The organism is Sphingobacterium sp. BIGb0165 (genome assembly GCF_024810095.1).
GTDB classification, from domain to species: Bacteria; Bacteroidota; Bacteroidia; order Sphingobacteriales; family Sphingobacteriaceae; genus Sphingobacterium; species Sphingobacterium detergens.
On sequence record NZ_JANUEB010000006.1, the window covers coordinates 115,344 to 173,014 of the forward strand.

General features: G+C 40.4%; 47 protein-coding genes (2 of these 47 cut by a window edge). 14 read left to right on the top strand and 33 right to left on the bottom strand.

The window, feature by feature from the left end:
• The 4 genes from M2408_RS14930 to M2408_RS14945 all read right to left on the bottom strand — a co-directional run.
• Positions 1 to 438 carry the start of a RagB/SusD family nutrient uptake outer membrane protein gene (locus M2408_RS14930; protein WP_120258832.1) on the bottom strand. 999 nt of this gene lie to the left of the window's left edge, so only the first 438 of its 1,437 coding nucleotides appear in the window; its start codon is at positions 436 to 438; the stop codon falls past the left edge of the window.
• Positions 439 to 454: 16 nt separating this feature from the next.
• Positions 455 to 4,159 (bottom strand): SusC/RagA family TonB-linked outer membrane protein, encoded by a 3,705-nt coding sequence (locus tag M2408_RS14935; protein ID WP_259183121.1) that lies wholly within the window; start codon positions 4,157 to 4,159, stop codon positions 455 to 457.
• A 170-nt stretch (positions 4,160 to 4,329) separates the two neighbouring features.
• Positions 4,330 to 5,460 (bottom strand): FecR family protein, encoded by a 1,131-nt coding sequence (locus tag M2408_RS14940; RefSeq protein ID WP_259183122.1) that lies wholly within the window; start codon positions 5,458 to 5,460, stop codon positions 4,330 to 4,332.
• 124 nt (positions 5,461 to 5,584) lie between these two features.
• Positions 5,585 to 6,178, bottom strand: coding sequence for an RNA polymerase sigma factor (locus M2408_RS14945; RefSeq protein ID WP_259183123.1), 594 nt, complete (start codon positions 6,176 to 6,178; stop codon positions 5,585 to 5,587).
• A 453-nt stretch (positions 6,179 to 6,631) separates the two neighbouring features.
• On the opposite strand from M2408_RS14945, the gene M2408_RS14950 reads away from it, so the two are divergent.
• Positions 6,632 to 7,507, top strand: coding sequence for a helix-turn-helix domain-containing protein (locus tag M2408_RS14950; RefSeq protein WP_120258836.1), 876 nt, complete (start codon positions 6,632 to 6,634; stop codon positions 7,505 to 7,507).
• Between the two features lie 80 nt (positions 7,508 to 7,587).
• Positions 7,588 to 8,808 (top strand): TCR/Tet family MFS transporter, encoded by a 1,221-nt coding sequence (locus M2408_RS14955; protein WP_259183124.1) that lies wholly within the window; start codon positions 7,588 to 7,590, stop codon positions 8,806 to 8,808.
• Positions 8,809 to 9,086: 278 nt separating this feature from the next.
• Here the strand turns inward: M2408_RS14955 and M2408_RS14960 are convergent, their stop codons facing one another.
• Entirely contained in the window at positions 9,087 to 10,283 is a 1,197-nt protein-coding gene (locus M2408_RS14960; RefSeq protein WP_259183125.1) for a GTP-binding protein, read from the bottom strand.
• Positions 10,284 to 10,298: 15 nt separating this feature from the next.
• Complete coding sequence (locus M2408_RS14965) at positions 10,299 to 10,520, bottom strand: hypothetical protein (protein WP_259183126.1); 222 nt, start codon at positions 10,518 to 10,520, stop codon at positions 10,299 to 10,301.
• Positions 10,521 to 10,807: 287 nt separating this feature from the next.
• On the opposite strand from M2408_RS14965, the gene folE reads away from it, so the two are divergent.
• Together folE and M2408_RS14975 are read left to right on the top strand one after the other, a co-directional pair.
• A complete protein-coding gene (folE, locus tag M2408_RS14970) occupies positions 10,808 to 11,473 on the top strand; it encodes a GTP cyclohydrolase I FolE (RefSeq protein ID WP_259183127.1) in 666 nt (221 codons plus the stop codon).
• A 102-nt stretch (positions 11,474 to 11,575) separates the two neighbouring features.
• On the top strand, positions 11,576 to 12,595 hold the full coding sequence (locus tag M2408_RS14975; protein ID WP_259183128.1) for a GTP-binding protein: 1,020 nt from the start codon (positions 11,576 to 11,578) through the stop codon (positions 12,593 to 12,595).
• A gap of 142 nt (positions 12,596 to 12,737) precedes the next feature.
• On the opposite strand, the gene M2408_RS14980 is transcribed toward M2408_RS14975, so the two are convergent.
• From M2408_RS14980 to M2408_RS15010, 7 genes are all read right to left on the bottom strand, one after another.
• The gene (locus tag M2408_RS14980) at positions 12,738 to 14,159 is read right to left on the bottom strand and encodes a BT_3987 domain-containing protein (protein WP_259183129.1); all 1,422 of its coding nucleotides are present in this window, start codon (positions 14,157 to 14,159) and stop codon (positions 12,738 to 12,740) included.
• 29 nt (positions 14,160 to 14,188) lie between these two features.
• On the bottom strand, positions 14,189 to 15,334 hold the full coding sequence (locus M2408_RS14985; protein ID WP_259183130.1) for a DUF1735 and LamG domain-containing protein: 1,146 nt from the start codon (positions 15,332 to 15,334) through the stop codon (positions 14,189 to 14,191).
• A gap of 5 nt (positions 15,335 to 15,339) precedes the next feature.
• Positions 15,340 to 16,368, bottom strand: a complete 1,029-nt coding sequence (locus tag M2408_RS14990; RefSeq protein ID WP_259183131.1) for a glycoside hydrolase family 18 — start codon at positions 16,366 to 16,368, stop codon at positions 15,340 to 15,342.
• Positions 16,369 to 16,378: 10 nt separating this feature from the next.
• Complete coding sequence (locus M2408_RS14995) at positions 16,379 to 17,944, bottom strand: RagB/SusD family nutrient uptake outer membrane protein (RefSeq protein ID WP_259183132.1); 1,566 nt, start codon at positions 17,942 to 17,944, stop codon at positions 16,379 to 16,381.
• A 76-nt stretch (positions 17,945 to 18,020) separates the two neighbouring features.
• Positions 18,021 to 21,353 carry a SusC/RagA family TonB-linked outer membrane protein gene (locus M2408_RS15000; RefSeq protein WP_259183133.1) on the bottom strand — a complete coding sequence of 1,111 codons (3,333 nt, stop codon included), beginning with the start codon at positions 21,351 to 21,353 and terminating at the stop codon, positions 18,021 to 18,023.
• Positions 21,354 to 21,444: 91 nt separating this feature from the next.
• Positions 21,445 to 22,557 (bottom strand): FecR family protein, encoded by a 1,113-nt coding sequence (locus M2408_RS15005; protein WP_259183134.1) that lies wholly within the window; start codon positions 22,555 to 22,557, stop codon positions 21,445 to 21,447.
• Positions 22,558 to 22,629: 72 nt separating this feature from the next.
• Positions 22,630 to 23,235, bottom strand: a complete 606-nt coding sequence (locus M2408_RS15010; protein ID WP_120258845.1) for an RNA polymerase sigma factor — start codon at positions 23,233 to 23,235, stop codon at positions 22,630 to 22,632.
• A 354-nt stretch (positions 23,236 to 23,589) separates the two neighbouring features.
• Here M2408_RS15010 and M2408_RS15015 point away from each other — a divergent pair, with 354 nt between their 5' ends.
• The 3 genes from M2408_RS15015 (at position 23,590) to M2408_RS15025 (ending at position 25,887) form a co-directional block, all read left to right on the top strand.
• Complete coding sequence (locus M2408_RS15015; protein WP_259183135.1) at positions 23,590 to 24,330, top strand: NIPSNAP family protein; 741 nt, start codon at positions 23,590 to 23,592, stop codon at positions 24,328 to 24,330.
• A gap of 178 nt (positions 24,331 to 24,508) precedes the next feature.
• A complete protein-coding gene (locus M2408_RS15020; RefSeq protein WP_259183136.1) occupies positions 24,509 to 25,321 on the top strand; it encodes a hypothetical protein in 813 nt (270 codons plus the stop codon).
• A 173-nt stretch (positions 25,322 to 25,494) separates the two neighbouring features.
• Positions 25,495 to 25,887, top strand: a complete 393-nt coding sequence (locus M2408_RS15025; protein ID WP_259183137.1) for a hypothetical protein — start codon at positions 25,495 to 25,497, stop codon at positions 25,885 to 25,887.
• Here the strand turns inward: M2408_RS15025 and M2408_RS15030 are convergent.
• A complete protein-coding gene (locus M2408_RS15030; protein ID WP_259183138.1) occupies positions 25,884 to 28,175 on the bottom strand; it encodes a glycoside hydrolase family 95 protein in 2,292 nt (763 codons plus the stop codon). The genes M2408_RS15025 and M2408_RS15030 overlap by 4 nt on opposite strands.
• Positions 28,176 to 28,334: 159 nt before the next feature.
• Between M2408_RS15030 and M2408_RS26380 the strand changes: the two genes are divergently transcribed.
• The 3 genes from M2408_RS26380 (at position 28,335) to M2408_RS15040 (ending at position 31,716) form a co-directional block, all read left to right on the top strand.
• Complete coding sequence (locus tag M2408_RS26380; protein ID WP_409049492.1) at positions 28,335 to 28,658, top strand: DUF6660 family protein; 324 nt, start codon at positions 28,335 to 28,337, stop codon at positions 28,656 to 28,658.
• A 222-nt stretch (positions 28,659 to 28,880) separates the two neighbouring features.
• Positions 28,881 to 29,762, top strand: a complete 882-nt coding sequence (locus tag M2408_RS15035; RefSeq protein WP_259183139.1) for a bestrophin family protein — start codon at positions 28,881 to 28,883, stop codon at positions 29,760 to 29,762.
• Between the two features lie 463 nt (positions 29,763 to 30,225).
• Positions 30,226 to 31,716 carry a catalase gene (locus tag M2408_RS15040; protein WP_259183140.1) on the top strand — a complete coding sequence of 497 codons (1,491 nt, stop codon included), beginning with the start codon at positions 30,226 to 30,228 and terminating at the stop codon, positions 31,714 to 31,716.
• A gap of 63 nt (positions 31,717 to 31,779) precedes the next feature.
• Here M2408_RS15040 and M2408_RS15045 read toward each other — a convergent pair whose 3' ends face one another.
• The gene (locus M2408_RS15045) at positions 31,780 to 33,537 is read right to left on the bottom strand and encodes a M60 family metallopeptidase (RefSeq protein WP_259183141.1); all 1,758 of its coding nucleotides are present in this window, start codon (positions 33,535 to 33,537) and stop codon (positions 31,780 to 31,782) included.
• A gap of 358 nt (positions 33,538 to 33,895) precedes the next feature.
• On the opposite strand from M2408_RS15045, the gene M2408_RS15050 reads away from it, so the two are divergent.
• Positions 33,896 to 34,834, top strand: coding sequence for a proline dehydrogenase family protein (locus M2408_RS15050; protein ID WP_259183142.1), 939 nt, complete (start codon positions 33,896 to 33,898; stop codon positions 34,832 to 34,834).
• Positions 34,835 to 35,079: 245 nt separating this feature from the next.
• On the opposite strand, the gene M2408_RS15055 is transcribed toward M2408_RS15050, so the two are convergent.
• The 7 genes from M2408_RS15055 to M2408_RS15085 all read right to left on the bottom strand — a co-directional run bounded on the left by M2408_RS15055 (position 35,080) and on the right by M2408_RS15085 (position 40,331).
• On the bottom strand, positions 35,080 to 35,403 hold the full coding sequence (locus M2408_RS15055) for a hypothetical protein (RefSeq protein ID WP_259183143.1): 324 nt from the start codon (positions 35,401 to 35,403) through the stop codon (positions 35,080 to 35,082).
• Between the two features lie 336 nt (positions 35,404 to 35,739).
• Positions 35,740 to 36,441: a lycopene cyclase domain-containing protein gene (locus M2408_RS15060; RefSeq protein WP_259183144.1), complete on the bottom strand. Its 702-nt coding sequence runs from the start codon at positions 36,439 to 36,441 to the stop codon at positions 35,740 to 35,742.
• Positions 36,438 to 36,896, bottom strand: coding sequence for a sterol desaturase family protein (locus tag M2408_RS15065; RefSeq protein WP_259183145.1), 459 nt, complete (start codon positions 36,894 to 36,896; stop codon positions 36,438 to 36,440). Before M2408_RS15065 ends, M2408_RS15060 begins: the two co-directional genes overlap by 4 nt.
• A gap of 36 nt (positions 36,897 to 36,932) precedes the next feature.
• The gene (locus M2408_RS15070) at positions 36,933 to 37,769 is read right to left on the bottom strand and encodes a squalene/phytoene synthase family protein (protein WP_259183146.1); all 837 of its coding nucleotides are present in this window, start codon (positions 37,767 to 37,769) and stop codon (positions 36,933 to 36,935) included.
• A gap of 4 nt (positions 37,770 to 37,773) precedes the next feature.
• Positions 37,774 to 39,252, bottom strand: a complete 1,479-nt coding sequence (locus M2408_RS15075) for an NAD(P)/FAD-dependent oxidoreductase (protein ID WP_259183147.1) — start codon at positions 39,250 to 39,252, stop codon at positions 37,774 to 37,776.
• A gap of 12 nt (positions 39,253 to 39,264) precedes the next feature.
• Positions 39,265 to 39,681: a hydroxyisourate hydrolase gene (gene uraH / locus M2408_RS15080; RefSeq protein WP_259183148.1), complete on the bottom strand. Its 417-nt coding sequence runs from the start codon at positions 39,679 to 39,681 to the stop codon at positions 39,265 to 39,267.
• An 8-nt stretch (positions 39,682 to 39,689) separates the two neighbouring features.
• The gene (locus tag M2408_RS15085; protein ID WP_259183149.1) at positions 39,690 to 40,331 is read right to left on the bottom strand and encodes a MarR family winged helix-turn-helix transcriptional regulator; all 642 of its coding nucleotides are present in this window, start codon (positions 40,329 to 40,331) and stop codon (positions 39,690 to 39,692) included.
• A 206-nt stretch (positions 40,332 to 40,537) separates the two neighbouring features.
• On the opposite strand from M2408_RS15085, the gene M2408_RS15090 reads away from it, so the two are divergent.
• Together M2408_RS15090 and M2408_RS15095 are read left to right on the top strand one after the other, a co-directional pair.
• Positions 40,538 to 40,756, top strand: coding sequence for a DUF1080 domain-containing protein (locus M2408_RS15090; RefSeq protein ID WP_259183150.1), 219 nt, complete (start codon positions 40,538 to 40,540; stop codon positions 40,754 to 40,756).
• 58 nt (positions 40,757 to 40,814) lie between these two features.
• Positions 40,815 to 41,402, top strand: a complete 588-nt coding sequence (locus tag M2408_RS15095) for a hypothetical protein (protein WP_259183151.1) — start codon at positions 40,815 to 40,817, stop codon at positions 41,400 to 41,402.
• Between the two features lie 157 nt (positions 41,403 to 41,559).
• On the opposite strand, the gene M2408_RS15100 is transcribed toward M2408_RS15095, so the two are convergent.
• The 7 genes from M2408_RS15100 to M2408_RS15130 all read right to left on the bottom strand — a co-directional run bounded on the left by M2408_RS15100 (position 41,560) and on the right by M2408_RS15130 (position 51,615).
• On the bottom strand, positions 41,560 to 42,831 hold the full coding sequence (locus M2408_RS15100; RefSeq protein WP_259183152.1) for an RICIN domain-containing protein: 1,272 nt from the start codon (positions 42,829 to 42,831) through the stop codon (positions 41,560 to 41,562).
• A gap of 31 nt (positions 42,832 to 42,862) precedes the next feature.
• Complete coding sequence (locus tag M2408_RS15105; protein ID WP_259183153.1) at positions 42,863 to 43,744, bottom strand: metallophosphoesterase; 882 nt, start codon at positions 43,742 to 43,744, stop codon at positions 42,863 to 42,865.
• Positions 43,735 to 45,498, bottom strand: a complete 1,764-nt coding sequence (locus M2408_RS15110; protein WP_259183154.1) for a RagB/SusD family nutrient uptake outer membrane protein — start codon at positions 45,496 to 45,498, stop codon at positions 43,735 to 43,737. The genes M2408_RS15105 and M2408_RS15110 overlap by 10 nt, the downstream gene beginning before the upstream one ends.
• A gap of 72 nt (positions 45,499 to 45,570) precedes the next feature.
• The gene (locus M2408_RS15115; RefSeq protein WP_259183155.1) at positions 45,571 to 49,035 is read right to left on the bottom strand and encodes a TonB-dependent receptor; all 3,465 of its coding nucleotides are present in this window, start codon (positions 49,033 to 49,035) and stop codon (positions 45,571 to 45,573) included.
• A gap of 116 nt (positions 49,036 to 49,151) precedes the next feature.
• Positions 49,152 to 50,135 carry a FecR family protein gene (locus tag M2408_RS15120; RefSeq protein ID WP_259183156.1) on the bottom strand — a complete coding sequence of 328 codons (984 nt, stop codon included), beginning with the start codon at positions 50,133 to 50,135 and terminating at the stop codon, positions 49,152 to 49,154.
• 77 nt (positions 50,136 to 50,212) lie between these two features.
• Positions 50,213 to 50,782 carry an RNA polymerase sigma factor gene (locus M2408_RS15125; protein ID WP_223583660.1) on the bottom strand — a complete coding sequence of 190 codons (570 nt, stop codon included), beginning with the start codon at positions 50,780 to 50,782 and terminating at the stop codon, positions 50,213 to 50,215.
• A 407-nt stretch (positions 50,783 to 51,189) separates the two neighbouring features.
• The gene (locus tag M2408_RS15130) at positions 51,190 to 51,615 is read right to left on the bottom strand and encodes a hypothetical protein (RefSeq protein WP_259183157.1); all 426 of its coding nucleotides are present in this window, start codon (positions 51,613 to 51,615) and stop codon (positions 51,190 to 51,192) included.
• Positions 51,616 to 51,931: 316 nt separating this feature from the next.
• Here M2408_RS15130 and M2408_RS15135 point away from each other — a divergent pair, with 316 nt between their 5' ends.
• On the top strand, positions 51,932 to 52,324 hold the full coding sequence (locus tag M2408_RS15135) for a DUF5367 domain-containing protein (protein WP_259183158.1): 393 nt from the start codon (positions 51,932 to 51,934) through the stop codon (positions 52,322 to 52,324).
• 115 nt (positions 52,325 to 52,439) lie between these two features.
• On the opposite strand, the gene M2408_RS15140 is transcribed toward M2408_RS15135, so the two are convergent.
• The 4 genes in view from M2408_RS15140 to M2408_RS15155 are tightly spaced (at most 13 nt apart) and all read right to left on the bottom strand, a layout consistent with a single transcriptional unit that may run on beyond the window.
• Positions 52,440 to 53,018: a hypothetical protein gene (locus M2408_RS15140; RefSeq protein WP_259183159.1), complete on the bottom strand. Its 579-nt coding sequence runs from the start codon at positions 53,016 to 53,018 to the stop codon at positions 52,440 to 52,442.
• Positions 53,015 to 55,729 carry a GH116 family glycosyl hydrolase gene (locus tag M2408_RS15145; protein ID WP_259183160.1) on the bottom strand — a complete coding sequence of 905 codons (2,715 nt, stop codon included), beginning with the start codon at positions 55,727 to 55,729 and terminating at the stop codon, positions 53,015 to 53,017. The genes M2408_RS15140 and M2408_RS15145 overlap by 4 nt, the downstream gene beginning before the upstream one ends.
• Before the next feature lie 13 nt (positions 55,730 to 55,742).
• Positions 55,743 to 57,386: a RagB/SusD family nutrient uptake outer membrane protein gene (locus tag M2408_RS15150; RefSeq protein ID WP_259183161.1), complete on the bottom strand. Its 1,644-nt coding sequence runs from the start codon at positions 57,384 to 57,386 to the stop codon at positions 55,743 to 55,745.
• Positions 57,387 to 57,390: 4 nt separating this feature from the next.
• On the bottom strand, positions 57,391 to 57,671 hold the 3' end of the coding sequence (locus M2408_RS15155) for a TonB-dependent receptor (RefSeq protein WP_259183162.1). The gene runs 2,890 nt beyond the window's last position; 281 of the gene's 3,171 nt are visible here — the last part of the coding sequence; the start codon falls outside the window, past its right edge; its stop codon occupies positions 57,391 to 57,393.

Genomic DNA, 57,671 nt, shown 5'->3' on the forward strand with positions numbered 1-57,671 from the left:
TAACAGAAAATAAGTCCAAGCTCTTCCAGCCGTAGCTTCGGCAGCAATGGACCGTTTCTGTTGTGCTGTGCCATCAGTGGCTGCCGGCAGTTCTTGGATGATCTTATTGAAGGTGTAGATATTTTTCATCGGCATATCCATCTCAGTAGCATTCTCCGAAGCTTCATAAATAACAGCGTCCCATCGAAATAGGCGTTGTGTTTTTAGACTAGCTCCATCGAAATAAGGCTGAACAGCTGCTATTTCATCACTCATGGCCACCTGGGAGTTGGTACTGATATTGATCATGTCGAGATTATTCAGCAGTAGGTCATAATCTGAAACTTTCTGCGCTATCAAACGTCCTTTTGGTGTGACTTCCAAAAAATCCTTTTTACAGGCGGAGGTAAAACTTATAGCAGCCGCCAGAACTACCCCAATTTTAAATCTTTTTGTCATTGTCATCTGCTTTACATTAAAATTTTACATTTACTCCGAATGAAAGAGTCCCCTGGCTAAATAGCATACTGCGTATACCAGTTGTGGCATCAATAAATTCAGGATCAATATCTTCCTTATTGGCCTTCCACAGCATCAGGTTCGATAGCTGCATCCGTAATGTAATTTGCTCGGTATGCAATTTATTCATTAAGGATTCCGGCAAGCTATACCCGAGGGTAATATCCCGCAATTTTATATAAGACGCGCTGATTACATTGACATCTGCATAGGTGTAATATTGAATATCGCGACGGGTATAGCTCAACGAAGAATTAGAAACATAGGATGGAATATTGGTATTCAATTCGTCTCCGGGCTGCTTCCATCGCTTGGCAAAGTCACTATGCAGATTTCCGGTTGTTAACCCATCCCGAAGGGCATTAGCGTGATACAGCCGATCGGTATAGACGGTATTTACATCACTCCGCATCACATGTCCCAGGTTAAAAATTGCATTGGCACTTAAAGTCAGTCTTTTATAGTTAAAAACGTTGGCCATTCCACCGCTCCAGATGGGTTGATAGGTGCCCTTGAAAATCACATCTGCCGCCTTCGCCGCATTGGGTGTTTTGGTCACAGAGCCATCCGCAAGGCGTATCTGTGGATCTCCCAGTTCATCCAATCCGACAAAATTGTAGGCAAAGAGTGCAAAAGCCGGAAACCCTTCCAGATAATTTTGCCAAATGCGGTCCATACCAGAGTTGATCTGTGACTCTACATTTAGTTTTGTGATCTTATTTTTATTGTAGGCAACATTAAAGACAGTGCTCCACTTAAAGTCGCCTTTTTTAATATTTAGGGTATTTAAACTCAGCTCAATTCCTCTATTCTGCATGTCACCAAGATTTCCGATGATTGTGGAATAGCCACTAAAAGCATTGGTTGGAAAAACACCGAGCATATCCGTTGTCTTTTTTTGGTAAAGGTCAACTGTACCACTGACACGGTTGTCAAATAGTCCAAAATCAATCCCCAGATTTATATTTTTCGTGCTTTCCCAAGTAAGTTTTGAATTGGCGGGTGTGCCGACCACAACGCCTGTACCACCCGGTAAATTGCCATTCTGAATGGCGTTTAAGATATCCTGCGAAGCTGCGATACCGGGGTCGGGTGAGTTACCGGTCAATCCATAAGTAGCCCGGAGGGCTAAATTATCCAACCATTTTGTGCTGGCCATAAAGCTTTCGGAGCTCATGATCCATTTCCCACCGATGCTCCAGACAGGTCTGTTCTGAGCGGATCTGTCAAGCCCAAATAGATTACTTTTGTCTATACGAAAACTACTGTTCACTGCGTACTTGCGATTGTAATTGTACGCAAGATTAGCATAATAGGAAACAAACCGGGTCAGTAACTCGGTCCGTGTAAAGTAGTCGTTGCTCAATAGACTTTGGCTCCCACGATTTGGCATGACAGGATCTGCGAGACCTTTGACACCAAGTGTCGCATAGTCAATAGCGCCATAAGTCTGTAGGAGTTCGTTGTATCCTCTGACCGTGCTGCCATTGTAATTAACCAATAGTTCCTGTGCTTCATGCCCTACTAATGCACTTAGCTGATGCATGTCCTCATCCCAGTTCTTGTTATAGCTCAATTGATTCCTTACCGTCCAACTCTGCCTATTTTGATTATTGATACTATATTTTCCACCATTATTGGGCAGGTAATAAACAGGAGTGGATTCTACCGTCGGTGCAACAGTAAATTGCACAAGCTCGTTCCGAACCAGGTAGCTCCGGATATCATCGTAGATCTCTGTTTTTCCTGTTCCTTTTGTATAGCCATAGGTACCTTCAAGTTTCAATCCATCCCAGAGCTTTATACTTAGGCCAAGTACATTGCGGCTCAGGAAATTATTGCTTTCGGTATGGCCATAATTGGTTTCATCCAAAGGATTGTAATCCAAGCTAATTCTGCTGCGTGCTTCAAAATCGTTTCGTACCTCTTCACTGACTTCACCCATGTAGGGCATGGACAGATTTCTCCCTAACTCGTCCCGAAGCAATTGATAAGGATAAAAATTCGGCGTAATCTGAACATTCCTCTTTGCACTGTTAACGCCATAGGTAAGGTCATTAATAAGATTCAGCTGAATAAACTTACCGACCTGTAGATCTTGACGAAGATTGAGTTTATAGGTATTACTCTTCTCACCGGGCTGGCTACTGACCAAATTTGTGTAGGCTCCAGAGCCATACGCTGAATAAGCTTTTCCACCTTTCGAAAACGACAGTGTATGATTCATTAGGGATGCATTTCTATAAACTAGATCCCTGATCTGCTTCCTATTATCTATTGTTGCCAGACTATCCAGACGTTCTTTTGCGGCAGCAGAACTAATCAGTCCCCGGGCCAGATCATATTGAATCTGCTGATGAGGTGCAACACCGCTACCACCAGACACATATGGAAATACACTTTCCCAAGGATAGATCTCCGCATCAAATGTTTCATTTGCTGCCTGTATAAATTCTTTACTATTGAGGGTTTTAAAATAATTAAGATCCGGTCTACCCTGGAAATTGACAAATGCATCATAGTTTATCCTTAGTTTATCATCATTGGATCCTTTTTTTGTCGTGATGACGATGACGCCATTGGAAGCCCTTGCTCCCCAAATGGAGGCGGCTGTCGCATCCTTGAGCACCGTAATGTCAGCGACATCTTGTGGATTGATACTGGACACATCATCAATAGGTATACCATCAACCACAAAGAGCGGATTTCTGTTGGTGCCAACATATCCATTGCCTTCCGGGCTGCGTACACCAATCGTCGACAGTCCACGAACAAGAAATGGATTTTGTGAAGCATTTGGCGCATTATTGACTGTCAGCCCCGCAACTAATCCATCAAGACGCTGCAATATATTCATGCTGCCGGTTCGATTTTCTAGGATGGTCATATTAGGCTTGGCATAGGATCCGGTACTGCGCTCTTTGGAAATCGTTTGATAACCGGTATTGATCACCTGAACTTCCTGCAATAGACCTACAGCTTTCTGCATCTTGATCTGTCCGATATTAGAAGATACCTTTACCTTTTTTGGTTCAAAACCCACATAGGAAATCAATAAAGTCCCTTTTTCATCGACGTCTTTGAGTGTAAAATCACCTTCTCCATTCGTTCTGGTTGATTGAGTGCCCCCTATTACAGCAATTGAGGCATCAGGTAGCGGTTTGCCATTTTCATCGACCACTTTTCCGGTAACGTCAATAGGATTATTTGAGCCAAAAACAAGGTCATTGGCTCGGCCTGACGCTTCTGTTTTGCCGATTTTATTACCGTCTGGAGAAACGAGTTTCGAGTCGGCATCCTGTATTCCACTTGTAATCACGACCGATTTATCCTCAATAGAAAAGCTGAGATTTCGTCCTTTAACAATGGACTGTAAAGCCTGCACTAGGCCAACATTTTTCAGGTCTACACTGATCGATCGATGTTGTCGCAGAATATCTTTGTCCAGCAAAAAGTCATATCCAGTCTGCTGTCGCATCTGTTTTACAAGCTGTTCCAAAGTAGCATTTCGCTCCTTTATCGTGACACGTTGTGCATACGTAGCCCCATAGGTATGCATGAGTAGACATGTCATGATAAATAAAACTAATTTCATAATCAATAAAAATTTAGGTAGTGACCGCTCATGGTGAAAAGTACCCAATAGCGCATTTTTTTTCATACTTTTGTTTTGGTTAGATGGTTCATAAACTGATTTGTGTCGTTTGTCTTTAAGTTGGCATTTTCAGCTACAGCATCATTTTTCATATAACCGCGAGGTGGTAGGACACCTTGCGGTCTTTCTGATTTTTTTGCAGCAAATGCGCTCTTACTGATCTCATACGGATCAAGCTAGTCTGTTACAATAATTGTCCTTTCTTTTATTTTAAATTTTACTTTATTTATTCGTTCAATCTGTCGAAGTGTTGTAATCAAGTCATTCGACCTGGAGACAAAGCCCCATAGTTTTAACTCTTTTGGTGTATTTTCTGTAAATTGAACTTCCATATTGTACCAACGGCCTAAGGATAACATCACCTCGGAAAGTTCCCCATCAATTTTAAAATATCCGTTCTTCCAGGCGAGTATATCTTCGGTATCTTGCTCGTGGACGTCGATATCACCACGTCGATTAACAGCCTGCTCCCCCGGCTCGATCAACTGCTCGCCCTTCGTAGTCACTACGTTGACCCGCCCCTCGACTAGGGTGGTCCTGACAAGTCCCTGCGATTCTGAATATGCATTGATGTTAAAATGGGTCCCCAGAACGCGGACCTGCTGTGATGCTGTCCTAACAATAAATGGTTTATCATGCTTACTCACTTCAAAATACCCCTCTCCTATTAATTTAACAATGCGTTTTTCACTATTCAGCAGATCGGAATCAAAGGTCAAACTGGATCCGGCATTAAGCCAAACTTTAGAACCGTCCGGTAGAACGACCTGGTAGATTTCACCATTTCTTGTCGTAATCGTATTTTTGATTACTTCGCTTACATCTTTAATGGAACTGTTTTGACTGTAAACAACCACTCCCTGCCCATTCTTAGAAATTGTCATCCCTTGTTTAGTCAGGAGTTCGCCAACTTTAGCGTTGGAAAGATCTATAGTAGAACCATCTGACAAGGTCAAAGTTGCCCCGGTATGACCTGCTTTAATTGTTGGTCCAGCGTAAGTGTCTATGGTATACACTTGTTGTTTTTCATACAGTTTGTAAATTCCGACACTCCCCACAATCATTAAGATCGCTGCGACATAAGCAAGCCACCTCCGTATTGGCAGAACTTTAACATGATGCTTTGATTGATGATCGATTGCATTCCACATTTCCGACTTTATGCGTATAAAATCCTCAGGGGAATCAATAGCCGGCTCCTCGATGCGGTTAAAAGCATACCATTCCTCAACAACACGGGTTTCTTTGTGTGTTGCCTGACCAGAAAGATATTTATTTACAAGCTGTGCTCCAAGTTCCTTATCCATAAGTCGAAATCGAGGTTTATAATCGTTAACTACTATAATACAGTTGGAAAAAGCTTTGGGAGTAGAGGAATTGAAAAAAAAATAAAAATTCTTAAAAAAGAATAACTTGATGGTATATATTGGTTTAGTTGCTTCGGAGAAAAATCAGCAGCATGATGCCAAGAGAATTATAATGGGTAAGTCTAACCTTTAATATCTTTAGCGCATTTTGCACTTGCTTTTTCACTGTGGATTCACTCAAATTCAACCTTTCCGCAATTTCACGGTGGGACAAATCTTCCAATCTACTCAATTCAAATACTTCTCGCATCTTGGCTGGCAGTTTGGCAATTTCACTTGTTATCAAAAGCATAAGATCTTTTTCATCTAGCTTTTCAAGTGTTTCATCACTAACCTGTAGGCTATATTTTCCTATTTCAGCCAGATAGTCACTTTTAGTTTTTCCTTTTTGAATGTAGTTCAGGACACGATTTCGCGATGCAACGTAAAGATATGACGAGATCCCAACATTATCTCTGATAAAATCCGACTTTTCCCAAATTGAAGTAAAAAGATCTTGTACAAGATCTTTGGCGGCATTCTCATCGCGGAGCATCTGGTTGACCTTGTAATAGATCATCATGCTGTATCTATCGTAAATTTCGGCAAAGGCATTCCGATCTCTTTGTTTAAGCAAAGAAACAAGATTACTATCTGTCAAAACTTTATACTTGTTCATTTTATTTGTACGGCTGCATTAAAGAACACAGCTCAATAAGCATAGGAAATGTCAAAAATTATTTATCCACTACAATAGTAGGAAAATAATATAAAATAAGATTGCATTTTGAAATTTTATTGTCATGGGATAACATATAGCTTTTCTAAATTACACACTTGCGATTATGCCCTTTTTTAGTATTAAATAAAGCTTAGCTAGAATTATTTACGTAATAGTATTTTACAGACATAGATAATCAAAACTGTGAAACAATTTAGCATTGCTTCCAACGTTGATAATACCTCTCCTATCACCATTACCCAAGTGCCGGACAGCTGGAACTAGTTCGTATAGCAAAAGTAAGTCTGTCGATAATGGGATCCGAGGAAAAAACACTGTAGATAAGTGGTGTCGGGGAGATACCGAAAAATATCTGTATTGCCATGCAAATGAATTTGACGATATTTGAATATGGCATTATTCCTTACATCGGACAACGTGTATAAACTCTACAATATTGATCTTTCCAAAAAGATAGAAGGGATTGCTGTGCTCCAGCAAAAGCACGTCAACGGGCAAGCCTATTCGGAAAATCCCCGTCTGTTTGATGGATTGATTCTTGCATTCATGATAAAAGGTTCCATGAAAGCCCGTATCCATTTCCTGGAGTACGAGCTTTGTGCAGGCCAGATTGCTATTGTGCAACCTCAATTAATGTTAGAGACACTATCGATGACTGAAAATGCGGAGATCATTACGATCGGTCTTTCTGTGGATTTCATTTCGACATATCCAATGCTACATGACTTTGTCATGAACAACCAGATTCGCTGGCAGCCTGTTCTGAGTCTTCAAGCTGAAGAAATGATCCTAAAAAATGATTTGCTAAGCCTTATACAAAAGGTATATCACAAAAATCAAAGTCCTAAAAAAACCGAAATGCTACGGCATCTTGTCATTTCACTGATGAGCCTGATCGCCGAGTCTTATACCGCGCTAGCTGATCACAATAATCCTGTAAAAAGCCGTACACATGAAATTATTGACGACTTCTATCTATTGATTTCAAAATATGCCACCCAAGAGCGTAGTGTTTATTTTTATGCGGAAAAACTCCATCTCACACCGCAATACCTCTCTACTTTCCTCAAACAGAAAACAGGAAAGTCTATCTTACAATGGATTGATTATATCACGCTCATGCATGCCAAGACCTTACTCAAATCAACCAGCTTGTCGATCAAACAGATCAGCAACCAGCTAAATTTTGATGAACCAAGCGTATTTTGCCGGTTCTTTAAACGTCTTTCTGGCGCCTCTCCTGGTGTTTTTAGAAACCGACAATAATCTGCCCAATCTTACAAATTGTACATACAGACCATAAAAGTGTAAAACATCTACGATGGATTGCTGCCTACTTTTACAGCATGAAAATCGCAACAAAAAAAGCAGCTATCGGTTTTATATTTGTGACCTTGCTGATCGACATTACAGGATGGGGAATCATACTTCCAGTGGTTCCAAAACTCATTCAAGAACTTATACATGCGGATATCAGTAAAGCGGCGACCTACGGTGGATGGCTCGGTTTTACCTATGCCTTTACGCAATTTTTATTTTCGCCTATCGTAGGTAACCTCAGCGATAGATACGGTAGACGACCAATTATTTTAATCTCACTTTTTGGGTTTGCCATCGACTATATTTTCCTTGCACTGGCGCCCACAATAAGCTGGCTATTTGTAGGAAGGGTAATTGCAGGGATTACAGGTGCCAGTATGTCGACCGCTACTGCGTATATCGCGGACATATCTACAGATGAAGATCGCGCCAAAAATTTTGGGATGATCGGGGCCGCACTCGGGCTTGGTTTTATAATTGGTCCCGTAATCGGTGGTTTGCTTGGACAATTTGGGGCAAGGGTTCCGTTTTACGCCGCCGCAGCTCTATGTCTACTGAATTTCATGTATGGCTATTTTATTCTGCCTGAAAGTCTGGATAAGGAAAAACGGAGACCCTTCGATTGGAAACGCGCTAATCCGATTGGTTCCTTTAAGTTTTTGGTAAGATATCCGAAGATCTCAGGCCTTGTGACGGCATTGATATTAACTTATATCGGTATCCACGCCGTGCAGAGCAACTGGCATTTTTTTACGATGTACAAATTTGGATGGAATGAGCAAATGGTGGGATATTCGCTGGGTTTGCTGGGATTACTGTTGGGACTGGTGCAGGGAGGGCTGATCCGGTGGACGTCGCCTAAATTTGGGGAGCAAAGAAGTATTTACTATGGTCTGCTATGTTACGCCATAGGCCTGCTTTTATTTGCATTTGCCAGTGAAGGCTGGATGATGTTTGCTTTCCTAATCCCTTATAGTCTCGGCGGTATATGTGGTCCTGCCCTACAATCGGTTATTACAAAAAATGTACCTGCAAATGCTCAGGGGGAGCTTCAAGGAGCGTTAACCAGTTTGGCAAGTGTCACAGCAATTGTAGGTCCTCCAATGATGACGAATCTGTTTTATTACTTTACGCAGGACAGCGCACCTTTTAAATTTACTGGAGCTCCCTTCTTTCTCTCCGCCCTATTAATGGGCATCAGTGTCGTGATCGTACGTATCGCTTTCAAAAAAGATAATCGGAAATAGGGGTAATCTGTCGAAAATAAAAAATCTTTAGTGTTTTTTAAACTGAATAATATATTTCCAGACATCAATTAGAAATCTCTTGAAACTGGAACATTTCAAAACGGATCGCAAAGCCCCTGGTTAACGATTAACATAATCCCGATATTCTTCCGGGATCTTTCCTTCGGAAGCGTAATTATTGGTACTGAAAAAAAACTGCAAACCGATAGATTCTTATAGGCAACTGATTTTCTGTCAGATATTTCTTTCTAACTTTATTGTGAGGACAACATTAGACCCTAGATATTTTTGGGAAATTCATCTTTCCACCAAGTGAAACGCCAATCGTCAGCCTCTTCTTCAGTCAATAAACAAGATTCCAATTCTGTAATATATTTCTCTTTCTCCAAGTGTTGCCCTATAAATACCAATTCATTTTTACGATCCTCCCACTCCGGATGCCAGCGTTTTAATAGATCCGCTTTTATTTCGGGGTAAATTGGATGTTGGTACCGCATTTCTTCTGGCATGCTGCTCCACCACGAACCAGCGCTTTCCAAACGGATACTTCCACCAGCTTGACTAAAACTAATTGCGGTATCTGGCCTCGATGCTAGCCAAAATAATCCTTTAGCCCGTATAATATTATGAGGATAATCATCATTTAAATATCGGTGTAATCGTTGTGGATGGAACGGTCGCTGGGAGCGAAAAACAAAAGATGAAATCCCATATTCTTCAGTTTCGGGAACATGTTCCTCCCCTAGTTCTTTTATCCAACCCACAGACGAAGAAGCTTCTTCAAAGTCGAACGCCCCTGTTCCCATAATTTCTTTTGGATCAACCCGGCCAAATTGGGTTCGAATGAGCTTCGCTCCTGGATTAAGTTTGCTAATTGCTGCTTCCAAAGTGCCTATGGTCTCCTCTGACACAAGATCTGCTTTGTTTAAAACAATCACATTTGCAAACTCGATCTGATCGGTCAATAAATTTACTATTGTCCTGTTATCCATAAGATCGTCTGCCAGCGACCGATCTAACAAGGTTTCAGAACTGCCAAAATCTTTGGCGAAATTGAAACAGTCCACTACAGTGACCATTGTATCAATATAGCTGAATGATGAAAGGTCAATATTATTATTAGAATCAACATAACTGAAGGTCTGAGCAACGGGAATTGGCTCTGAGATACCTGTACTTTCAATCAGAAGGTAATCAAATCGATCTTCTTTGGCCAAACGCTCAACCTCAATCATGAGATCTTCCCTTAATGTACAACATATACATCCATTACTCATTTCAACAAGCTTCTCCTCTGTCCGAGATAGCACATTCTCACGCTCGACAGATTGTGCATCAATATTCACTTCACTCATATCATTGACAATGACAGCAACTTTCTTGCCTCCCTTGTGATGAAGTACATGATTCAGCAAGGATGTTTTACCTGCCCCCAAAAAGCCACTTAGAACTGTGACCGGTAGTTTTTTTTTCATTTTCAGCAAATTAATTTATATTTTTTTCTCTTCTGAACCCAGCACAATACGCATCCATTTTTTTATATTCTCAAGGTGCTCCATTCCATAATTTGAAATAAATCGTTGCGTCTCCACATTGGAATGATCGTCATAAACTGCCAGACGTTGCCTGGCAAATTCTACCGTTAAAGGAATACCACATTTTTTTTCAATACACCACTTCCAGTCATCAAAGTTTTTAGGAATTATGCTCATTGTCTTCTTATTTAAAAACAAAACTAAGGACAATAATTCATAAAAGCAATTTAGTTGCATTTATATTTTTTTATCTATATTTGGATTATAAAGCGCAACGAGCTATACAATGAAGCTTATACGATTGATGCAACTCGATAAAAAATATTGAAATGAAGACCTTATATCTCATCTGTCCAACTGATTTCCTGGAAAGGATAATCCATTAGCTCATGAAAGGAAACTAGCCTTTCAAGGTTATCCATAATAAAGGGATAATAGGTACAAAAGTCATTACACCACTACAAATGAATACATTAAAAGATAAAAACACTTCCATAGATGACATAGGCGACTCACATGTCATGACCTCAATAGAAACTCCGATGCGGTCAGATGCTTTTGCGATCTCAGCATCAGAAAAAATAAACAGAATTGCCGAGCTCTTTTATGGTATAATGCATGAGCTTGGCCTTGACCTAAACGATGATAGCCTGAGCGGAACACCGCATAGAGTTGCTAAACTCTATATCAATGAGTTATTCTACGGGCTAAATCCGCTCAACAAACCAAATCTATCTACCTTTAGCAACAAATATGGTTACAATAAAATTTTGATCGAAAAAGATATCCGCGTGAATTCGGCATGCGAACATCATTTTCTTCCGATTGTAGGGAAGGCACATATTGGTTATCTGGCAAAGGAAAAAGTAATCGATCTTTCTAAATTGAACCGAATCGTTGATTATTACGCGCATAGACCACAAGTGCAGGAGCGATTAACCATTCAGATATTCAACGAATTAAAATCTATTTTACAGACGGATGATATCATTGTGGTCATCGAAGCAGATCATCTCTGTGTATCAGCGAGAGGAGTGAAAGACATTACAAGCAGTACGCTCACGGTAGAGCACGGTGGGGTCTTTTCAACAGCGGACAAAAGAGCTGAATTTTTTAACCTAATAAAATAAGTGCAGTTGCTTTCGACCTTTATTGCTAATTATTAACTACATACTGACCTGAAATGATGGATACAATCTACTTTAAAAGACACCAGATAGGAGTAAAATCACATGAATGATCTTGAGGCAAGACCAGTAACGATCTTGACAGGTTTTCTGGGAGCGGGAAAGACAACTTTTCTAAATGCGCTATTGAAGCATTATGCTGAACACCGTTTCGCTATTATTGAAAATGAAATCGGGCAATTGAATATTGATGGCATGTTATTGGCTAAAAATTATGGACAGCTTATCGAACTTCAAGATGGATGTATTTGTTGCACGCTAAACGATGATCTATATAGCGCCCTCGAAACGCTTCATGCCGACAGAGATAGTTTTGATGAATTGGTCATTGAGTGTACTGGCCTAGCAATGCCGAGTACCGTTATGGAGCCTTTCACGATCCACCCTATTTTTAAAGAATATTTTCCCTTAAAAAGAGTGATCTGCTTAATTGATGCAGAATTTATAACGGATCAGATGAAAGAAAGAGATGAAGTGCTCAGACAGATAACTGCTGCCGATATTCTCCTCATCAACAAAACCGAATCCGTACACCCTGATTATTTAAATGATCTACAAAAGTACTTGCTAACATTAAATCCTTTAGCAAGATTATTTTGCGCTACCAGCAAAAAACAATTTCCATTTGAGGAAATAGAGCAAGTGAGTTATTCTCATAACAACAATAAATCATTCTCACTGGTAAAAAACGATAAGCTATCTGCTGTAAAAGCGAAAACTTTTTCATCATCCGTGCAGCAACATCTTTCTGACATCTCCTATCGAACGTATATATTTCCTGAAGAATTTAATTATATAGATCTTTTTCTCGCACTCAGTAAGCTCGTTGGAAAGTATACGGATCGGATCTATAGAATGAAAGGAATAGGCTATAAAAGTGATAACAATAAAAAAATTGTCCTGCAGACGGTAGGGTCCCGAGTGGACATGGGCTACGGCGACTATTGGGAAGAAGGTGAAGAAAAAACAAATGTGCTTGTCTTTATTGGCAAAAAACTCGATCAATTAAATATTGAAACGCTACTGAATCAAATGCTGAAAATCCCAGCTTTCGAAAAAAAATAAAATGGGGCGGCCTTTGTTAACCTGATCGGTAATGCGACAAAACATGGAGAACCTCCTAATGAAATCGAAATAATAAATCAAAAAAGGCTGCCTTCCCGAAGGATGACAGCCTCAACCACCATTTATCCAAGATCATTCGAAATTACCAGTCTTTGCTGTAGATCTGGCTTCGATCGATAACGAGTTCATCGTCAAACAAGACTTTGGCAATATTTTGCAGTGCCCTAGTCTGTGTGCTATTAAAATTTGATCTGCTAGGATCCAATGCAAAAATCATGTGTGCACCAAATCCTCCGGCACGGATATTATTAAGAGCATTTGTTGATGGTATATAACCACGTGCATATTCCGCAGATGACATTCCCCATCCGGATTTTGGAAGCCCTGGAAAACTACTCGTCAAATCATAGGACTGGCCGTAATCATGTAAAGCATAATCCACATATTGTCCGGCCTCGGCTTCTTCAAGAGCGCTGGATCCACCAAAGTATCCTGTACTTGAATAGACATATACCATCGTTAGCTTATTGGGCATTGCCTGCTTTGTTTCATACACCAGACGGGCCGCAGCTTTGTTGGATGGTTCCACAAATCCTGGCGGCGGCGGGTACTGATAGGCCGAATACTCATCATCAAAAAATACCCCATCCAAATGATAGGCCTCACAAACAGCTTTAATTTCCTGCGCATATGCTTTAGCAGTAGCATCGGAAAGATTGGCCACTCCCGACCGGTCATGGTTGCCAAGGATACTTAAGATCACTTTCATCCCTTTATCCTGCAAAGGCTTGAGATATTTGGCACGATTGGCAAGCAGATGGGTGACGTTTGGATTGTGTGTTACTTTAACCTTACCCGTCGCCTCATCATAGTTAATATTGGACGAAAAGAGGATAACCATATCAATCAGGTACTTATCGCTATTCTTCAACTTCAGGCTAAGGTTACTTAGGGGATTAGCGTCATTTACCTCCATACAGCTTATAATTTTGATGCCTGTGCTCTTATCCGTCGAAGGGACTTTAGAGAGATCATTGACAAAAAGCAAAAGGTCACTTGAGCTCGACTGAACAGCTCCTGATTGCAGCGTTGTACTCAACGGAATAACATAGGGTTCCCGGCCATCAATCTCAGCGCCACTTTTTACCGATACTTTAACCGGACCGGAACTTATCGCACTGGCTTTCACTTCTACTTGTCCATTGCCCGAAAGCGTAACCAGATTTTTTGGAAAAGCCTTAAATGTGGTACCATTCTTTTTATTGTAAGCATTAAGTACTTCTTCATTGTAAATGACGCTCCCTGTTACCACTTGAGCATTGGGCTTGGAAAGCTGCAAAACAACTTCATAAACGCCCTCATTCCGGAACTCCAGATTCGACTGATCAACCTTGCCATCCGCGCCTTTTAAGAAACCGATAGACTCGCCTTTTACCTCATACTTAGACTCATCGACTGACTTTACCAGAATGGCATCATCTTTACAGGACTGAAAGGCTACCATCACAACAAGGGGCAACAGCGCCCAAATATAAAGGCTATGTATCTTTGCTAAAATTTTCATAATTATCATATTTATTTTATTACCACTGGTTATTTCGCCGGAAGCGATACCGCCGTCCACTTCAATGCCGTTTTTGCTGTTAGGTCATTTCCATTAACGGTATGATCTTTAATAACACTGCCACTTCCTTCGTTACATTTCCAATAGGCAACCAAGCCTTGTGCCGCAGGGTCTACTTCGTAAGGAGTACTGGCAATTTCGCCCATTGTACGTTCGATATTCCAGATACGACACTCCGAGATATCGCCCGCGAGGAAACGGTCATCGGCATAGGATCTGCCAATATAAAATCCGTCTTGCCCATTCACACCGAAGTTAACCGTGGATAAATTGGTATTTGCTTCGGACTGTAACTTTCCGTCAACATAGACTCGAATTTTCCTATCGACCCCATTAAAGGTCACCGCAATATGTACCCATTGGTTGGTCGGAAGCCCCTTTGTTGCGGCATCTGCTCCCGGTATATTACCTGCTGATGTCGCCACCTGGATCTGGTTTGGTGGAAAGTTGGCGTCTCCCAACCGAATCAGAAATCTCCCCTCAATACCCATAACTGTACTGATCATACGATCATAATTACGTACACGAACAAGCGCTTCTAGCGTAAACTTGGATAGATTATTTACCGCAGCTGGTGTCTTCCATTGATCGATATGCAGATTGTTGTTTTCAATATCTGCCACAACATCAATTAATGCCCCACCTCTAATGACATAATAAACTGTTTTTTGGCTTTCCAAGACCGCAACATTTCCCGGAATAATGGATACAGGAAGCACGTAAACTTTGTCTCGGTCCAGGGTATTGATCTTGTCAAATGCAATGGTCACCGGACTTGATTCCACGGCGCCCTGACTGATTTCGACATTATTGCTCGATAACCTATAGAAATTGGCCGGGAGTATTTCTGCTTTTTCATTGTAAATTTTAGCATAAGCATCCAGCTTCGGAGCGTCCACCGCCAGATCAACTCGCACGGCCGTGGATTCGAGATTGGCCATCCCGACTCTAATGTCAAACTGGGCTTGACCGACGGAAGGCTTGTTGATAATCCGCTCCAATTTTCCAGTGGAAATAAATACTTTGTTATCGAAGGATTCTTCGTTTTTACAGGCTGTAAAAAGGGTGAGCAACACCAATACTAACCCTAAAGAATAAATGTGTCTTTTTCTCATGGTCTTTATTTTACTTTGATTGCCGGATTTGTAATTTGAATAGCTTCGCGGCTATATTGATAGCTCTTCAATACATTGAAATAGTCATAAGCCAAATTTTTATAACCTATACCAGCGATGTGAATACTATTCTGTACGGCTGCTGCCCATCGAGCAGTAGCGATGGACGAACGGCTTCCGTTTTGGAAATAACCCAATTTGGCCTCATCTGCTTTATACGAAGTCATACTTGCTAGAACGATAAATTTGTCTGTCGGTATGCCGTCCACCGTTGCTGACAGGAGCGTATAGCTCAATCCACCAGTATCGACTGCATTTTCTGTGGGCAGAACAATGTAGCTTGCACGCTTTAAAATATCTTTGTTGATCAGGTTTTGCGGACTACCTTTAAAAAATAGACTTTTACCCGTGTTTTTTGTCAACCATGGATTTATAATCTGAAAGAAAAGATTCTCTTCTGCTTCCAGCTGCTCTTTTTCTTCCGGTGTCAGGTGCATCTGTTCTTTGCCCATATAGGAAAGTACCAGGCCCTGATAGGGAAATTTATCCACCGCCAATAGTATTGAACTCACGGTGTCGGTTAAGAAATTCTGAAACGTCACCGTGTTGTTTTCTTTTTTGGCGTAAGCAGTTTTAATTTGATTAAAATCAATCTCAAAAATTACTTTGCTCCCTTTCTTATTCAACAGATCGTTCATTTCACCTACTTCTCGGTCTACCAGATCCACAGGCGATTCCAGTACGATATAATCTAGGCTATCCGGAACTTTTGAAAAATGATCGCCCTGACTGGAGGGTGTCTTTTTATTGTTATTAAACCAGCCCATATTAATGGTATGCGGGCTGGTTTTGTAAGCTCGTAAATCTTCTAAATACTTAGCATAGAGCGCCGGATTTTGTTCTTCTATATCCGGACTTGCTATTTTCAGCGGCTCTGCTTCCGTCCATTTATTGCAGGAGACCATACCAGCCGCCGTTGCTCCAAGCAACAGGGCCAGGCTATATTTCTTTATCTTGAATAGTATTAAGTTCATAATGCAACGATTATTTTTTTACCCACCAAAGATCTGTTCCCATATTGTCGGCGCCTTTTAACAGGTTGCTGACGGCTTCGGTTACATTCTTGTTATTTTCTGTATACTCTTCCTGCGGATAAGGCAGACGACGAGCCATTCGTTTGCTGTCCACACGACCACCGCTGTTATTGACCATGACTTCCATTAACTTTGGATATCCTGTACGGCGATATTCTGTCCATGCTTCTACACCAAGCGGAAAATTGGCTATCCATTTCTGGGTAATGATGCGTTCCATTTTTTGTGCCGTCGTACTACTCTCTTCCCATTTAACTGTAATCGTGCTCGGTAGCCCTGCATAAGAAAAGACACCCAGGGGATCGATATATGCCGCGGGCTTATTGCTGCTGTTGTTTAGATAATCATCAGCTCCATTGACATTCCATTGCATAAAGGATAGACGGATTCCCTGATTATATAGGGTAGCGGCATCTGTGCCCCTCATATTCCATCCCTTTAAAGCAGCCTCGGCCTGTAGAAACGATGTTTCGGCCGCGTTAAACCAGAGCAGCTTATCCGTCTCAGTCACATTCATATTAGCATATTGTTTGGGGATGTCTCCACTCGGGATCTGTATTCCCGAACGTAGACCATGAAAGCCATTGCTGACAGTGCCACCAAAGGTTGAAGGGGTAAAATATTTGGCTCTCCGGGGATCTGCATATCCATTCATGTAGGAGGTGATATCTGCCGAAACACGTGAATCTCCATTGTTATATTCGTACATGATCACACGAAAGGGATTTCTGTTGATTGGCTTCACAAAGGCATTGTCGGCATTGTCACGGATGACGCCGATTTCGTGATTAACGGCCTCCTCGGCCTTCTGACGTGCTTTCGTAGGACTGACCTCGGAAATATGCATGGCAAGACGGAGTTTAATGGAATTGGCCAGTTTGATCCATTGCAATACATTACCGCTATACACCAGATCCGCCTTGCTAGAGAAATTCTGGGTCCTTCGTTCTGTCAATATCTTGATCGCATCATCCAACTGGGTAAATAGGAGATCATATACTTGTTCCTGGGAATCGTAGGGTGCCTCCAACGCTCCATTTTCACCAACTTTGGAGTAGGGTATAGGGCCGTAAATATCAGTCACACGAGACACTGCCAGCACTTTGATGATATCGGCAACAGCGTGGATAGAAGGATCACTTGAAACCTGTCTTATGGTTTTGGTCTGCACAAATAGCTTGGGCAATATATCATTAAACGGTACTCGGGACCAGCCATTTTCTGGATTGTAGGTCGCAAAGTTCTTCCCATTGAATCCATTATTGGAGTCTGCCAGATAGCCACCCATTGAACCGCCCAATAAACATTCAATAAATTGATTGGCGTTGACATCCAAAGGCACCACCCAGGCCTGTAGCCCGATCATTGCGGAGGAAAGCACATAAGCATCGCGCTCAACTTCCTCTGCTGTGGCACCGGCTGGATCAGTATTATATTTTTCAAAGTTTTTAGTACAGGAGAAAAGCGTGGCTGACGATAGCAGCACTCCCCAAAATAAAATCTTATATCTTTTCATAACTGTTATATATTTTAGAATTAACATTTGACGGATATACACTTAATCTTTTGGTAAAAAATAGTTCCATAATGAATTAAAATTTAAGACGAACGTTAAAGCCTAAATTCCGTGTACTCGGCGTCATAAAATAGTCTATTCCCTGATAATAGTTGCCTGTACTTGCTGTCGATTCGGGATCAAAAGGTGCCTTATTATAAATCATGAGGAGATTACGTCCTACCAGATTTACACTTAATGCGGCTTTGTTGCCCAAAAGTGATTTCGGAAAAGTATAACCAACTGTTGCTTCCTGCAGGCGCACATTGGTAGCACTATAAGTATAGAACTGCGGGATTCCCGAATTTGCGCCTACAACATTATAATAGGCTTCTGCATCGACAATGTCTGTACCGTTGACAGTAAAACCGCCATGGTCACGGGCTTGTGCCGAAGCTTCAGAAACACCATAGTAATCCATATAAGCTTGTGTTGCGGAATAGACGACTCCTCCAAAACGTGCCGCAAGCGTAAAATCAAGCATCCAATTTTTATATTGAAATGCATTTCGCCAGGCCATATTGGATTTAGGGAATATACTACCCAAATAAATATCCCCAACAGTGTTGCTGTTGACCACTTTGCCATCAGCTGTTACGTAGACTTTACCATTGTCGTCTCGTAACAAATCCGATAACGAGTAGAGGTCGCCTAGGGTCCCCCCTTCTTTAAGAATAAACCTTGCCTGTGAAAGTCCGCCGACATCCAGGCGGTTTTTATTGATTACAGCACCAGTTTCCGGATGTACATAACCTCGGACCAGCTCCTTGATCTTATTGCGATTTACCGTGAGGGTATAGTTCGAATTCCATTGCAATGCACCCCATTTCTTTTCGTAACCGAGGCCGACTTCAATACCCCTATTCACGACTTTACCTGTCTGTACATATAGCCGGTTGTATCCTGAAGATACCGAAAGCTGTGGGTTAAAAGTCTGATTGAGGGTGGTTGCATGATATAGTGTAAGGTCCAGATTAAATCCATTCAGAAATTTAGCATTCAACCCTACCTCAGCCGAATTGGTACGCTCAGGTTTAAGATCGCTGATCGGATAATGCGACAGGCCTTTATATTGCTGGGTGGCTACATCCCACTCATAGATCGGATTGGCCAGAAATTCCGGAAATGGTCTTCCTACTGAAGCGTAAGATGAACGTACTTTGAGGTACTGAAAAATATCCGAGATATCCACTAGCTGTGAAATCACCGCCGTCGCACCTATTGACGGATAGAAGAAAGATGAAGTTGTGGACTTGGGCCCTGCAAGATTGGAGTGCCAGTCGTTTCGGCCTGTAGCTGTTACGAAATAGGTGTTTTTATAACCGAGTTCCACACTGGCAAATACCGACTGCGACTCCCGGCTACGGTCAATCATAGGGGATTTTTTCCGGTCATCAATCTGGGTGATATCAAACTTGTTGGTCAGACCATTTTCGAGAATAGGTCCTCTGATGGGTAATGAGCTCGTTTTGTCATGCAGGATAATACCACCTAGGTTAGCCTGTAAGCTAAAATCATGGAATGACTTGTTGATGTTGGCCATGATATCACCATAGTATTGTGTTGATTTTTGTTCGTCAAGACCGAAGAAGCCATTTTTTGACCCCTCAGTGATCGTCGTATTGGTACTGGCATAGAGCTTTTCAGTAAACCTGCCAGTGGTATTGTCCATTCGGCCACGGGTAGATAGGTTTAACCAATCGTTTACCTGATAACTCAGGCTGGCATTGATCAAATAACGATCCTTTTTAGTTTCCCTGAGATTACGGTAGTTGATCCAATAAGGATTTTGTCCGACCACTTCATTTAGTCCCTGTGGCCAGTATTGTTCGTTAATCTTGCGCTGCACATTATAACGTTCGTACATCCGGATGGCTTCCCAATCATCCCCACGAGGGAATAGGTACGCGGTAGTCAGGGGGTTAGAATAGATCCCTTGATTAGTCATATTGAGATCGCGCTGCTTGATATAGTTCAGCCCTGCGTCCAATGTAAGCTTATCGTCCAGGAATTTAGCTGTATTACGAAAAGTAAAATTATAGCGGTCGTATTTATTATTGGGCACGATTCCCATTGCATTGACTGCTCCTGCCGAAACGTAGGTCTGATTTTTATCCGTTCCTGTAGATAAGGAAATCCCTTCGGTAGCGACAACACCGGTACGGAAGTAATCTTTAACGGGCGAATAATTGTAGTTATTTACGTCCGTCAATGCCGCTCCCCAGCTTTTATCATTCACTCCCGCGGCCAGGCTGGAACCTGTACCATAGCGATTTTGGAATGATGGCAGCACAAAGGCGTTCTGAAATTGGGTATTCTGTGTCAGGCTCAAGGAAGTTTTTCCGGCGACTCCTCTGCGCGTATTGATGACGATGGCACCATTTGCAGCATCTGATCCATAGAGGGCTGCAGCAGCAGCTCCGGTCAGCACCGACATGGATTCGATATCTTCTGGATTAAGATCTGCAATACCTTCGGAAGTACCTGTCGAGGAAAACTCAGATCCTTCAGTCGACTTTTTGTTGAACATCGGGATACCGTCTATGACGTAAAGTACGTTATTGTCCTGTTCAATGGTCTTAGCACCACGCATGACTACTTTGGCTGCTCCACCGATACCACCTGAACTGCTATTGATGGTCACACCGGCAATCTTGCCGTTGAGTGAGTTGATCATATTGGCATCGCGGACCTGTGTGAGGTCATCACCTTTCACTTGTTGAACATTATAGCTGAGCGCCTTTTCGGAGCGTTTAATCCCCAATGCAGTCACAACAACTTCGTCGATGGTCGCCTGTTCCTGAGCGAGCTGAACCTGAATTTCCTTGTTTAACACGCTTACAGTAACTTCTTGTGGCACATAGCCAACATAGCGTATAGCGAGCACATCTCCAGGTCTGACATCAGGAAGGGTAAAAATCCCCTCGGCATTTGAGCGGGCGCCTTTATTGCTTCCTTTTATCGTTACACTCGCTCCCGCCAGCGGCTTACCTGTCTGGTCCACAACCTTCCCTTGAAGGGGCTGTTGTTGTATGACCTTCGGTGTTTGCACTGCGCTGCCGAACGTATCCTTTGCCGGCAAAGCTTTTATCAGTAAAGTATTATCCTTTTGTTCGTAGGACAGTTGTTGCCCCTGAAGCAACATGTTCATAACCTGTTGCAGGGGTGCATTTTTGAATTCGACATTCAGCAGGCGATTGTCATCCAAAATCTGACTGGAATACAGTACATTAAAACCAGTCTGTTTTTTGATTTCCCGAATGAGGTCTATGGCTTTGATCCGTTGCTTGCGCAATGTGATATTTGCCTGTCCCGCAGCTGATATGGAAATCTGAAGCATAAGCATAGAGATGCCTATAGTTCTTATCATTTGAAATGATTTAAACCACATAATTACGTTGGATTTTAATTGATTCTATTGAGTTTATAAAAGCTATAACTGCCCCGAAGGGACTTTTTGGTTATTGATTACTAATCACAATTGTTCGGTTTTTGATCTCAAAATCAAGTTTTGAGGTGACGCTCAAGAGATGAAGGACTTCCTCAACCTTTGCATACCGGGATATCTCACCATTGAACATCACTTTCTTCGTGTCCACATCTTTAAACGTATATTGAACGTTGTACCATCTGCCTATGCGTTCCATGATTGAAACTAGATTTTCATTTCTGAAAATAAAGGAATTATTTTTCCAATCCACAAAATCGTTCACATCGACATCCTTCACGACAATACGATCGGCTTCCACCCTCGCCTGTTGTCCCGGACGCAGCTTTTGTGTCTTGTTGACCAATACTGACCCCTCAAGCAATGTCGTCAGTTTTTGAGAGGAATGATAGGTATTCACGTTAAAAACAGTGCCCAATACTTGGATTTCCTGCTGATCTGATTTCACTATAAAAGGACGTCTCGGGTCTTTGGTGACATCAAAATATCCCTCACCCTTTAATTCAACAACACGCTTGGGCTGATGCTGCATATTAACCGCAAACCGTAAAGACGATTCGGCATTTAGGGTGACTTGAGATCCATCGGGAAGAATCACTTCATACTGACCACCTCTTGGAGTTTCGATGCTATTGTAGCCAGCTCCAGTAACAAGATTAGGGTCTATTTTATACTGCAATCGGCCGGCAGCATTTTTTGTGATCACAACGCCCTGATCTCTTGTCGCTTCGGCATTATTCGGTGTCAGTGCAATCTGGCGGCCATCGCTCAAGGTTAATACAGCTTTATTCTCACCAGGTAAAATTTCATTTGCCAGCAATTCAGCTGCAGAATCCTTTAGTGTCTGACGTTGAAGGATAAAATAGCCACCAATAGCCAGGCAAAATAGTACAACTGCCGCCGCAGCCCAACGGTAGTATACGGGTATTCGGACCTTTTTGATTGATTTAGGATTAGCCTTGGCGTCGATGTACCGCCATACCCGTTCTTTATCCTGCGGACTGAACGACTCTTCATTGATAACTTGTTGCTGCTCGAACCACAATTCCAATAGCTGCCGTTCTTCGACAGAACAGGTACCCTTTGCATACTTATCCAGTAATAGTTTTATTTTATCCTTGGTCATAATTGATTATTTTTTTCCCCTAATCAAATACATGTTGCACAAGTATCCCTTATGGGGTATAAAAAATTTCAATTATTTTTTTTCGTAGAGATAGGCAATGATAACGAGCCCCTCAATGGTCTTATGTCCAAGCTTATAGCGGAAAATCTTAAGAACATTCTGAACCTGTTTACGAACTGTCTTTTCGGAAATCCCCAATTGTTCAGCAATTTCTTTATAGGTTAGATGTTCTTGTCTGCTCAGGCGAAATACTTCTTGGGCTCGTGGTGGAAGTTTTTCTAACTGACGGTCCAAAAAGTGTTGCAGCTCTTTTTCCTGGATTTGCCCTAAAATTGGATCATAGAATGGTGTCACAAAATTGATTATGCTCTGGATGTGATTATCCCTGTATTTCTTCTTCCGCAACTGATAAAGCGCCTGCTTACGGACGGACATGTAGAGCCATGCGCCGAGATTATCAATCTGAATAACTTCCCGCCGTACCCAAAGTGCAGAAAAAACTTCCTGAATGATATCTTCACGATCCGCTGTATCGAGCTCGATTTTTTGTGAGAAGCTATATAGTTTGGCGGCAAACCGGTTATAGACTTCGGTGAATGCTGCATAATCTCCCCGTTGTATTTCGGAAAGCAATTCCTCTTCGGACCAACTGAAATAGTGTTTATCAGCGTTTCCCATTCTTTTCACGTTAAGTTTATAAGCTATTTATTTACAGTAAATATAACAGATATCTAAGAAGATCGGAAATTATGCTATAGCCAATCTGAATTTCTTTATTGCCAATATTATAACCGGGCAGAGCAAATTGTATTTTACCGTCTTGCGTAACAGGATACTCGTAGATTCTATTCCGGTAACTCAATACCAAATAGCATGGTTGGATTCTAACAGCTGTATTGTACAAAAAAAATCATATTTTTAATCTATATTATTCTTAATAATAAGAAAACAAAAAATAATAATCTAAATCTATAAAACTAAATGTTAAACATGGTGAGATCTATGAATCCGGGACATCGGTTGTTAATCCTATTGATTTTTATCAGTAGTCAGTTCAGCTGTTTTGCCAGCACAGCAACTACTTATTTTCAATTAAAGGTTTATCACTTCCAAACCACAGAACAGGAACAGGTGATCGATGGTTTTCTTGAAAAAACCTACTTGCCAGCTATGCACAAATTAGGATTTAAAGAGATTGCCGTTTTCAAACCGATTGACAATAAGGATAAAACAGATAAATTAATTTACGTATTCAGCTCATCGGCTAATCTTGAAAAATATGCGAGTCTTGAAGTAGATATTTTAAAAGATAAAAGATATTTAGCATCGGGAAAGCAGTACTTAGAGGCCGCATATAACCATCCTCCCTATTCAAGGATTGAAACGATTTTAATGAAAGCCTTTGAGGGGATGCCATTTCTTTCTCTTCCAAAATTAAACGCAGATAAAAGTGAACGTATTTACGAACTGAGAAGCTATGAAGCGCCAACGGAAAAGTTATCCGCAAATAAAATCTCCATGTTTAATAATGGTGAGATCGATATCTTCAAAAAACTGAATTTTAATGCTGTTTTTTATGGTCAAGTTATTGCAGGTAGCACAATGCCTAATTTAATTTATCTTACGACTTTCGAAAACATGACAGAGCGCGATGCACATTGGAAAGCTTTTGGACCTTTGTATAAACCAATGGCTGACATGCCACAATACCAGAATAATGTTTCTAAAAACGTAACTACCCTTTGTAGGCCAACAGATTATTCAGATATATAATAAAAATAAGGAACTGTCCTTTGAAAAAATTGGCCAGTCCTTTCCGAATGAATCTTAAAAAAAGAGGATATAAAGAAGCGCCCTTAGGAGTTAAAATGTCCGGCAGAAACCAGATTGGTCCAAACCGGAATGATCTAAGCAAAAAACAGAAAAGAAATTTGATAAAATCACTTTAAGCATGAAAATAATTTTTACTGTACTTTTAATTAGCCTAATGGCAATTACATATGGACAAGCGTCAAAAGAACAACATTTTGATTTAGTTGACTTCAACAAAAAGAGAGAAATTGCCGAATGGCTGTACAAATATGACATGATTGCTTGGCAAACTTCGGACAGTGTCTTAGCCCAGGACAAAAAAGACTTGGCGCGATTGGGGGGAGAGTGGTTTTGTTTAGAAAAAGACGGCATCTGGCATGCAGTTTATGGAAGGTATCAAAACAATGCTTTTGACCTTGTATTTCACTTTAAAGTTGACAAAACCGGTCAGGTAAGAAAAACTACAGAAATAATCGACACGACGTTGACACACCGCTTTTCTAGGGCATTACAGACCGCAGCAGGCCTGATGAAACAGTACAATGAAGGTGTCAATTTGAAATTTAATCAATATATCAGAGAAAATGCAGATCAAACAATTTCCGTCTGGATTTTGCCTGCATTTCAACCTAATCAAACTGCTGTCTACGGAGGAGAATTTTGCTACACTTTTGACCCCAGTGGAACGAAAATACTGAAAGATGAGAGTTATTTTAAGGGACAATTTAAGGGTTTCAAAGTTGACAAGCCTCGAGAAATAGGACTTGACTACCCGGAGATGGAAAAGCCTTCATTAGGAGCGATATTTTTTGCGTGGTATTACAAATCCTACTTTACAAAAATTATTATTGAAAATTCGCAAAATATTAGCTTACTTCTTAAAACTGACAACGGCTGGGATTGGATACATGGTCCTAAAGAAGCCGAAAATGACTCTAATGAGGATAGATAGTCTATTTATTAAATTAATCCTACGGATAAAAAAAATGAATATCATAAAAAGAAGTAATAACTTAGAAATATGCGTTCGAGTATTTTGAGATCAAAGAGGATAACGGAAATATGCTAAAAAAAATCAATAACAGGTTTAGTTTTTTATCTTCAGTTGAAAAAGGAGCAATCCTTTTGAGCATAATACTATTGATTACCTCCCTGACGATGCCCGCTGTCTTTGTCGATCGCGGTGGGGAATATCCTGAAGAGATAGGTAGTCTAGTCATGTTTTTAATGGGCTGGTTATCGCCTCTAGCTGGAGCTATTGTATTATTCCTATTTTGGTGTGCTAATCCGATCTATCTGCTTTCCATTTGTGCCACATTAAACCGTAACAAAAAAGCTGGATTTTATATAAGTCTAATTCCCTGCTTAGTCGCGCTCGCATTCACACAAATGGACAAAATTATGACCAGTGAATCGGGATCCGAATCGACCATAACATCACTAGGTCCCGGTTATTTTTTATGGCTGAGCAGTTTCCTTATCTTAACCATTGGAATTGGAATAAAATTGAAAATTTAACCCATTGGCTTAATGGTCAACAAGCCCCCCTGTTTTGCGATAAGCTTCAAATATCCATTTTTTTTACGTTCGATCTTAAATCCATTATTTTGGACTTCACGGTAAGCAGCAAAAGGTAATTTCAAGATGGTTTCCCCTCCTTTTTCGGCATAGATCTTCACTTCGGAAACCAATCCATCCACGCGTTTGGCACTCACCAAAAATGCTCCTTCTGCACGCAGCTGATCAAAAGTAATGTTCTTCCACGCTGCTGGTACAGCAGGCATAATCTCAATAAAGCCAGCATAGCTTTGCAAAAGCATCTCCTGTATGCCGGCCGCAAAAGCAAAATTCCCCTCCAAAGTAAACGGACGATACGTAAACTTAGATAGGCCTGATTTTGTCTGGTCGCCATTCAAATGGAAGCTATTGATCGAACAAAATGCTTCAGCAAAAATCTTCAATGCCCTAGCCGCCCCCGCTCCGTCTTTAGCTCTTGCCTTAAGGTTCCCCAACCAAGAATAAGAGTAACCACACCAATAATCCGGTCCCACAGCGTCCAGTTGTGCTATGCTATGACGGATGATAGACTGCGCTTTAGCCCCATCCTCCCATTTGATTAGTCCTAAGGGATGAATTGCCATCATATTGGAAAAATGGCGATGTGACTGATTATAATCCATCGATGGCGCAAACTTAAATTCATCATTAGCTGTCAACGCATAGTCGCCAAACTCATTCAAAATAGTAGTCCAATGTGCGGCTTCACTTGTAAGGCCAAGATCTGTAGCCAATTTCGCAGCGATTCCAAAAGTATACTTCATCAATGCCAGGTCGTAATTTGTATTCTGCAAAAACCAAGCGTTCAGACTATTATCATTGATCTCCGGACTCGCACTAATTTCCAATTGACGGTATCCCCGGACATCTTTAACCGTCAGCTTTTCCAATAAACTAGCAGTCTTTTTCAGCCATGGGTATGCCTTGTTCTTCAAAAATTCTCGGTCCATACTATATCGCCATTGCAGGTAATAATGCTGTGCGAGCCAAGAAGATACCGTTGGTGATAATGAATACTGTATCCATCCACCCATTTCAGTACCATCCAAAGTTGTCACTCCAGGCACTGCTAGACCATCTATACCGAAAAACATCTTGGTATAACGTAGATAATTGTCTTTGTTCTCTTCTAAATGATTGATATAACCCATTGCTTCGTCCAGATGATTAGCACTATAAGCGGGCCAATAACTCAACTGTGTATTGAGATCGTGATGGTAGTCACCTTTCCATGGCGGTATCCGTCCATTATCGGCGGTCCATACACCTTGCAGTGAAATAGGTGGCGCATCTTTACGGGCCAACGAACCCAATTTATACTGTTCAAGATACCATTGTTTTTCCAACTTTTGATCGGGAATCTGTATTGCGGACTTGCTCCAGAAGGTTTCCCACCAAGAGCTATGAGCTTTCAAATCTTCCTTGAATGATTTTGCAAGTGCAGTTTCGGTTATATGAGAGGCTTCAGTCACGACCTTATTCGGGTAATGACTGGAGATCGTCCAGACTCCCTCTACGATAGTGTTTCCGACTTTTTTCCATCTGACCGAGATGATATACTGAAATCCTCCCCATCCTTCCTGCCGATAGGTGATGTGGTCACCGTTGCGTTTGATATCTCCTTGTTTATAACCCAATCGAGCCAAATCATCTCCACCTACGGGATTTCCTGATACTGTCACATCACCTTGGTACCGAGGTGATGCGATTTGTGGCTCAAAATTATCTTTTACATTTTCAAACCGGAACCATCCATATTGTTTCTCAGCATTTACGAAGGTTTGAAGTTTTGTTCCGCCCGACCACTGTACCTCACAAAGTGCATTGTTTAACGAAAGATGCGCGCGCCTTACCTCGCCCCAACCTTTAGTATCAAACTCCAATGCCCCTCCGGGTATTTTGGTCGGCCCAGGCTCTCGATCATATGGCTCGTCAAAATACTCCTGAACGGGCCGATAATCCTTCTTCTTAACCTGATCAATAATCCATTGAAAACTAAATTCTTTTCTATGCAAGCCCTTCATCGGACGCATATCCCACAGGTCTGCCCTATCCAATGAAAAACGAAGTTTGTCTTGCTTTTGCCAGACCAATGCTCCTAACCACCCATTACCTATAGGTAAAGCTTCGTCCCATTGATTTGCCAAAGTAGTAAACGAAAGATCATGCTCGGCTTTCGTTTGAGCCTTTGATAGCAATGTGAACAGGAAAAAAAAGAGTCCAAAGCTAATGGATAGTTTTATATTCATAATTTATTAGGGTTATTACGATCATAAACTTACTATTTACGACTGAAAATCCAGTAAACGTAACTGATAAATCACATTAATCATCAAGAATGCTTCATTCGAGGCAGCGTTTTTTCCGTTGCCATTAAATTGAATTATTTTTTTTATAATTGTATTATTATGAAATGGATAGCAACATTCTTATTAGTTGTCATATTTGCTCTTTTCATGGTCCCATGTGGTGATACCAGTATGAATAGTAGTCGTATTGGTTCAACAGAAAATGAAATAGTTCATGATCATAATTCGAATGAAGATGATATCTGTACACCCTTCTGTTATTGCTGTTGCTGTGGTAGTTTGGCGCTGAACACACAATTTATCCCCCACAAATATAGTATCCTGCCAATATTGTTTTTTTCAAAAAGAAAATTAAAAAAAACACCTTCTTTTTTTGCAGATTATTTAAATAATATCTGGCAGCCTCCAAAGTTCTATTGTTAATACCATACCTTTCCCTCTTCCGCTAGTTGGAAAATTTATTCCCGTAAAAAAGATTGTAGTGATGATGATCTAAAATATGCTGATCTACATTTTCTATGTATACCACAATCTCTTTAATCGGGTAAACTAGCACAAATTTTTAAGAAGATCCAGAAGATTTTTCTTAAAAACTGTACGAAAGTGATGTTTATTTATCATTTCAACTCTCTTTATTATTGAATTATGTTATTAAATCGAAAAATATCTATTTGGTACTTCATCAATGAAGTAAAAAAACCTGTTTTTTTTGTTTGTCTGTTTGGTCTTTTCATTAGTATTATGGATTTGCTTCCAATACTGCAAAAAATTTCTATTCCCCCAAGTATCCCCGCTCTCCTCGGTACAGCTGTTTCTCTACTACTTGCTTTTAGGACTGCGCAATCTTATGAGCACTGGTGGGAAGCACGCACAATATGGGGAGCTATAGTGAATGACTCTCGTACCCTTTTAAGGCAGATTATTCAATTTGTACCTGAGAACAACAATAATATGATCCGAGAATTTGCCGACAGGCAGATTATTTGGGTTTATGCGCTTGGAGAGTCCCTCCGGAAGCAGTCTTATTCACCTTCAGTCCAAGCTTACCTTTATATCAATGGAATCAGAGGACAGAATATACCAAACATATTGCTGGACAAGCATTCGGAGATGGTAAAACAACTTGCAAAAGATGGAATAGTAACAAATTTTAATCAATTTCAACTTAATGAAACGATAGCTCGACTATGTGATAGCATGGGAAAATGCGAACGAATCAAAAACACAGTTTTCCCGAGATCTTATAGCTTATTAGTGCATACATTGATTTATGTCTTTGCGGCTATATTACCTTTTGGAATGGACGACTCCCAATTAATTGTAGAAATTGTCATAACCATGCTTTTATCTATCGTCTTTGTGGCCATTGAGAAAACAGCCATTATCATGCAGGATCCGTTTGAAAACACGCCCGTAGATACTCCTATGACTGCACTTGCACAAACAATAGAAAGCAATATTCGGGAAATGACAGGAATGGAAAATGTACCGGTAAAGAATAAACAGCAACTTTATTATCAGATGTAAAATTTCGTCGCCTCAAGTGAATTTGTATTAAAATTTGGTGTATTAAATCGAGCTATTAACATAGGTAAATAGCTCGATTTTTTGTATTAAAAAACCACAGCTATCCACAATTGTCAAATATACACTTTTCGGCCTCCCCTTTGCCACAACAGTCATATCTCCTTGATAACCAAGTATTGCAAAAGCGCAAATGATATTACAAAAAAATATAGTTGGTAACTATATGAAAATGACAGCACTACCTCTTACCTCGAGAGACTTCGGGGGTTGATATCTGATCGGATACCAACGGAATTTTGATAGGTCTAAATGGCCAAATTCATTTTGTTGGACCAGCTGTTTTTAGATCAACTGGACGACATATCTATCTTGAATCTAAGATATTTTTATAGAAAGATAAGATCGTTGACAAGATTTAGCAACGGATTGAACAATGGCTTCATAACAAAGTAAATTTTAAAAAATGGAAAAGAAAAAGTTAACAAATCGAACGGGTGCACCTGTAGCTGATAACACAAATATTTTGACAGCAGGGGCTCGTGGACCTGCACTTTTGCAGGATGTGTGGTTTTTGGAAAAGATGGCGCATTTTGACCGTGGTGTCATTCCGGAAAGGAGAATGCATGCAAAAGGCTCGGGTGCTTATGGCAAGTTTACAGTAACACACGATATAACGAAATATACCAAAGCAAAACTTTTTTCAGAAATAGGGAAGGAAACTGATCTTTTCATGCGCTTCTCTACCGTCGCAGGAGAACGTGGGGCCGCAGATGCTGAAAGGGATATCCGAGGATTCTCCATTAAGTTTTATACCGAAGAGGGAAATTGGGATCTTGTAGGGAACAATACGCCGGTATTCTTTCTACGAGATCCATTACGATTTCCAGACCTTAACCAAGCTGTGAAGAGAGATCCCAAAACCAACATGCGAAGCGCAGACAACAATTGGGACTTCTGGACATTGATCCCTGAATCGCTTCATCAGGTAACAATAGTGATGAGTGATCGGGGTATCCCAAAATCGTATCGAACGATGCACGGTTTCGGTAGCCACACCTTCAGTTTCATCAATGCAGACAAAAAACGATACTGGGTCAAATTCCATTTCAAGTCTCAACAGGGGATTGAAAACTTGACCAACGAAGAAGCTGCTATTTTAATTGGAAATGATAGAGAGAGCCATCAAAGGGATTTGATGGACAATATCAACAATGGAAATTTTCCTAAATGGACATTGTATGTACAGATCATGAATGAGGAGGATGCTTATTCATATCACATCAATCCATTTGATCTCACAAAAGTTTGGCCCCATGGGGATTATCCGCTGATTCCGGTCGGTGAGCTGGAGTTAAATAGAAATCCAGAAAATTACTTTGCAGAAGTGGAACAGGCCGCCTTCAATCCAGCTGCGATCGTGCCCGGAATAGGATTTTCACCAGATAAAATGTTACAAGGCAGGTTGTTTTCTTATGGTGATACCCAACGCTATCGCCTCGGAACAAATCACCATCAAAGACCTGTCAATGAACCGAAATGTCCCTATCACTCCTATCATCGGGATGGTCCAATGCGCGTTGATGGAAATTATGGTGGTACCATCGCTTATCAACCAAACAGCTTTAATCAATGGGAAGATCAACCCGACTTTGACGAACCGCCATTGAAAGTGACCGGCGAAGCTGCACATTGGGATCATCGAGAAGATCAAGATTATTTTAGTCAACCCGGTGACCTCTTTCGATTGATGACAACAGAAAAAAGAAAATTGCTTTGCACAAATACAGCCAAAGAGGTGGGCAAAGCAAAGCAGTTTATCCAAATTAGACATGTCAGAAACTGTTATAAGGCAGATCCTGAATATGGGAAAGGTGTCGCTGCAGCATTGGGTCTATCCATGGAGACCGTTTTCGAATACGAAGGATATGAAATGAAAAGGTTTGAATCCATATAAACAAACGAAGACCGGTGGAATAGACCGGTCTCCGCTTAATAATTTTGATATAGAAAGCTTCTATTAATAGATAGCCACTTCAGCCATAGCTGCATTTTGCGTACCATCAAATGCAGATTTGAAGATCAGTTTAAAATAACGGAATGATTTCACTGCTGGCAAAGCGACATTTTGTGGAGTGACGACATTTTGTAGCACAAACTGACCTTCACTATTCCAATTTACATTATCCGGGCTCACCTGGATCTCTACATCTTTCACTCTTCGCGAACCATTTCGCTGTGTAAAAGTAAAGCCTGTTACAGCAGTATCTTTTTTCATATCAATGGTAATAAAATAGGGGTATGTACCTGGGTTGCTCGACCATCTAGAATGCCAGTAACTCGCAGCATTACCATCGATCATATTTGCAGCTCTTCCATTTTCGGAAGCTGTCTCTTGATTGGTATAGCCTATAACGAGCCATTTGTTTTCCCAATTTGGATCGTCAGTTTTGCTCGTAAGATCTTCTGCAGGTGTTGGTAAATTGAGATTTGTGATTTCTGTATAGACTGATTCACTCACTTTAAGCCCCCATTTACGGAAAAAGGCACTCAGATTCTTCCCAGAAATAGTACAGGCCTTCAACATAAAATAACGCATCTGTTGTTCCCTTGTTGAAAACGTCGCTTGTTCGGTGCGTGTTTCCTTATGCAAGGTCTGGTAAAAATTATCGCCAAATGCCAACCACAATTGTTGGAACATCGCCAACCGAACAAAAAGCGAGGTACTACTTGCATTGAAATCTTTTTCAACGTAGGGAATTATCAAATAATCCATCGCATCAACCCAAACGTTATCTCGCGTCAGTCGAGATGTTACATGTCCCATTTTTCGCTCTGCTGCAAGGGAATAAATATTAACGGTAACCTCGCCAAGTGCATCCCAGGTCCAGGCTCCTTGTTGATGCATATGTCCTAATTCGTGCCACGGTCCCCATCCATTATTACGTGCTCCGTCAACAGTCAATAATATATTCATTGCACTACTGATATAAGCAGTACGATACCACGTTGCTACCATAAAATAGTCTGTATTATCGGTCTCTGTCATCAAAAGTTTATGGACATTTTCTTTATGTTCGGCAGAAGAATTGTCAATACCACTTATGGAATATTCTGCTTTGGTAATCTCATCAAAAGTCTGTATCAATTGTTGCTGATTTTCCTGTCTATATTCCAATGCTTTAGTACGAGAAGCCACTAACATCGTTTCATTGCTTTCCAAAATGACATCCGGAGCTGTTGTCCACGTGTCTAACATCGTTTGCCATTGTGCATTTGTCGTCTTTCCAAGGACAAAGTGTGGTGCAGGCCGATGGCCGCTTCTAAATTCAAGCCGAGCTTTACCACTTGCTGTACTATTGTCATTTGAATTATAACGGATGTATAGAAGACCGCCATACTCATCTGCCTGAATGGTATTAACTCCTGCGGTCAATGGAACAACTGTTGGATTCCACTTTGCTTTATACCTAGAATAAGTGCCTATTAAAAGTGTAGGAACACCACTACCATCTTCCAATTGCTCCACATGAATCGTTAGGGTTTCATTGGGAGCAACATAGAATCCTGTTGCTGTAAAATCTGAAGCAGGATTTCGTTGCCCTAACCGTTTGGCCTCCTTTGTCCCAGATGGAACTTCATTAAAAACTTGAATAGTATCATAACTGATCGCTAAACTATCAATCTGGACCTCTTCTATTACAACTCCATTTTTCTGGCACGCAGAAATGATCAAAATAGCTGTCAAAAACCATAATTTAATTGCATTTTTTAACATAATAAAAAAGTTAATGTTATATAATTGATTAAAAAAAATGATATGCTTCTCGCGAATAACACTACTAATTTAGCTAAAATTAAAGTTATTATCACTCTCTTAAACATTATAACTACAGAATTTGCTATCCTACCGGATCTGCAAGGGTATCTCCTGCTTTGTAACAGCCCATTAATAATATGCCCAAATAGAGGAAATATGTTCCCTGTAAGCTTACAATATCACCGGCGGAGCGTTCTTTCGTTTACTGCATCGTATTCGTAATTAAAAATTGATTTGTCCTACCGAAAATAGGGATTTCATTTTTTTCTACTTTCTATTTTTTGTATTTTACATAGTTAATTTTTAAGATCGTTAAATGGAACAATTACTAACAGCTGGTGCTGAAGCACTGAGGAAAGCTGCATTAAATGAAGATGCTAAAGCTTATATTTTGAATAATGAAGCACTTTACAAGCTAATGAAGAAAGCCGCTGACCGATATATTGGCGGTGAAAACCTTACGGAAACCCTAAACAAAGTACAAGCTTCAAATGATATTGGTTTTAAATGCTCGATCGAGTATATGGGCGAAAGCACACGGACTATTCAGGAAGCTGAAAAAGCAACTGCTGAATTTTTGGGTATCTGTGATGCAATACAGCAACAAAATCTCAATTCAACGATTTCACTTGACCTTTCGCACATTGGACTGGAAATCTCTGAAAACCTCTGTTATGAAAACCTTTCCAATATATGTGAATCTGCCAAAGGTAAAGAAGTGATCATCAGTGCAGAAGGAACGGAAAGGACTGACCGTATATTAAAGCTCTATCAGAAGGGCTCTAAAGAATTCTCAAACTTGTCCATCACATTGCAGGCTTATCTCCATCGGACAACGGATGATTTTGATGCGATGTGCAAAGAAAGAGGACGTATCCGCATGGTGAAGGGGGCTTTCGAAACAGCCAAAGGCTTATCGCTACCACGTGGCCAGGAACTCAATGAACGCTATCTCTCCTACGTCGAACAGCTGCTTTCAAAAAATCACTTATGCTCCATTGCAACACATCACCATGAAATTCAACAGGGAGTAAGAAAGCTGATTGATAAGCTACAGCCTGAAAAGAAATCCTATGAATTTGAAAGTTTATATGGCATACAGACAGAGCAGCTGGCACAATTGAGAGATGAAGGGTATCCAACAAAACTGTATTTCGTATATGGTCAGGAATGGTATCTCTATCTCTGCAACAGATTAGCCGAATATCCGCTAAATTTATTCAGAGCACTACAGGACATTGTCGAAACACAGTAATCATTTAGGTTATAAATATAAATTTCATTAATGATCAAAAAATTGCTACTACAAGAATATTATGAGTAGTTCAATTCATCTTACAAACACATATCAATAAAAGACAAAAGGCCTTAGAAGGAACTTCGTCTTTCTTTAGATAGGTAAAGTAGTCTTTGTATCCAATTACTGGAGAATTAGGCTTGGAATTTAACCAAGAAAGTGAAGTTTGGGAGAAACTTCACTTTCTTAAATCGGAGTAATATCTAAAGATCTACACCATAATAGATTTCTATTTCCCGATAGACCGACTGATGTGCTCGCTCTATAGCGTCATTCGCAGAATAGCCATATTTAAGATATACATCTAAGTACGCGTTAAAAAGCTGTGTCCAATATCCAGGGCCTCTTCTTCCCTGAGCATCTGTCTGACTATCCAACTTTTGTTTTGACTGAAAATCTAACTGAGGGGTGCTTTCTGCTGAAATCTCTAAACTCTGTTTTGACGCGCTCTGTTGAGCCTTTGCTACGTCAGGGGTCAACGCAGCAAATGATACTACAGCAATGCCTGCAAAAATTAATTTTTTCATATTTCTATCTTTTATAAATAAACTAGTTTGGATGCTTTTAAAATAAGCTAAACCATTAAGCAACTTCTCTATACAGATAAAAATCGGCTTAAATAATTGCTCTTACAACCATGGTTCTATATTTGGAGCGGATACACTTATATCCGTCGCATTTGGAACGAAATATGTATTTCCTGATGTGCTAAAGCGTATCAAAAACGATTAGATTATTAACATTTGAAAAAACAGGATTGATACTTGGGGAGGAGAATGGTTTCATTTGGGATCATCAAGATTAATCATTTTCGACAACTGGCGACATCTTGCTGTCCATGTTTTTTTACGAAAGAATAATTTTTATGAATTGGGGTCATGCGCTCTGGTTTGAAATTTTTTAAAAAAATAAAGTACCCATAGAAACTGGGTGTATCCATAAACCGCATCTTCAATAGGAATGGTGAGTACCCGAATACCCATAAAATCCGCTGGATTATAATTGACTATTGGTGATTGCAATCCTGTTCCCGTGAGTATACCATTGACAGGCAAAAATCCTAACATAAGTACTGTGAAAACCAAAGAGGCCTGGCTAATCCATTGTACCCGCATAACAAAGTGAAACAACAGTAATGTCACTATGGTGACTACAGCAGTCACCAAGGTATATATTCGATCAGCATAGCGAAGTGCTACCACTGCGCATACAATTATACTGACAAAGACAGTAATATTGTTAAAAGCACTAAGATGTTGCCATCTAAAAAATTTATCCAGGCAGAAATAGGTGAATACGCAGGAAAAAGGAATAAAGATAAAAAACAACCATTCCTCCAGAGGCAATCCAGCCAAGACAATGCCCAAGGTATACTTTGTATTAAACCACCAAACACCACGACTGGTAAACCAGACATCCCATGCAATAAAAAACAGGGCAACAATGACCGAAGCTTTTAAAAATGGGACAAACTCTCGATCAAATCGAAGCCGCTTGTCGAAGGAAGCGACAAAACATATTATGACCGTAAAAAATAAAATAAGCGAATAAGTATACTGCATCATGTTTTTTCATTATTACTGTACATTTTAAAGTATTTCAACGGAACATATAAAAAGCCAAAGCATTCTCCTTCTTCCTTGACCAAATGTTTGTGATGCTGCTTGTGGGCACGACGAAGTGCCAAAAAGTATCTATTGTTTGTTTTACTCAAAAATTTGAAACGTTGGTGGATAAAAATATCATGCACAAAAAAATAAGCCATACCATAGAACATAATTCCTAGACCAATATAAAATAGGTAATTATAATCTTTTAACGATCCAAAATACATTAGCGCAATGGTAGGCAATGCAAAGATGACAAAGAAGTAATCGTTCTTTTCCAAAAAACCTTCATTGCTATGATCATGATGGTCTCTATGCAATATCCATAAGAAACCATGCATAATATACTTATGGATAAGCCAAGTAGCACCTTCCATGGCAACAAAAGTGATTAGTACGGTAATAAAATTCATAGGTTTATTCGCTGATGATTTTAAATTTGCGCAGAATTATAAATAAGCAGCCTTGTATCGCAAATAGCTTTTGAGAGCGACATAGGCTTTTTGAGTATTGGGTATTCTAATTCTATTTTCTAAAATTTCCTTCGATGATTTCTTTCGGATCTTTGCAAAAAGTAAAAGATAATATTTGTAAGCCAGATAAACACCAAACTTAGCTGAGGAAGGCAATTTTTTAATGCCCAAAAGTGCTTCTTTAAACTCCTTGTGGATTTCATCTTCAATCTTGCTTTTGAGTACATTATCAAATACAGCCATATCCAAATCTGGAAAATAAGTGCGACCGAGGATATGATAATCATCTTTGAGATCCCGCAAAAAGTTTATTTTTTGAAATGCAGATCCAAGTTTCATAGCATAAGGTTTTAAATCCTCATAGCGCTGCTTATCCCCCTCAGTAAAAACCTGTAAGCACATCAGCCCTACAACCTCTGCTGAACCATAAATATATTCTTTATAGCGATCTGAATTATAGTCTATCTTTTTCAGATCCATCTCCATACTATGCAGGAATTGATTGATAAGGTCAATGTCGATGTCATATTTGCGTACGGTCTCTTGAAAAGACTGCAAAATAGGGTTCAAGGAAATTCTTTCTTCCAAAGCAGCATTTGTTTCTAAATACAGACGCCTCAATAATCGTTGTCGATCATATCCATGAAAACTATCGACGATTTCATCTGCAAGTCTAACATAGCCATAAATTGCGTAAATACTATGACGGATGCTGGGTTTCAAAGCCAAAATGCCAAGCGAAAAGCTTGTACTGTATTTTTCAGTTGTTTTTTTGCTCACTTCATAAGCGAGTTCATCAAATAACTTCTTCATGGTCTTATGATTTATGATATAATTCAATGGCTTCTTTAGCGACTATCTTTCCAGAAATGATGGATGGCGGTACACCAGGACCGGGTACAGTCAACTGACCTGTATAAAAAAGATTGTGCACCTTTTTATTTCTAACCTTTGGTTTCCATACCGCAGTCTGCTTAAGTGTATTAGCCAATCCATAAGCATTTCCACCGTAAGCATTATAATCGTTCACAAAGTCGCTGACACAGTAACTTCGTTTATATGAAATCTGTTCGTATAGATTTTTTGTACCGGTATGCTTTTCCAGACGCTCTAACATTTTCATCAGGTATTCTTCACGTATTTCCTCGTTATCCGATATATCTGTCGCTAAAGGCATCAACAAGAAAAGATTCTCAGCATTCGAGGGTGCAACATAAGTATCCGTTTTGGACGGACAACAGGCATAAAACAACGGGTTTTGAGGCCATTTTTTCTCCCCATAAATACAATCTATATGATCATCTAGATTATGTTCAAAAAATAAAGTATGGTGAATCAGATTAGGAATAGTGGATTTCATACCTAGATAATAAATTAGACTAGAAGGTGCAAATGTCCGGCTTTTCCAATAGGCATCATCATAATTTCTCAATCCTTGGGGTAATAGCGATTCAACATGGTGATAGTCCGCTGAAGCAACAACAAGATCAAACTTTCGATTTTCGCCATTAACTGTGAGCGAAGTGACTGCTTTATTTTCGATCTTAAGTGCTTCAACGCTGTGCCCAAAATGAAAAATTACTCCCTGCTTTTCAGCTACCTGTTGCATAGCCAGCACGAGTTGAAAAAATCCTCCCTTGGGGTAATACGTTCCCAGTGCATAACCACCATAATTCATCAGACTATACAATGCCGGAATATCTTTAGGTGAGGCACCTAAAAAAATGACGGGAAATTCCATCAATGTCCGTAACCTTTCATCTTTAAAATATTTTGCAACGTAAGCCCTAAAGCTTGATAACAGATCTAATTTGAATGCGCTACGCGCAATTTTTGGAGAAACAAACTCCAACCAACTATGGCAAGGTTTATTGACAAAATCACGCATCCCAACTTCATATTTGAATTTAGCTGCCTGCATAAATTTGTCCAGCTTCCTCCCTGCCCCCACTTCAATCCGTTCGAATAATTGTTTTAAATCCTCGTATGATTCAGGCACACTGATCTGTCCGGAATTAAATATCATCTCGAACTGTGGATTCAATGAAACAAGTTCAAAGAAATCAGCCGTGCTATGGCCAAAATCCGAAAAGAAGGACTCAATAATATCAGGCATCCAATACCAGCTGGGTCCCATATCAAATCTAAAGCCTTCAGGCGTAGAAAACTGACGTGCACGCCCACCTGGTTGTACATGTCTTTCAAAAACGTGCACGTCATAACCCGCCTTAGCTAAATAAGCTGCAGCCGAAAGCCCCGAAAAACCTGCACCAATTACAGCTACTTTCTTTTTCATTTTCTTCTGATTTTAGCTTCCTTTATACGTGGAGTACCCGTATGGGCTTACCGTGATCGGAACATGATAATGTCTATTGTCTTTTATTTCAAATATTACCTCGATATACGGATAAAAAGTTTCTATTTTTTGATTTAGAAAGTAACTTTGGGTATGAAATTTAAGCTTGTATATTCCTTTATTAGTGTCTTTTCCAGATAATAAAAAATTACTTATGCGACCATTGGAATCCGTTTTCTCACTGGCCACAGCAGTCCATCGGTTGTCTGGCGCCAACTTCTCCAAATCAACTTTAACATCCTGAGCTGGGTTCCCCTTAGAAATATCCAGAATGTGACTTGACAATTGATAATGAGACTTTTGCGCATAGGTTGTCAATCCAAAAAGCAGGAAAAACAACATAAAAAAATATCCTATTCTACTAATCATCTGTTTCGTTATATTTTAACTTTGTCCAATAATTGTTCTGTCGCAATGTTTTTATCGTAAATCACTTGGTGGAAATCGCTCAGTTTAGTTAACAAGTTGATAAGTATCATTTTTTCCTCATTAGTGAGATCACCCGAAACAATCCGTGTAGCGTGCCGTATGTTTCCCATTTGCTGCTCCAATGCCAATAAACCAGCTTCTGTAATGTAAATCACCTTACTGCGCTTATCCAATTCAGATTCCTCCTGACTTACCCACCCCTGTTTGAGCAAACGATTTATAATAGCCATACCGACCGGCTTTTCGTGAATATTTCGTTTGATCAATTCCATTTTTGTCATCTGCCCAAATGATTTTAGCGTAATCAAATAGATAAATTCCTCTTGGGTAGAAAAATCAGATCCCCAAATTGCAGCTTTTGAATAACTCTTTGCGAACCTATTCATATGTACAATTAGCGTACTGATAACACTCTCCGGACTACGCCCATTTTCTTTACCTTCCCAGTGGGAATCGACAAGCTTATTACTTTGCACATTTACAACCCAGCGCCTAAACCCTTCAGCATCATTGGCATAATTACCATTTATATTATCTGCCTCGAATTGCTCAATCAATGGTAGGATTTCTTCTAAAAGTTTATACTTCATGATACCAAATTAGAACACTAATATACTATTAAAGTTTTATTTATTTTGAAATAATGATTTTTTAGAATAAAAATATACCAAACAACCAAGAATAGGTCTGGAAATGAATTGGTAAAAAACATCAGTATGATGGGGCTTCTCCCTTAAACTAGGATAAGGGTATTTCTTAAGTTTACGGATTCCCATCCCTGGGAAATATGAGTCTTATGCCTGTTGCACCAAATGAGTGGATCAAATTAAAAATTGAGGTAGAAGATAAAACAGCCAAGCTATTTATAGATGACACCAAACCACCTAATCTTATTGTCAATGATCTCAAAATGGGCGCCGATAAAACTGGAGCAATTGGTCTTTTTGTTGATATCGGAACCGAAGGATTTTTCAGGGATTTGAAAGTGACAAGTAAAACTAACGGTATGCAATAGCAAAAACAATAACCAAGAAATAAATTGTATCTTACCCAGAGATTGCTATCCTACTATTATGTCCAAAAAGAACGTCGAAAAGATCAGTCTATTAGTAGAGAAGATTAAAGACTGGAAGAGGTTAAATGATGATGAACTATTTCCGTTAATAAAAGAGTTTGAGAAAATGCCAAGGCTAGAAGTTTCCGCATTTTACAATGACCTTTTTAACGACTCCAAATTGGTAGAGAACCTTTTGGCAATTTATGACAAACATAGCGACAATACCAAGCTTGTTGTCCTTCTCATCTCTTCTATCGGAAATATGATACAGCGATATCATCTACCTGAAACGAAGGCTATTTATGAATTCATGTTGAAAAATAGCGATAGAAAAAATGTAGGTGCTTATGTCGCTTTATTTCTGCCGAGACTGACTTCTTTTAAGGCTTACAATAACAAATGGAAGTATATTATGGGTATCAAAATGATGTCGCCAAAAAAGATAGCGGAAAGTGCTTTTGAAATCTTAATAGATTTATATATAGATAGCATTCCGGTAGAATATAAAGTTGAGACTAGGGAATATTTTGAAATCAAAGTGCAAAAGGCCAATAATGAATATGGGAAGCAGTATTATTTAGATTTAGCACGTAAAATTCGGTAAACGATGAGACTGTAAACTGAACTGTGTCAGTTCTTATGGGCCAAAGAAAAAAGCGCGACTTTGAATATTAAACTCGTAGTCGCGCTAACATTGAACACTAAATTACCTATCTTTTATCAATTTAAAGGCAAAATAAATGCCTTGATTGCTGTCAATTTTATTGTTTCACCAATCTGAATTTTTGTGCGTTTCCAGTATGTGCTGAATAGATCTGTATCTGGGTATCATCTGCCGTGCTTGACCCATTTACATCCAGGTTTTTACCCGTAGCAGATGCAGGCTCCAGATTATAATTACCACTTCCCACATAGGTGATCTTCCACCGTTGCGCAGAAGTGTTGGCAAAAGTGGCGACCTGTACAGGTGTACTGTTTACGGATCCCCCTCCCCGTACTTCCAATACTTTAGTCGTATCAGCCACGCTCTTCAGCGCATAATATCCACTACCCACACTTCTCAACTTCCATACCTGATTGGATGATGTCGGATAATTGTAAGTCCATAAAGTAACATCTTCACCATTAACGGGTGGATTGCCATTAACATCAACGAGCTTGCTCGGTTCTTTTGTTAAAGCAGACGCGATCTTGTAATTCGCTCCATTGATCAGAATACCCTCTGGCGAATAAAATGTAATCAATAAAATATCAAGATGTGCATAAGTTGCCAGTTTGCTTGCTAAGTCAGTTTCTCCATAATAACGCGATAATGCCCAGGCATACATTTTCACACGCTCCCCACCAACAGTTTTGGTCGGAAAGTAGGATTTCATTGCATTATCCACTGAGGCGTCATAACTAATTCCGTCGACACCATAAGTATTGAGTTTGCTGTACATCTCATCCATCACAACCTGTTGCTGTGCTGGGGTCTTACCGCTCAAGTCTGACCAGTTACAATAATAACTTACCTTCCAGCCGAGCTGTTTGAACCCTGTCAAATGTTGTGGATACATGCTTTCTATCAATACTCTATTTTTAATAGCATATAGGCTATCCATTTTCTTCAGCGTCTTTAAAAACAATTGTTCATTCGTACTGCTATTCAAATCTTTACAATCTAACCAAAGTGATGTAAAACCTGGAAGCTTATTGTTTAGATTCGCAAAATACTGTTCCAATGTCTGTCCGGTCGCTGTTCCGGCTTCATGGCCGATGAGACAGGTCGGTTGACCATTTTTATTGGCTACATATATATCCACTTCGAGACTATTGATGCCTTCGTTGATAATCTCATCGACTTTAATCAGATCGTTAGCACGATGTGCACTGACAAATGTTGGCCCAGCTAATGTCGTATTGACTTTACCCATTTTTTTAGGAGCGTTCTCGTCATTTTTGGCAATATCTTTCTGACAGCCGATGAATAAGTAGGTCATACAGGCAAACAAACAGACTGCCTTACCAAACATTAAGGTTGTTTTTCTCATAATTTTATATTTTAATATTAAGTTTCTTCGTTTAAAAATCAATTTTTCTGGATATCATCCGACCTTCTCCATGGAGATTCAATTGATGTACCCCCAGTTCCAAAATACCATAAGCATTCCGCTCGGCGGTTTCGATCATCCCTTCAAGTGTAATCATCGGAATACCTTTGTAACTTGCAAAATTACCCGGATGATGATGGCCGGATATCACGGCCTTTACAACTGGGTATTTTTCAATGATGGCCAATATCTCCCGATTATTCAATGCCTCGAGGCCGTTCTCAGGATACAAGGGGTGGTGTGTAAAGACGATCACCTTTTTTGCCGTTGACTGTGCCTTTTGGAGCTGCTTTTCCATCCATATGAGCTGCGTTGTGCTTATGCCACCATTCCAAGGCTGGTCGTTGCCTCTTTTTTCTGTTTTGAGTCCATCATTAAGCATTTGCCAGGCCTGTCGCTCATCTGATCCTGCTTTGGTGGCATACTCCGCAAGTTCATTGGTATTAAGAAGAATAAACAACCATTCCCCTTTCTCTACTGTATAGTAAGGATTCGGCATTTTATAGGACTTATATAGGTCCGATCCATCCTCAACATCCACATAATCATGGTTTCCCAAAATATTGTAGATGGGTCGTTTGAGTTTTTCTAGTCGCTGAAGTGCAGGAGTCAGATCTTTTGGCCCTACATCGACCAAATCGCCTAACATGACTGTAAAATCTACTCCTTCCTTATTGATAGCCACAACAGCCGAATCCAATTTGACAAGTGAATTTCGGTAAAAACGGCTCCCGCGGGTATCTTTATCAGCATATTGTGGATCAGCTATCAGACCGATCTTGAGCACTGATTGACCTTGCCCTATACTATAAAATAAGCCGAAGAGCAACGATAAAAATAACTTTATTCCCATCCTGGATTTTGTTTTAGATTATTATTCAAAGTGATTTCATTCAAGGGAATACATTCGAGATAATCCCTATTTTCCTTAAACCCATAACCATTGGGCAGCTGTGTCACAAAAGGATCCAACAGACCATCCGCATCAACTTTATAATTGATTTTAGTACCTGTCCAGTCTGAAGCCGCGAATGGGTAGCCTCTAGGACGTTTTCCTTTCATCAGTTTATGCGCAGCCCATCGCCGGATATCGTCATAGCGAAATCCTTCTGCCCCCAGCTCGACAGTACGTTCACGACGGATTTCTTTTAACTGGTCTGATAAATTATAACCATAATCAGCATATCTGTCCTTATTGGGGTCGTTGGTAATAGCAAAATCCGGCATACCTGATCTTTTGCGGAGCAGATTGATTGATTTGGTATAATCGACTGTTTCACCAAGTTCAGCCTTCGCTTCAGCATAGTTCAATAAGGCTTCAGCATAACGGAAAATGATGGCACCAGTTTCATCACTTGAGCTCCAGGAGACACCACCACCGGCCAAAGCTGATTTCGGATCATTTCCTTTCCGGATCTGAAAACCGGTATTATTCAAGGCCTCACCAGATTTATCCAAAAATGGCTTTTTGAAGGTGGCTTTACCAAAGGTATTATCCCACATCAAGGCTCCTGGCGTCCAGATCGTCTGGGACAGTCTTGGATCACAATCAGCCCGTATTTTTTCTAAAAAAGCATTGCCTTTCACAGTCTTACCAAGGGTAAAATAATCGTATGGCTGACCGTTCCGGCCCAGGTAATGCTGTACCTGTTCAAAAGTCATAGATATCCCTGCTGTGCGATCGGACACGTAGATCTGAAAAGAGTGTGACAGATCACGGTTGATCGAATAGGCTTTCCAGAGGATCACCTCTTTATTGGCAAGCTGATCTTTCAGGGAAAATAGTTTACAGTAATCGTTTTCCGGATCGTTGTTGTTATACAGGGACATGCCATATTTCGCATCCATCAACGTTTCGGCAGCGGCAGCAGCTTGACGGAAGTACTTAGTGGGATCAACGCCAGCAGTACCAAATGCTGTACCTTTGTGGTATTTCTGCCAGCTGCCTTCGAATAGGGCGACTCTGGATTTGAAAAGCAGGGCAGCCTGTTTGGAAAGCCGATTGTTTTTTCCTTTTACTGTAGCCACAGGCTCTAGATATTCAATCGCTTTATCCAGGTGTGCCAAAATCGAATCGACTACCGTTGTACGTGGGTCACGTGCTTTGAATAGCTCCTCAGAGTCCATCTCCAATGGCTCCGTATACCAGGGAACATCACCGTAAAGCCTGACTTTTTCGAAATAAAACCAAGCTTTAAAAAAATGCGCCTCGCCTAAAAACTGCTTATATTTTTCAAAAGGATCTTTGCATTTCGTATAATTCTTAAAAAAGATATTGACACTACGGATATTACCCCAGGTCCAGTTTCCGCCCGATGAAACCGGCGATTCGGTACCATTCCAGACTGTACTAGGCGAACTGGAAATCTGAACGTCGGATCCACGGGAACCATCCCAACCGATCACACCAAGGAAACTACCTACTGTATTAAAAGCCGGAAATACCGTATAGAATTGAATCGTATAATTCTCTAGGTCTTTGGCTGTTTTCCAATAGCTTTCGTTTTCAATCTGTGTCAATGGAGGCCTATCCAAAAAATCTTCGGAGCAGGAACCGACCAACAGTAAAATGACTGTCGTATATAGTAAGGTTATGATTTTTTTCATTGGTTATTAATTGCTAGATATAATTTTCCTTCGCTACCCAAGTAGCTACCTTTACGTTCAAATCAAATGATATTAAAGCGAAATATTTATCCCGAATGCCCAAATTGCTTGCGAAAACATGCCTTTGCCATCCCCAAATTCTCCCAACATCGCTGTTTCAGGATCAAATGCGCTAGGAAGTTTGGATATGGTATAGATATTCTCGCCTGAAAAATAAATACGGGCGCGTTTTAATCCTATTTTCTGGAGCATTAACGCAGGAATGGTATAGCCTATCTGTAGATTTTTAAGGCGTGCATAGGCACCATTCTGCAGGTAGCGCGTCTGCATTTGCTTATTCTTACTATCTTGAGTGGTATTACTATAAGGTCGCGGAAAATAAGCTTCAGTGTTTATACCAAGTCCCGAATACCGGTCGCCTTCGGTATCCCGATAGTAATCCATGTGATGTGGGAACAGAGAGGATTGATTCCAGGCCCTAAAACCCCAAAATACATTGCCATCCAGCCATAGATCACGCTTTCCAGTACCTTGGATAAACACCGCTATATCAACATTTTTGTAATTAGCTGTTAAATTAAGTCCAAACTGATAACGGCGCGTTGAATTACCAATGATTTTAAGGTCTCCATGGTCATTTATAGTGTTTTTACCCTTATTGATTAGCCCATCCCCGTTGAGATCACGGTATTCTATATCCCCTGTCTGCCAGGGCTGTCCATTGATAAATTTTTGGTAGCCCGATGCATTGATCTCATCAGCGCGCTCCTTGGTTTTGATCAGACCAACAGTTTCATAGCCCCAAATTTCTCCGGCATCTTTACCTACATAATCCGTTGTCAGGATACCCGTAGGATTCGTATACTTCGTAATTATATTTTTGTAATCAAAAACATTAGCCGCAACGGAATAATTAAAATCAGAGCCTATTTTTCCATTCCAGCGTAAACTGAAATCCCACCCCTTGGTTTTGAGCTCTGAATTATTTTCTCTAGGAATATTCGCTCCTAATACCGCGGGAAGTGCCTGCGCTGGTCCAAGACGGTCATAGGTCAGCCGTTGATAGTATTCAAATTCAGCTTGCAGGCGGTTTTGGAAAAATCCCAGTTCGACGGCCGTATTCATTGAACGTGATGACTCCCAGGTAAGAAAGCGATTTACCAAGTTTGGTGCTGTAGTGTACGCTGGCCGCATGCCGTCAATAAGCCAGCCCAGGTTACTTTGTACCCCCAATAATGCCAAATCCTGATAGGCAGCAACATTTTGGTTACCCAGCTTCCCCCATGATGCCCTCAGTTTCATAAATGGGATATAATCCAGTAGAGGCTGCCAAAACAATTCTTTAGAAACCACCCATCCCGCGGATACGGAAGGGAATGCCCCCCAGCGTCTGCCGCGGGCAAATTTGGATGTGCCATCATAGCGGACATTTGCCTCGATCAAATATTTGTCTGCATAATTATAATTTAATCGTGCAAAATAGCCTAAAGTCGACCAATGGGTAAGACCGTCCCCCACCTGCATTTCACCTGTTGCTGTTGTAAAAGATGGGATATCAGGAACAATGAGTTCCCTTCTTAATCCACTCATCGAATCCAGTTTGCTGATTTCATTCTGAAAGCCAGCCAGTACCGTAAAATGGTGATCCCTTCCTAGATCTAAATTATAAGTTGTATAAATATTAAGCGCTTTGTAGGTGGTATTGGATTTTTTCTTTTGAATATACGGAGGAACGGTAAGTGCTATTGGAACGAGCGTACCATCTACTTCATCTTCATAAGCTACCTGATTGACGCCAGCATAATCAAAAATCTGATAATCCATCGAATAATCAGCATTTATTTTCCAGTTTTGGAGCGGACTGATTTCAGTCGCCAAGCGCTGCACTAGCGTATTATTTGTTAACTTCTGATAACCGGCCTGCATCTGCGGCACACGTGAGAGTTGCGAATAATAACCATTTGGCGATTTAAGGAAAACCTCGGGATGCGTTCTCAAGATCTGGTGGATAATCATGCCATATTCCCCCTCACCGTTGTATATAGGCCTATCACGGACTGCATTTGTGAGCCTTGTATTGGAGCTGATCTTCCACCAGTCTGTAATATTGGCATCGAGTTTAGCCTGAAAATTGTAGCGTTTATACTTATCATCGACCATTCTCAGCACCCCTTTTTCGGATGCATGTCCGAGAGACAAAAAATAAGACATGTCTTTTGATCCTCCCTTAACAGATAGATTTTCTTGCATCCGGCGACCATTACCATAATGGATATCTATCCAATCATTATTACCATTTGAGAATTGATAGGTTGACCACTTACGCGGGTTGTTGACATCAGGGACAGTTTCAGGAAGTGTAGGATCATCAATATATGCAATAATCCTATCGATGGTAGATTCAGAAAACAACCTGGCAACACCCTGGTTGTCATGCATTTGATTCATAGCCCGTGCAAATGTATAGGAATCCACCATCTTTGGTTTATTGATAATGGTTGTAGGTCCTCCATTCATTGAAAAATCGACTTGTGGTTTCTGATTAGCTTTCCCGGATTTGGTCGTAATCAGTAAGACTCCATAAGGTGCGCGGGCACCATAGATTGCTGAAGCAGCTGCATCTTTTAAGATAGAAACACTTTCGACAGTATTCGGATCAATCGTATTAATGTCTCCGGCGGTACCATCGATCAGGACATAAGGTTTACCCTGGCCCCTGATCTGCACAGAGGGTGCCGCACCAGGTTCAAAGCCATTGCTGCCATAGGCTATCGTCAGGCCACTGACCGTTCCATAAAGCGATTGGGAAACATTGTTTACCGGTCTATCCTGTAAACGCTTACCATCTACGACCGCAACAGATCCCGTGAGGTTAACTTTCTTTTGGACACCATACCCTACCACCACGACTTCATCAAGTTCGCGCGCCTGGTCAGCCGCCAAACGGATCACCAGATCTCCCGCAAGCTCATCTGTCACCAAGGTATCGATGGCCTTAAAACCCATAAAATGCACGGACAAAGTATCCGAAGGGAAAATTGAATTAAGTAAAAAAGTACCCTTATCATCACTTTTGGATTTTGTATTGGCACGCTTTAAATTTAAGGTAGCCCCTGAAACCGGCATACCGGATGAATCAATCACTTTTCCTGAAATAGGCTTACCCTCCTGCGGTGTCTGTCTGGCCAAAACAAAACCATTATCTGTCTTTTTTACCTGAATTCCATAAGGAGTCAGTAATCTCCTTAAGACTTGTTCCAAAGATTCATTTTTTGTATCAAATTTAGCTATACTAATATTTTTTAGGCCCAGGCTCTCTGTAAACGAAATGTCTGATCCCGACTTCTTCTGAAGGTCAATGATAACGTCGCGCAGTGTGGTCCTTTGATAATTTTGGTTGTATATTTTGTCATTTGCCTGTGCAAATGTACTGTTCCAGGGGACAGTACTAGAAAATAGCAGCAGCGCCCCCCCGAGGGTTAAAGAAAGGTATTTGTTGCTTCTTTTTTCTTTTATAATTAGTTTTTTGTTAATCATTTGTTAATTTTGTGTTGATTAAAGGTTTTACATCCATGAAACCGATTATGGAATCGGGTCAGATAGATTCCATAATTTTCTGTAAAGGGTCTTACACTATGTGAGCCCTTTTATTTTTAATATAAAATGATCTCTTTTCCCTCCTGCTTATTTTTGATACTGATTTTTTTTCCGGTCAATAACTGAATCTCTTCTAGCGCAGCTTCCATTGTTTTGGATTGTCGGAAGCTGATGTTGTAGCGATCTATTAATAGTTTTTCATCGGCTGTATAGAGTGTGAATCCGTAGAAATTTTTAAAGTTTTGGCTCAATTCTTCAAAGCTGGCCTGATCTAGCTTAACATGGTCAGACAACCAGGATGATTCTAAAACATACTCAGCATTGGTCAATTTATAATCACTGGACTTGCGATCATAGACTATATTCTCATCCGGCCTCAGTGTGTGCAGATTTTTCTTGTTATTGTCAACTTGAACCTTACCCGTGCGCACGGATACGGATGTATTATGGATATCAGGATAAGCTTTGACATTAAAACTGGTACCCAGCACCTTGATATGTAATCCACCACCATGGACGGTGAATGGTCTGGAAGGATCTTTTTTGACATCAAAGAAAGCTTCTCCATACAGATTTACCTCCCGCTTGCGGTCGTAGTCACCAACAGTAAGACTAGAATTCGCATTCAGGATCACTTTTGTACCGTCGTTCAAGATGACTGTTTTCCGTTCGCCAGTACCGGTGGATATAGTTCCCTTATTAAGATGGGCTGTCTTGATTGGTTTGATAAGACTGTCGATCTGCGATACCGAAAAGTATTGATGATATAAAACGGTAGAAAGTATCAAGAGTATGATGCTCGCCACTGCCCCATATAAAAAGCGATATCGGTAGCTCGATCGCTTGACTGTGTATCCGGCCGCAGCATCAATAATCCGGGTCCTGAGATCGCTTCGTTCCGGAACAAAGTCTATCTCTGAAGCTTCGGGCTCTTGTTGGTCCAAGGTTTCGTACCAATATTCCACGATAAATTTCTCGGCTGCATTGGCTGTACCATCTTGGTACTTCTTGATTAGCTTTTTTAACTGTTTTTGATCCACGCTTAATCTTTTCTAGGTTTGCTCTTTCTAGTAAGACAGTTGGTGAGAATCAAAAGTATGTAAGGAATTAAAAAAAATTATTTGATTAGTAAAAATGATAATAATGCTGTCAATGAGCGGGCAAATTCAGGATGCCGTTCGATCAGCATGGCTTTGATGCGACGGTGCATTTCAGCACTGTAACCTTTGACAGTCTGCTCCGCAAGGCCCAATGCGACAGCAATCTCTTTTAGTGTAAAATCTTCATTTCGCAGCCTAAAAATCTTTTGCATATGATCCGGTAACTCGCTCAAAATTTCCGAAAACAAGGTATTCAAGTCTTTTTCAATTAATAGGTTTACTAAGGAGAGATCCACAACCTCGAGATGTATTGACAGCCTGTCTTTCACATCCTGATGGAGTTTTGCCTTGACAAAATAGTTCATAATTTTATTTCGGAGGGCTACATGGAGGTAATTATTGACTGAACCGTGCACAACGATGGATTCTCTTTTAACCCAGAGATTGACAAAAAGGTCCTGCACGAGATCCTCTGCGTCCTGCAAATTTCCAATTTTTAGGAAAGCGCTTTGCGTTAACTTGTCGGTATGAGTATTCACCAACATTTCAAAATCAGAAATATCTTTGATTAATAGTGTCGATTTCATAATCTTTCTGCTGGCGATATGATTGGTCGTCACAACAAACTTACATGATTTTTTCAATTTAAAAATCTAATTATGAAAACAAACGTTTGCGTAAATTTGATATTATCTTTTCTGTGCATTTTATGATTGCTGTTTCATAGTAGATTAAGTCTTTCCGCAATTTCGGAGTCGAACAAATTCTCTCATCTATGGCTTTATGATCTCTTTGCTTGAACAAAGGGACAAGATACCGCTCTTCCTGAACTGTTCGGAAGGTTTGTTATCATGTGTTCATATTGACTATTTTTGAAAAAGCATTTTCAGAATAGACATTGTTATGGCTCAAGATGATATTGACCGCCAAATTGTCATTATAAAGATCCTCTACCTTATAAGATCCGGATATAATGCATTGAATTGCATAACCTTTATAAAATAGAATTAATGACTGTATAAATCCCGACAATCAATGAAATCAAAAGGAATGCGAGTATAATAAAGCAACCTATTGTTACAGCTCTATCTTTCCATCTCGATTTAGCTGCTTCGGTTTCACTAACGTTAATCATCGAAGGATCTTCAATGTGTTTTAAAACAATCTCAGAATCTTTAAGCATCCAAGAGACCTCTTCCAATGCAATATTCTGAAATGCCTGTTCTTGTTCCTGATGTTCAAAATCCTTGGCAGCGCATAATAACTGATAAGCAAACAATTTTAGTCCTTCTTTATTCGCTTTAATGAAGTATACATCATCCCTTTCCCGATAGTCGGAATAAATACCAAATTGCCCATTCTTAAATGATCCTTCTAAATCCAGATCACTTTTCAGAGAATCCAATAATTCATCGTTCATTGTAGGCTTTATTATTCTTTTAATTATTTGTACTATTCGGTTATATTTATGACAATTAACAAAAGATCATTAGACCTCCTTGTTACGAACTAAAATAACTAATATTTACTAAAGATTCTGTTATTTTCAAAACGATTCTGCATATTTTGATCACCTAATGGAAGGGCCTTTGATATTGAATATAAAGTCAGAGAATTAAGGTCCCTAATCCTTTACAAAAATTTTTGTAATTTCATCACTAAGTACAGGGTTTTCCTGTAAATGAGTTTTCGAAAGTGAGGTTTACCGAATATCTACTTTGTTCAACATGTTCAAAATGAAAAATACGTTTATTTTACCGGTTCTTACGATAGGTTTTCTAATTTGGTTTTTAGCAACGTTGGCTTTTCGCTTTGCAGGACAATTCTTTTTTATCACAGATTCAGTACCAATACTTACTAGTTTATATGTAGCTTTAATACCCGCATTAGTATTGATTTCAGTTCTAACTTTCAAAAGATTTAACCTTTCAGGATTCGAAAATATCGTCGCTGGCGTATTGTTGGTATTACCAGGAATGGTTCTCGATACGTTCATTATTCAGTTTTTTGAACACATCTTTCCTAACATGGCCCCAAACAGTGCGACAACCTTTGGTTCTTGGTTAATGTGGGCATACAGCATTGTATTACTCACATCGATTGTGGTTGGATTGCGAAAAAACAGTTAAGCCCAAAACCTAAGAAGTATACCATTGGATAACTACCGAGCTAAATGGATGCGTAAATTATTTTATCCATTTAGCTCTGCAGTCAATTGTCTAAATTACTACAAGATTGAAGGCTTTATTCTGTCGACTTTGTCATCCGCTCACGTAAAATCTTTTCACGGTTAGCATCCCAGTATTTACAGTCAAGTTCTATAAAAACTGAACTATACGGGATAAGTGATTCTGTTTTCACGACAATTATCTGGAAAAGGTCAGCTGCTTTATCCATTTTCCCAAAAACATCTTCGTGCAACAGGGGCTGCTTTTCTATATGAGGTAAAAGTTTTGTTAGGTTCACTTTGTATTCTTTTAATCCCGGGACAAGTCCATCGTCTAAATAATCAAATTCTTTATCGAAGTAAAAGATAGGTTTTACATGATGCTGTTTATCGAGCAATTGTACAACACGGTCCAGTACTTCCGGCATCTGTTTTTTTGAATCGAGAACAAGTATATTCGTCCCCGCTGGTGCGGGATAAGCTTTATCAACGATCAATATCCAATTGCGATGTCCAAGTAAGGGTACTTTTTGCGAAAGCACCTCTCCCCAATCGGATTTTGGCACAGATCCGGCCTTTTGATCTCCTGATGACATACATCCCATAACCAAGAAAAGACTTATTATCACAAGTAGTTTATTCGCTATTTTTTTCATGACCATCGAATAGTTAATGTATCGCCTTTTTTTAGTCCTACTTTGTCTTTAAAATTGATCGCCAAACGCGCTCCTTGACGTTTCACTTTATGAATTGATATTTGTTTATCATTTTGTAGCACAGTAATCTGCTTAGCATCAAGTGATAGCTCTTCGGCATCGCCCAGATGAAATTCTTTAAGTTCCAACGCGCCATAATTTAATGTTAACTGACAAACACGCTTTCCTTTGTTTTGCTGCTTTTGAATGTAGGTCCCCCATCCCATCGCGGTGGTAAAAGGCGCTTTAAAATCTGAAGATCCTATTTTTGGGGCAAAACCGATCTGACCTTTTGGACCGTGATAACTAAAGCCACAGGCATTGATAAAGGTTCCGTAACTCGCCATCGCACGCGCATAGTGATCGCTGCATTCAATTTCGTTAAAGGGATTTCTTTTTGCCGCATGGTAGCGGTCGTGAATTACCCTGGTCATGGCCAAACTTTCGTCGATCATACCCTCGGCCATCATGTGCGCAGCTACCTGATGTTCAAATCCACTCATACATTCATGAAAGTAACCCAGTTGCCAAGTCATATTATCGCCATAAGCTTTTTCATCATTTTTTGGATTGGTATTCATGACCATCCCACCTTCACCTGCCAATGCATATGGTCGTCCTCCCAGGTGTGTCTTAATATAGGGTCCCACATCCATCGCAAAATTATATTTCCAAAGTGCCTTTAGGGCGGATAATGTTTTCTCTCTATCATTAATCCGGGGCATATCCACTTGAAAACACCAGGCCTGTCCATAGACCTGATCAATATGACAGGTATTGTAGGAACCTAGCTTCTTCCTTCCCTGTATCGCATCTGGTCGATGAATATAATACTCTCCGTTAAAAAGATATTTATCCATGTTTTCAGTTCCTCTTCTGACATAGTCCATGCAGATATGTTGAAATTTCCTATCGCCAGCTTCTTCGGCCATCAATGCTGCAGCTTGTATGGCAGCGAGACAAAGTCCTACAATCCAGCCGATCTCTCCTTCCCAAACCGCGTCCAATGTATTTTCCATTGGCGTATCGGTCATACCATCTCCGTTTTTATCCTGATCGAGAACAAATTGAATCGCCTGTTTAAGTTTTGGCCAGTTACGTCTTAAGAATGTGTCATCATTACTCATCTGATGATCCCGATAAAAACGAAGGATAACACCAGCCTGCCCGTCGATGGCGGGTCTTTTTTCATATTCTGCCCGAAAGATAATTGCGCCGGTTTCTGGCTGAAAACCCACCCCGAGGTCAGTAACCTCGCGTAAATTGCGCTCAATATCAGGAAATATACGTCCCATAGACTGCCCATACTGCCACACATGGGTGCAGGTACCGGCACAAGCTCCAATACCTTCCCAACCCCAAAACCTTCCTGAAGCGAAACGCATCGTATTTGCTGTCGCCAAGGTTCCTATATTAACAAAGGTACGGTCCATAAACCAATGGGGTAATGTCGAATCATTCCAGGTTTGTTGCCAGGCCAGCGTTTCCCCATCAAGCTTTTGCCGATGCGCCAGATAATAGTCAATGACTGCCACTGCATCGGTGAATTTTGCACCGTACCAATAGCCATTTTGAGCATCCTTTAAATGCGCTTTCAACTTGGGATGTGGATTATTAAAATGCCAGGAGATCGCATACGAAATCTGACTGGTCTCTGTTGGTTTTATAATCCGCTTAACGGTATAGGCACCCACTTGTAAATCAGCGAAGTCGACGACCGAATCATTAAGATCCGATTGTAATGAGTATGGTGTCACAGGCCAGTGTTCCAGCTTGGTATGTACCCATGCCTGAGGATCCAAACAAGTAAAGGCCATTGTACCATAATCGCCAGCTTGCAATACACTATCAGGTACCTGCTCACAACTGTAGTTTAAGACTTTTACGCCAGCTTTATCTAAGAAGCGGGATACTTTACGAACCGCTTTGAGATCTTTACGTCCCTTAAACACGCCGTTTTCCATCCAGCCTGTTAGGCTTATTTCGACTGGTGTATTTATTTTATTCCGTAATTCCAGATGTAATGTCGTTAAGGGTAAGGAAGAATTATCCTGGTCTAACGGAATAAATGGTGAATAGGCGGTCAGTACGACTTCCACAGGAAAGTTGGCGCTACTATATGTAACCCGGCAAGTTGGATAAGTCGGTTCAAACACAATCTCGTCCCAATGATTTTCACGGAGTTCTTTGACGACTTGTTTTCCTCCAACAGCAACTGATATTGCAAAACCTTGCTCCATACTGCGTAAGTTGTCCGCAATGGCTGGCTCGATATAGGCTGCCCCATCCCGTGGACGGACAGTCACCAGCTCTTTCCCATTATTCCATTGCACATTTTTGGATTCTATACCTTCGCGTTCACCATCATAAGCTGTATTAAATATCTGCCATAACCACAAGCGTCCATCGCCTCCGAGATATACTGTACCTGTATGCAATCCACCAACTGGCATACCAATATAACGCAGTTCATTTTTACTCTTTCGGTAGGCAATTTTCTCGCCCCTCTGATGCAAAGAGGCGAGCCATTGCTTATCTATATCCTTCTCCTCAGGAATATTGTGTATCGGATTGTCCCAGGAAAATATTGATTTGGACCAAACTGTAAAATGACTGGCCAGTACACCTAGACCAATTAAACTCGTTTTCTTAAAAAAGCTTCTTCTATCCATACGTTTTATATAATTACCATCCGGGATTTTGTGGAAGTAAATTTTTGTTTCTATCAATTGCATTCTGTGGAATTGGCCACAAATAGTGCTTATTTTTATCAAATACTCTTTTCTGCGCAAGAAAACGCAGTTTGGTCCAATCACCTATCGCATCATTATGATTACTGTTAATTCCCTCCGCTGGTTTGCTCAAAACATCTTCAGCAATTTTCCAACGCAAAATATCAAAATAGCGTTTGTGTTCGGCGACAAATTCATGCCGGCGTTCCTCCCGGATTAATTGTCGCATCGTCGTTTGACTGCCTAGTTCTGCAGCGGTAACAGCGGGGAGTCCTGCTCTTTTTCTAACCTGATCAAGGGTTGTTTTTATTAGCGCGTCTCCAGGCCTGAATTCATTCAGTGCTTCAGCAACGATTAGCAAGGCCTCAGCATACCTATAAATTGGCCAGTTAGCAAAACCTTGATCGGGCTTGGCATATTCAGGTTCATTGAATTTAAGATACATAAAACCGGTGATTCCTCCACCCTCGCTATTGATTTTTTCGCTTTTATTGTAGGCCGGATGCGGCTGATAAGCAACATATTGCCCATTCGGGCGCAACACAGGCACCCCAGGCAACATAAATGTTTTTTTCAACCTCAAGTCACGCTTCTCCCAGGGGTTGACTGGATCATATAGGCTCGACTGCCGGATATCTTTACCATCAGTACAGAGGTAAGAATCTACCAGATCCCGTGTTGGACAAAAACTCGCCCAGCCATTGCCTGTAATCCCAGTCCCTGAAGGCGATGCCAATACAGGCGTCATGTGTGTGATCTTATCCTCTACATATTGACGGGCGAGAATAACCTCAGTTGTATTCGCATTATTGGCTTGTTTAAATACTTCGGCATAATCGTCAACCAAAGAATAACCCATTTTTTGTACCTCAGCTGCAGCCTCATAAGCCTGCTGCCAAAGCGTTGCGGCCGATCCATTTTCATGAAACTGTTTGATGCTCGCCTGATATAAAGAGATATTTGCTTTCAGCAAATAAGCTGCGGCCTTATTTATTCGTCCCAGGTCCGCTCCGGTAAATCTTGCTGGTAGATGATCAATGGCAAACTGGGCATTTTCCAATGCATAAGCTAAGACTTCCTCTTTATTGGTCCTTGGTAAGGAACTTTCGTCGATTGGAACTGGACTCTCTTTGATCAATGGGATATTCCCAAAGTGCTGTACCATACGAAGGTATTTCATGCCTAATACAAAACGCGCCTCAGCTTCAAAGCGATCTTTCTTGCTCTGATCAATAGTCATTCCCCGTAGCCGTTCCAAAAAATACAAGCATTTACGAACATCGTCATAGCGCCATTCCTCAGCGATATAACCTGTCGCTGCGTTTTGGTTCCCCATACTGATATAACCTAGACCTCCTTCACCCCATGCATTTGTCATTGCTGAATTATCACTCTGACAATCCCGCCAAAAATCCCGAGCAGTTGGTAAAGCGGTATAAACAGCATTCAATCCGACCAATGCATCATTTTCGGTTTTCCAATAGGTCGTTTCCGAGGCCTCTGACAACGGGTCTCTTTCAATAAATTTCTCACAGGCGGCAGTACCAACAAGAATAGCTAAACAAACAGCCGATCTAAGTATATATTTGTTAAACATTGTATTAAAATTTAAGATTTACACCAAAAGAAAATGTCCTCGAAATAGGGTAATAGGATCCTTCAGGATCAAATCCCTTGTAATCCGTAATCGTAGCTAAGTTTTGTGCAGACAAAAAGGCACGCAGCCCTGCAATTTTCAAGCTCGAAAGTAAAGTAGCCGGAAACGTATAGCCAATTTGTGCATTCTGAATCTTTAGATAGTTGGCCTTTCGTAGCCAATAATCGGAATATTGCGTATCGTTTGATGTGTATTGTAAAGAGAGCCGAGGATAGCTTGCATTGG

Coding starts and splice junctions, on each gene's coding strand:
- M2408_RS14940 (WP_259183122.1), bottom strand. CDS start 5,460: ATGGATAAGGAACTTGGAGCACAGCTTGTAAATAAATATCTTTCTGGT.
- M2408_RS14935 (WP_259183121.1), bottom strand. CDS start 4,159: ATGAAAAAAAATGCGCTATTGGGTACTTTTCACCATGAGCGGTCACTA.
- M2408_RS14955 (WP_259183124.1), top strand. CDS start 7,588: ATGAAAATCGCAACAAAAAAAGCAGCTATCGGTTTTATATTTGTGACC.
- M2408_RS15100 (WP_259183152.1), bottom strand. CDS start 42,831: ATGAGAAAAACAACCTTAATGTTTGGTAAGGCAGTCTGTTTGTTTGCC.
- M2408_RS15085 (WP_259183149.1), bottom strand. CDS start 40,331: ATGAAGTATAAACTTTTAGAAGAAATCCTACCATTGATTGAGCAATTC.
- M2408_RS14960 (WP_259183125.1), bottom strand. CDS start 10,283: ATGAAAAAAAAACTACCGGTCACAGTTCTAAGTGGCTTTTTGGGGGCA.
- M2408_RS15065 (WP_259183145.1), bottom strand. CDS start 36,896: ATGAATTTTATTACCGTACTAATCACTTTTGTTGCCATGGAAGGTGCT.
- M2408_RS15020 (WP_259183136.1), top strand. CDS start 24,509: ATGAAAATAATTTTTACTGTACTTTTAATTAGCCTAATGGCAATTACA.
- M2408_RS15030 (WP_259183138.1), bottom strand. CDS start 28,175: ATGAATATAAAACTATCCATTAGCTTTGGACTCTTTTTTTTCCTGTTC.
- M2408_RS14985 (WP_259183130.1), bottom strand. CDS start 15,334: ATGAGAAAAAGACACATTTATTCTTTAGGGTTAGTATTGGTGTTGCTC.
- M2408_RS15005 (WP_259183134.1), bottom strand. CDS start 22,557: ATGACCAAGGATAAAATAAAACTATTACTGGATAAGTATGCAAAGGGT.
- M2408_RS15095 (WP_259183151.1), top strand. CDS start 40,815: ATGTCCAAAAAGAACGTCGAAAAGATCAGTCTATTAGTAGAGAAGATT.
- M2408_RS15105 (WP_259183153.1), bottom strand. CDS start 43,744: ATGGGAATAAAGTTATTTTTATCGTTGCTCTTCGGCTTATTTTATAGT.
- M2408_RS26380 (WP_409049492.1), top strand. CDS start 28,335: ATGAAATGGATAGCAACATTCTTATTAGTTGTCATATTTGCTCTTTTC.
- M2408_RS14990 (WP_259183131.1), bottom strand. CDS start 16,368: ATGAACTTAATACTATTCAAGATAAAGAAATATAGCCTGGCCCTGTTG.
- uraH (WP_259183148.1), bottom strand. CDS start 39,681: ATGATTAGTAGAATAGGATATTTTTTTATGTTGTTTTTCCTGCTTTTT.
- M2408_RS14945 (WP_259183123.1), bottom strand. CDS start 6,178: ATGAACAAGTATAAAGTTTTGACAGATAGTAATCTTGTTTCTTTGCTT.
- M2408_RS14995 (WP_259183132.1), bottom strand. CDS start 17,944: ATGAAAAGATATAAGATTTTATTTTGGGGAGTGCTGCTATCGTCAGCC.
- M2408_RS15060 (WP_259183144.1), bottom strand. CDS start 36,441: ATGATGCAGTATACTTATTCGCTTATTTTATTTTTTACGGTCATAATA.
- M2408_RS15050 (WP_259183142.1), top strand. CDS start 33,896: ATGGAACAATTACTAACAGCTGGTGCTGAAGCACTGAGGAAAGCTGCA.
- M2408_RS14965 (WP_259183126.1), bottom strand. CDS start 10,520: ATGAGCATAATTCCTAAAAACTTTGATGACTGGAAGTGGTGTATTGAA.
- M2408_RS15115 (WP_259183155.1), bottom strand. CDS start 49,035: ATGATTAACAAAAAACTAATTATAAAAGAAAAAAGAAGCAACAAATAC.
- M2408_RS15070 (WP_259183146.1), bottom strand. CDS start 37,769: ATGAAGAAGTTATTTGATGAACTCGCTTATGAAGTGAGCAAAAAAACA.
- M2408_RS14980 (WP_259183129.1), bottom strand. CDS start 14,159: ATGAAAATTTTAGCAAAGATACATAGCCTTTATATTTGGGCGCTGTTG.
- M2408_RS15010 (WP_120258845.1), bottom strand. CDS start 23,235: ATGGGAAACGCTGATAAACACTATTTCAGTTGGTCCGAAGAGGAATTG.
- M2408_RS15000 (WP_259183133.1), bottom strand. CDS start 21,353: ATGATAAGAACTATAGGCATCTCTATGCTTATGCTTCAGATTTCCATA.
- M2408_RS15135 (WP_259183158.1), top strand. CDS start 51,932: ATGAAAAATACGTTTATTTTACCGGTTCTTACGATAGGTTTTCTAATT.
- M2408_RS15045 (WP_259183141.1), bottom strand. CDS start 33,537: ATGTTAAAAAATGCAATTAAATTATGGTTTTTGACAGCTATTTTGATC.
- folE (WP_259183127.1), top strand. CDS start 10,808: ATGAATACATTAAAAGATAAAAACACTTCCATAGATGACATAGGCGAC.
- M2408_RS15055 (WP_259183143.1), bottom strand. CDS start 35,403: ATGAAAAAATTAATTTTTGCAGGCATTGCTGTAGTATCATTTGCTGCG.
- M2408_RS14975 (WP_259183128.1), top strand. CDS start 11,576: ATGAATGATCTTGAGGCAAGACCAGTAACGATCTTGACAGGTTTTCTG.
- M2408_RS15035 (WP_259183139.1), top strand. CDS start 28,881: ATGTTATTAAATCGAAAAATATCTATTTGGTACTTCATCAATGAAGTA.
- M2408_RS15040 (WP_259183140.1), top strand. CDS start 30,226: ATGGAAAAGAAAAAGTTAACAAATCGAACGGGTGCACCTGTAGCTGAT.
- M2408_RS15110 (WP_259183154.1), bottom strand. CDS start 45,498: ATGAAAAAAATCATAACCTTACTATATACGACAGTCATTTTACTGTTG.
- M2408_RS15150 (WP_259183161.1), bottom strand. CDS start 57,386: ATGTTTAACAAATATATACTTAGATCGGCTGTTTGTTTAGCTATTCTT.
- M2408_RS15090 (WP_259183150.1), top strand. CDS start 40,538: ATGCCTGTTGCACCAAATGAGTGGATCAAATTAAAAATTGAGGTAGAA.
- M2408_RS15140 (WP_259183159.1), bottom strand. CDS start 53,018: ATGAAAAAAATAGCGAATAAACTACTTGTGATAATAAGTCTTTTCTTG.
- M2408_RS15125 (WP_223583660.1), bottom strand. CDS start 50,782: ATGAAATCGACACTATTAATCAAAGATATTTCTGATTTTGAAATGTTG.
- M2408_RS15075 (WP_259183147.1), bottom strand. CDS start 39,252: ATGAAAAAGAAAGTAGCTGTAATTGGTGCAGGTTTTTCGGGGCTTTCG.
- M2408_RS14950 (WP_120258836.1), top strand. CDS start 6,632: ATGGCATTATTCCTTACATCGGACAACGTGTATAAACTCTACAATATT.
- M2408_RS15145 (WP_259183160.1), bottom strand. CDS start 55,729: ATGGATAGAAGAAGCTTTTTTAAGAAAACGAGTTTAATTGGTCTAGGT.
- M2408_RS15130 (WP_259183157.1), bottom strand. CDS start 51,615: ATGAACGATGAATTATTGGATTCTCTGAAAAGTGATCTGGATTTAGAA.